47 protein-coding genes, 1 tRNA gene and 2 pseudogenes (1 of these 50 running past the window's edge) are annotated in these 57,671 nt (G+C 58.6%); 33 read left to right on the forward strand and 17 right to left on the reverse strand.

The features are described from left to right. Window positions 1-397: oligopeptide/dipeptide ABC transporter ATP-binding protein (locus tag ACM6IP_RS00055; protein WP_414860657.1), on the forward strand; the 397-nt coding region annotated here is incomplete at its 5' end. A gap of 16 nt (window positions 398-413) precedes the next feature. On the opposite strand, the gene ACM6IP_RS00060 is transcribed toward ACM6IP_RS00055, so the two are convergent. Both ACM6IP_RS00060 and ACM6IP_RS00065 read right to left on the reverse strand, forming a co-directional pair. Beyond that, a complete protein-coding gene (locus ACM6IP_RS00060; protein WP_095169169.1) occupies window positions 414-1,331 on the reverse strand; it encodes a carbohydrate kinase family protein in 918 nt (305 codons plus the stop codon). Window positions 1,332-1,435: 104 nt separating this feature from the next. Then, window positions 1,436-3,001, reverse strand: a complete 1,566-nt coding sequence (locus ACM6IP_RS00065) for a carbohydrate porin (protein ID WP_414860658.1) — start codon at window positions 2,999-3,001, stop codon at window positions 1,436-1,438. Window positions 3,002-3,170: 169 nt separating this feature from the next. Between ACM6IP_RS00065 and ACM6IP_RS00070 the strand changes: the two genes are divergently transcribed. The 6 genes from ACM6IP_RS00070 (at window position 3,171) to ACM6IP_RS00095 (ending at window position 10,040) form a co-directional block, all read left to right on the forward strand. After that, window positions 3,171-4,445, forward strand: a complete 1,275-nt coding sequence (locus ACM6IP_RS00070) for an ABC transporter substrate-binding protein (protein WP_414860723.1) — start codon at window positions 3,171-3,173, stop codon at window positions 4,443-4,445. A 20-nt stretch (window positions 4,446-4,465) separates the two neighbouring features. Further along, on the forward strand, window positions 4,466-5,428 hold the full coding sequence (locus ACM6IP_RS00075) for a carbohydrate ABC transporter permease (RefSeq protein ID WP_414860659.1): 963 nt from the start codon (window positions 4,466-4,468) through the stop codon (window positions 5,426-5,428). Continuing rightward, window positions 5,425-6,267 (forward strand): carbohydrate ABC transporter permease, encoded by an 843-nt coding sequence (locus ACM6IP_RS00080; RefSeq protein WP_414860660.1) that lies wholly within the window; start codon window positions 5,425-5,427, stop codon window positions 6,265-6,267. Before ACM6IP_RS00075 ends, ACM6IP_RS00080 begins: the two co-directional genes overlap by 4 nt. A gap of 27 nt (window positions 6,268-6,294) precedes the next feature. Continuing rightward, entirely contained in the window at window positions 6,295-7,440 is a 1,146-nt protein-coding gene (locus tag ACM6IP_RS00085; RefSeq protein ID WP_401125832.1) for an ABC transporter ATP-binding protein, read from the forward strand. Next, the gene (locus ACM6IP_RS00090; RefSeq protein WP_414860661.1) at window positions 7,437-8,936 is read left to right on the forward strand and encodes a glycoside hydrolase family 32 protein; all 1,500 of its coding nucleotides are present in this window, start codon (window positions 7,437-7,439) and stop codon (window positions 8,934-8,936) included. The genes ACM6IP_RS00085 and ACM6IP_RS00090 overlap by 4 nt, the downstream gene beginning before the upstream one ends. 75 nt (window positions 8,937-9,011) lie before the next feature. Next, window positions 9,012-10,040: a LacI family DNA-binding transcriptional regulator gene (locus tag ACM6IP_RS00095; protein ID WP_401125837.1), complete on the forward strand. Its 1,029-nt coding sequence runs from the start codon at window positions 9,012-9,014 to the stop codon at window positions 10,038-10,040. An 84-nt stretch (window positions 10,041-10,124) separates the two neighbouring features. Here ACM6IP_RS00095 and ACM6IP_RS00100 read toward each other — a convergent pair whose 3' ends face one another. Continuing rightward, window positions 10,125-11,012: a LysR family transcriptional regulator gene (locus ACM6IP_RS00100; protein ID WP_414860662.1), complete on the reverse strand. Its 888-nt coding sequence runs from the start codon at window positions 11,010-11,012 to the stop codon at window positions 10,125-10,127. Window positions 11,013-11,128: 116 nt separating this feature from the next. On the opposite strand from ACM6IP_RS00100, the gene ACM6IP_RS00105 reads away from it, so the two are divergent. From ACM6IP_RS00105 to ACM6IP_RS00120, 4 genes are all read left to right on the forward strand, one after another. Beyond that, on the forward strand, window positions 11,129-11,548 hold the full coding sequence (locus ACM6IP_RS00105; protein WP_095169179.1) for an ester cyclase: 420 nt from the start codon (window positions 11,129-11,131) through the stop codon (window positions 11,546-11,548). A gap of 3 nt (window positions 11,549-11,551) precedes the next feature. Next, window positions 11,552-12,607: an SDR family oxidoreductase gene (locus tag ACM6IP_RS00110; protein WP_414860663.1), complete on the forward strand. Its 1,056-nt coding sequence runs from the start codon at window positions 11,552-11,554 to the stop codon at window positions 12,605-12,607. A gap of 68 nt (window positions 12,608-12,675) precedes the next feature. Then, the gene (locus ACM6IP_RS00115; protein WP_414860664.1) at window positions 12,676-13,218 is read left to right on the forward strand and encodes a histidine phosphatase family protein; all 543 of its coding nucleotides are present in this window, start codon (window positions 12,676-12,678) and stop codon (window positions 13,216-13,218) included. A 269-nt stretch (window positions 13,219-13,487) separates the two neighbouring features. Then, window positions 13,488-14,423 (forward strand): transporter, encoded by a 936-nt coding sequence (locus ACM6IP_RS00120; protein WP_414860665.1) that lies wholly within the window; start codon window positions 13,488-13,490, stop codon window positions 14,421-14,423. Between the two features lie 75 nt (window positions 14,424-14,498). Here ACM6IP_RS00120 and ACM6IP_RS00125 read toward each other — a convergent pair whose 3' ends face one another. Then, entirely contained in the window at window positions 14,499-16,346 is a 1,848-nt protein-coding gene (locus tag ACM6IP_RS00125) for a sigma 54-interacting transcriptional regulator (RefSeq protein WP_401125846.1), read from the reverse strand. A 347-nt stretch (window positions 16,347-16,693) separates the two neighbouring features. Between ACM6IP_RS00125 and pchA the strand changes: the two genes are divergently transcribed. From pchA to ACM6IP_RS00200, 15 genes and pseudogenes are all read left to right on the forward strand, one after another. Next, entirely contained in the window at window positions 16,694-18,169 is a 1,476-nt protein-coding gene (gene pchA, locus ACM6IP_RS00130) for a 4-hydroxybenzaldehyde dehydrogenase (protein WP_401125847.1), read from the forward strand. Window positions 18,170-18,222: 53 nt separating this feature from the next. Then, window positions 18,223-18,558, forward strand: coding sequence for a c-type cytochrome (locus ACM6IP_RS00135; protein ID WP_414860666.1), 336 nt, complete (start codon window positions 18,223-18,225; stop codon window positions 18,556-18,558). 10 nt (window positions 18,559-18,568) lie between these two features. Further along, the gene (locus ACM6IP_RS00140) at window positions 18,569-19,261 is read left to right on the forward strand and encodes a hypothetical protein (RefSeq protein WP_414860667.1); all 693 of its coding nucleotides are present in this window, start codon (window positions 18,569-18,571) and stop codon (window positions 19,259-19,261) included. A gap of 13 nt (window positions 19,262-19,274) precedes the next feature. Then, window positions 19,275-20,843, forward strand: a complete 1,569-nt coding sequence (locus tag ACM6IP_RS00145; RefSeq protein WP_320334203.1) for an FAD-binding oxidoreductase — start codon at window positions 19,275-19,277, stop codon at window positions 20,841-20,843. Between the two features lie 55 nt (window positions 20,844-20,898). Beyond that, window positions 20,899-21,108, forward strand: a pseudogene (locus tag ACM6IP_RS00150) (hypothetical protein); the annotation flags it as partial. Window positions 21,109-21,607: 499 nt separating this feature from the next. Continuing rightward, the gene (locus ACM6IP_RS00155; RefSeq protein WP_414860668.1) at window positions 21,608-22,636 is read left to right on the forward strand and encodes an AraC family transcriptional regulator; all 1,029 of its coding nucleotides are present in this window, start codon (window positions 21,608-21,610) and stop codon (window positions 22,634-22,636) included. 306 nt (window positions 22,637-22,942) lie between these two features. Beyond that, on the forward strand, window positions 22,943-24,202 hold the full coding sequence (locus ACM6IP_RS00160) for an OmpP1/FadL family transporter (RefSeq protein WP_414860724.1): 1,260 nt from the start codon (window positions 22,943-22,945) through the stop codon (window positions 24,200-24,202). A gap of 95 nt (window positions 24,203-24,297) precedes the next feature. Next, a complete protein-coding gene (locus ACM6IP_RS00165; protein WP_401126169.1) occupies window positions 24,298-25,776 on the forward strand; it encodes a DUF1254 domain-containing protein in 1,479 nt (492 codons plus the stop codon). A 151-nt stretch (window positions 25,777-25,927) separates the two neighbouring features. Beyond that, entirely contained in the window at window positions 25,928-26,605 is a 678-nt protein-coding gene (locus ACM6IP_RS00170) for a DUF3313 domain-containing protein (RefSeq protein WP_223509263.1), read from the forward strand. A gap of 62 nt (window positions 26,606-26,667) precedes the next feature. Further along, window positions 26,668-27,126, forward strand: coding sequence for a glycine zipper 2TM domain-containing protein (locus tag ACM6IP_RS00175; protein ID WP_159995060.1), 459 nt, complete (start codon window positions 26,668-26,670; stop codon window positions 27,124-27,126). A gap of 24 nt (window positions 27,127-27,150) precedes the next feature. Continuing rightward, the gene (locus ACM6IP_RS00180) at window positions 27,151-27,963 is read left to right on the forward strand and encodes a transporter (RefSeq protein ID WP_414860669.1); all 813 of its coding nucleotides are present in this window, start codon (window positions 27,151-27,153) and stop codon (window positions 27,961-27,963) included. Window positions 27,964-28,073: 110 nt separating this feature from the next. Beyond that, window positions 28,074-29,462 carry a DUF1254 domain-containing protein gene (locus ACM6IP_RS00185; RefSeq protein ID WP_414860725.1) on the forward strand — a complete coding sequence of 463 codons (1,389 nt, stop codon included), beginning with the start codon at window positions 28,074-28,076 and terminating at the stop codon, window positions 29,460-29,462. Between the two features lie 259 nt (window positions 29,463-29,721). Next, the gene (locus tag ACM6IP_RS00190; protein WP_339544504.1) at window positions 29,722-30,198 is read left to right on the forward strand and encodes a 2,4'-dihydroxyacetophenone dioxygenase family protein; all 477 of its coding nucleotides are present in this window, start codon (window positions 29,722-29,724) and stop codon (window positions 30,196-30,198) included. 79 nt (window positions 30,199-30,277) lie between these two features. Next, complete coding sequence (locus ACM6IP_RS00195) at window positions 30,278-32,641, forward strand: arylsulfatase (RefSeq protein WP_414860670.1); 2,364 nt, start codon at window positions 30,278-30,280, stop codon at window positions 32,639-32,641. 58 nt (window positions 32,642-32,699) lie between these two features. Beyond that, window positions 32,700-33,968 carry an anaerobic sulfatase maturase gene (locus tag ACM6IP_RS00200; protein ID WP_414860671.1) on the forward strand — a complete coding sequence of 423 codons (1,269 nt, stop codon included), beginning with the start codon at window positions 32,700-32,702 and terminating at the stop codon, window positions 33,966-33,968. 4 nt (window positions 33,969-33,972) lie between these two features. Here the strand turns inward: ACM6IP_RS00200 and ACM6IP_RS00205 are convergent, their stop codons facing one another. The 8 genes from ACM6IP_RS00205 to ACM6IP_RS00240 form a co-directional block, all read right to left on the reverse strand. Next, window positions 33,973-35,607: a 3-(methylthio)propionyl-CoA ligase gene (locus ACM6IP_RS00205; protein WP_401125865.1), complete on the reverse strand. Its 1,635-nt coding sequence runs from the start codon at window positions 35,605-35,607 to the stop codon at window positions 33,973-33,975. 71 nt (window positions 35,608-35,678) lie between these two features. Then, on the reverse strand, window positions 35,679-38,114 hold the full coding sequence (locus ACM6IP_RS00210) for an efflux RND transporter permease subunit (RefSeq protein WP_414860672.1): 2,436 nt from the start codon (window positions 38,112-38,114) through the stop codon (window positions 35,679-35,681). A gap of 38 nt (window positions 38,115-38,152) precedes the next feature. Further along, entirely contained in the window at window positions 38,153-39,217 is a 1,065-nt protein-coding gene (locus tag ACM6IP_RS00215) for a WD40/YVTN/BNR-like repeat-containing protein (RefSeq protein ID WP_414860673.1), read from the reverse strand. A gap of 77 nt (window positions 39,218-39,294) precedes the next feature. Then, window positions 39,295-40,656 (reverse strand): DUF1329 domain-containing protein, encoded by a 1,362-nt coding sequence (locus tag ACM6IP_RS00220; RefSeq protein WP_159995044.1) that lies wholly within the window; start codon window positions 40,654-40,656, stop codon window positions 39,295-39,297. Window positions 40,657-40,689: 33 nt separating this feature from the next. Further along, window positions 40,690-42,519 carry a DUF1302 domain-containing protein gene (locus tag ACM6IP_RS00225; RefSeq protein ID WP_154860582.1) on the reverse strand — a complete coding sequence of 610 codons (1,830 nt, stop codon included), beginning with the start codon at window positions 42,517-42,519 and terminating at the stop codon, window positions 40,690-40,692. Window positions 42,520-42,587: 68 nt separating this feature from the next. Continuing rightward, on the reverse strand, window positions 42,588-43,751 hold the full coding sequence (locus ACM6IP_RS00230; protein ID WP_401125873.1) for a thiolase C-terminal domain-containing protein: 1,164 nt from the start codon (window positions 43,749-43,751) through the stop codon (window positions 42,588-42,590). A 174-nt stretch (window positions 43,752-43,925) separates the two neighbouring features. After that, window positions 43,926-46,592: a LuxR C-terminal-related transcriptional regulator gene (locus tag ACM6IP_RS00235; protein WP_414860674.1), complete on the reverse strand. Its 2,667-nt coding sequence runs from the start codon at window positions 46,590-46,592 to the stop codon at window positions 43,926-43,928. 181 nt (window positions 46,593-46,773) lie between these two features. Next, a complete protein-coding gene (locus ACM6IP_RS00240) occupies window positions 46,774-47,628 on the reverse strand; it encodes a helix-turn-helix domain-containing protein (RefSeq protein WP_401125877.1) in 855 nt (284 codons plus the stop codon). A gap of 161 nt (window positions 47,629-47,789) precedes the next feature. Between ACM6IP_RS00240 and ACM6IP_RS00245 the strand changes: the two genes are divergently transcribed. The 7 genes from ACM6IP_RS00245 (at window position 47,790) to ACM6IP_RS00275 (ending at window position 55,572) form a co-directional block, all read left to right on the forward strand. Then, a complete protein-coding gene (locus ACM6IP_RS00245; RefSeq protein WP_401125879.1) occupies window positions 47,790-48,764 on the forward strand; it encodes an NmrA family NAD(P)-binding protein in 975 nt (324 codons plus the stop codon). Between the two features lie 61 nt (window positions 48,765-48,825). Beyond that, window positions 48,826-50,106 carry an acyl-CoA dehydrogenase family protein gene (locus ACM6IP_RS00250; RefSeq protein ID WP_159995032.1) on the forward strand — a complete coding sequence of 427 codons (1,281 nt, stop codon included), beginning with the start codon at window positions 48,826-48,828 and terminating at the stop codon, window positions 50,104-50,106. Window positions 50,107-50,146: 40 nt separating this feature from the next. Further along, window positions 50,147-51,277 (forward strand): saccharopine dehydrogenase family protein, encoded by a 1,131-nt coding sequence (locus ACM6IP_RS00255; RefSeq protein WP_159995030.1) that lies wholly within the window; start codon window positions 50,147-50,149, stop codon window positions 51,275-51,277. Between the two features lie 21 nt (window positions 51,278-51,298). Then, on the forward strand, window positions 51,299-52,855 hold the full coding sequence (locus ACM6IP_RS00260) for an AMP-binding protein (RefSeq protein WP_414860675.1): 1,557 nt from the start codon (window positions 51,299-51,301) through the stop codon (window positions 52,853-52,855). Window positions 52,856-53,027: 172 nt separating this feature from the next. After that, a complete protein-coding gene (locus ACM6IP_RS00265; RefSeq protein WP_414860676.1) occupies window positions 53,028-54,266 on the forward strand; it encodes a thiolase family protein in 1,239 nt (412 codons plus the stop codon). Between the two features lie 59 nt (window positions 54,267-54,325). After that, complete coding sequence (locus ACM6IP_RS00270) at window positions 54,326-55,120, forward strand: SDR family NAD(P)-dependent oxidoreductase (protein WP_154860589.1); 795 nt, start codon at window positions 54,326-54,328, stop codon at window positions 55,118-55,120. Between the two features lie 62 nt (window positions 55,121-55,182). Further along, the gene (locus ACM6IP_RS00275) at window positions 55,183-55,572 is read left to right on the forward strand and encodes a hypothetical protein (RefSeq protein ID WP_154860590.1); all 390 of its coding nucleotides are present in this window, start codon (window positions 55,183-55,185) and stop codon (window positions 55,570-55,572) included. 9 nt (window positions 55,573-55,581) lie between these two features. On the opposite strand, the pseudogene ACM6IP_RS00280 reads toward ACM6IP_RS00275, so the two are convergent. The 5 genes and pseudogenes from ACM6IP_RS00280 to pheT all read right to left on the reverse strand — a co-directional run. Then, window positions 55,582-55,956: pseudogene (locus tag ACM6IP_RS00280) on the reverse strand (IS66 family transposase); the annotation flags it as partial. A 171-nt stretch (window positions 55,957-56,127) separates the two neighbouring features. After that, window positions 56,128-56,204 (reverse strand) — tRNA-Pro (locus ACM6IP_RS00285). Window positions 56,205-56,293: 89 nt separating this feature from the next. Then, on the reverse strand, window positions 56,294-56,650 hold the full coding sequence (locus ACM6IP_RS00290) for a MerR family transcriptional regulator (protein ID WP_027620568.1): 357 nt from the start codon (window positions 56,648-56,650) through the stop codon (window positions 56,294-56,296). Next, window positions 56,631-56,933 carry an integration host factor subunit alpha gene (gene ihfA, locus ACM6IP_RS00295; RefSeq protein WP_002553164.1) on the reverse strand — a complete coding sequence of 101 codons (303 nt, stop codon included), beginning with the start codon at window positions 56,931-56,933 and terminating at the stop codon, window positions 56,631-56,633. The genes ACM6IP_RS00290 and ihfA overlap by 20 nt, the downstream gene beginning before the upstream one ends. Window positions 56,934-56,936: 3 nt before the next feature. Further along, window positions 56,937-57,671: the 3' end of a phenylalanine--tRNA ligase subunit beta gene (gene pheT, locus ACM6IP_RS00300; protein ID WP_159994800.1), read on the reverse strand. Its footprint extends 1,644 nt past the window's final position; the window shows 735 of its 2,379 coding nt (coding positions 1,645-2,379); its start codon lies beyond the right edge, outside the window; it ends in the stop codon at window positions 56,937-56,939.

The following is a 57,671-nucleotide window of genomic DNA, read 5'->3' on the forward strand; positions in this document are numbered from 1 at the left end:
CCACAACCTGGCGGTGGTGCGCCATGTGGCCGACCACGTGATGGTGATGTACCTCGGCCGTCCGGTGGAAATGGGCCCCAAAGAGGACATCTACACCCGCCCGCTGCACCCGTACACCCAGGCGCTGCTGTCGGCCACACCGACTATCCACCCGGACCCGGACAAGCCGAAAATCAAGATCGTCGGCGAACTGCCCAACCCGCTGAACCCACCGTCCGGCTGCGCCTTCCACAAGCGCTGCCCGTACGCCACCGAGCGTTGTAGCAGTGAAGAGCCGGCCTTGCGTTTGCTCGACAATCGGCAGGTGGCGTGTCATTACGCCGAGCAATTTCTCGAGGGGGCGGCCCGACAAACTGCTGCACGGGTATCTGTAGCTCTGCCACTCAACGCGTCCTAGCTTGCCGACAGACTGTTCACCGTGAGTCGTTGCGGTCGAGCAGTTGCAGCAGACTGTGCACATCCGTCAGCGCTGGCGCATGGGCGCCGGCATGGCGGCAAGATATGGATGCGCAAGCCGCTGAAAATCGCAGGCGCGCGCGCAGGTCGGAGATCCCCAGCAACTGCGCCGCCAGCCAACCGGCCATGCACGCGTCTCCTGCGCCCACCGTGTCTGCCACGTTCACGGCAATCGCCGGCTGCTCGAATTGGCTGTCCGGGGTGTGGAGAATCATCCCGTGCTCGCCTCGAGTAAACAGGATCTGCGCGTGAGGATTGAGCGCACGCAGCTCATCCATTGCCTGTTGTTCAGACAGTCCTGGATAGATATGCCGAAGGTCTTCGTCGGAGAGCTTGATCATGTCGGCAAGGGCGGTCATCGTCGGGAAGGTCTGCTCGCGATAATGGCTGTCCATCAAATTGCGCCAGTTCGGGTCAAAGCTGATCCGCTTGCCCGCTGCCTTGGCCTGCTGAGCTATGTTCACCAGCCTGCCGGCCAGTGGCTGTCGCGCCAGGCTGATGCAACTGAAATGACACAGTTGCGCCTGGTCGATCCATCCTTCAGGCATCAACTGCGGATCAAAAAACAGATCGGCCTCTCCCGCAAAAAAATACTGTGGGGGGCGGCTGGATGGAACGATGGCGACCAAAGGCGTGCGGTCTACCCGTTGGATAAACCGCCTATCCAGCCCTGCCGCTTGCGACTGCGCCACGATCTCGTCACCCAGTGAATCCATGCTCACCGAACCTGCAAAAGCGCAGCTAACACCCAAGCGACTGAGCGCGCGTGCCACGTTCCAGGGCGCACCACCCGGGTAGCCCTGCCACTGCCCAGGAGTGCCCTGGACAAGGTCGGTCAGCGCTTCGCCAAATACGACTGCGCGAGGCAATCCCATGCTCATTTCCTCAATGCTGTGTTGTAGGTAACTGCTGGCCAACTAGCTTGGACCGTTAATCACTGACGCACTATGCCTTGCTGTTGGCCGGACGGGTTCAGATATTAAAACCAGGTTTCCATCTGGATGCCGTACTGCCATACGCCACCTGCATTGAAGTCCGACTTGCCGAAGGAGTCAGCGGTACTGTATCTGTCCAGGTCCGACGACCAGTCCATGACACTGGCGAACACGCGCAATTCTGGACGTGTGAGCAGGTCGCCAACATCCGGTTTGAACGTCGGGGCAATGGTGAACTTCCAGAAGTCACCGTCGACCGCATTCCGTTGCAGGTAGCCCTTGGGGTCGAGGTCCATGGTTTGCCAGCTCACTTCGTAAGCCATCTCGAAGTTGCGGTTGATTTCATTGGCCAACCGTACGTTCAGGGTCATCCAGCGGTAATCGTCACCCTTGACGTACCGGTCCTTGCTTTGCTCGGCCAACAGGCTGGGGCCGATGCGCCAGCCCTGCGCGATTGGTGTCTCGCCGTAAACCGCCAGTCGCAGAGCGCGGGCGTCGTCGATCAGTTCGCCATCCGAGCCGATATTCTTGACCTCTGCCCCCAGGCCTTGCCCGTAGAGCAGCGCCGTCTTGAAGAAGCCTTGCCGGCCGAAGAAGTCTTTCTGGTGATTGACCAGCATGCTCTGCAAACCGGAATCCGCAGGCGACAGACCCGCTTCATTGCTGCGGATGGAAATATCGTTTTTCTTTGCCCCAATGGCATTGAACATCCACTGCCACTGACCCCTGTCGAAGAACTGGTTGGAGGTCAGGATGTAGCTTTCCACATCGGCATCGACACCGTCCTCACTGAAATCGCCGTAGTTACGCCCGACCAGGGAGTAATTCGAACGCCAGTCCTGGTTCATCTGCACATCGTAGATGCCACCGCCGGTGCCGGCCAGGAAGACCACGTCCGAGTCCAGCCAGTGGATATCGAAGTTATCCCGGTCGAATCGTTTGCCTGCCCACAAGGTGGAGTTCTCGAACACTGAGTTGCCCTTGAAGGCGGCGAGATGATCGAGTTCGGTGAACACCTGACGCACGTTGAGGTTGCTCTCGTCGGCCGTCCAGTCATTGGAACTCTCCACACCGTCGGCGATGGACACGGTGAATTTGGCCCGGGTGCCGTTTTGCGCATAGGTCTCTTTCGACAGGTCTATGCGCATGTACGTGTCGTCTTCGTTGCCAAGTCGTCCCACGGCACCACCGACTGAACCGGCTGGGGTTGTGTAGGGACCGCCGCGACCACCACCGAGCCCATCGTTGACCAGCAATCCGGAACGGGCATAGCCCTTGAAGCTGAAGCCGTCGGTGAGGTGTCCGCTGCTGCCCTGCTTTTCCAGGCTTTGCTGACGGGCTTCGAGTTTTGCCACACGGGTGTCCAGGGCCGGCGCCGAACTGGCTGCAGCCGTCGACGCTGCTGGCTGCAAGGCGGGAGTGGCAAGCTTGAGCTGTTGCAATTCCCTGGCAAGTGCCTGGGTTTGCTGCTCGGCAGCGGCAGCGCGTTTTTCCGCGGCGCTGGCACGGGCTTCAAACGCGGCCATGCGTTGTTCCAATGTCGCGGCCTGGGAGGTTGCCGCCGAGGTGCCAAGCACACCTGCGAGTAGCCAGCTTGATGCGTTCTGCATGTCGATTTCCTGTGTTGTTTTTATTGTCGTTGCTGCCGTGACTGGGCTCTTTTTCGCGAAGGGTGATTTGTCAAAAACCACGAAAAAAAAGATGCCTCATCGCAAATTCGCTGTTACATTTGGCGATGTTAACGTTAACTTTTATAAAAACAAAAATAAAGGGGCCTTTATGAAACTGCTCAAATCGATCTTTCCAGCAGCACTGTTCACCCTCTGTGCCGGGCTTCCAACCCTCTCGAACGCAGCCGATCTGACGATCTCCTGCGGTGCCGTGGGTGCGGAGTTGCAACTGTGCAAGGAGGCTGTCGAGGCGTGGTCAAAACAGACCGGTCACCACGTCGAGGTGGTTTCTACGCCTAATTCGGCAACCGAAAGGTTGTCGTTCTACCAGCAGATCCTCAGTGCGCAGTCCGCCGACATCGACATCATTCAAATCGATATGGTCTGGCCAGGGATGTTGGCCAAACACCTGATGGATCTGCGCGAGGTGCTTGCAGCCAACGCCACCCAAGGCTATTTCCAGACACAGGTGGATAACGCCACGGTGAACGGACGGCTGGTGACGATGCCGTGGTTCACCGACTCGGGCCTGCTGTATTACCGCAAGGACTTGCTCGAGAAGTACCACCTGCCGGTTCCCCAGACGTGGGAGGAAATGACCGCGACCGCCAGGAGTGTCCAGCAGGCCGAGCGCACGGCCGGGAATCCCAATGCCTGGGGTTACATCTTCCAAGGGCGTGCCTACGAAGGCCTGACCTGCAATGCGCTGGAGTGGATCAGCAGCCATCCGGAAGGCGGGCTGGTCAATTCACGAGGCGATATCGTGGTCAACAGCCAGGCCTCGAGAACGGCGTTGACCCTGGCCAAAAGCTGGGTCGGTGACATCTCCCCACGGGGCGTGCTCAATTACACCGAGGAAGAAGGTCGCGGCGTATTCCAGTCGGGCAATGCGCTGTTCATGCGTAACTGGCCGTATGTCTGGGCCTTGGTACAAAGCCAGGACAGCGCAGTAAAAGACAAGGTTGGCGTCGCTCCCCTGCCCCGCGGCGGCGACGCTGGCAGCCATGCATCGACCCTCGGTGGCTGGGGCCTGGCGGTGTCGCGGTACAGCGCCCAGCCAAAACTTGCCGCCGAGCTGGTGAGCTACCTGAGCAGTGCCCAAGAACAAAAACGTCGTGCGCTGATCGGCGCCTATAACCCGGTTATCGAGTCGCTCTACCAAGACCCTGAATTGCTCGCGGCAATGCCTTACTACAGCCAGCTGCACAGCATTCTCAACGCTGGAGTGATGCGCCCCGCCTCGATCACTGCCGATCGCTATCCACGGGTCTCCAATGCGTTCTTCGATCGAGTGCATGGCGTGCTGGCGGACGAGTTGCCTGTCGATCAGGCGCTGGTCGACCTGGAAAGCGAACTCACGCGCATCAAACGCCGGAACTGGTAAGTCAAAGGAAGGAAATCAGCATGTCTGTCTCTGCTACCCACGCCCCCGGTGACGAGCTCCTGCTCACCCGGGAAACGCCCGTACAACGTCGCCGAGTGCGCGCCGCCTGGTTGTTCCTGACACCCATGCTGCTGTGTCTGGCCCTGGTGGCAGCCTGGCCACTGCTGCGCACATTCTGGTTCAGCCTGACCGACGCCAACCTGGCGGACACCGATGGCGGATCCTTCGTTGGCTTGAGCAATTACCTGTTCCACAACGGTTCGTCCTGGTCGGGCATCCTGGTCGATCCTCAATGGTGGAACGCGGTGCGTAACACCTTGCATTTCACCGTGGTGTCGGTGGGCCTGGAAATCGTCCTGGGACTGCTGGTGGCGTTGCTGCTCAACATCAAGTTCACCGGACGCTCAATGGTGCGTGCGTTGATTCTGATTCCCTGGGCGATTCCGACCATTGTCTCGGCGAAAATCTGGTCGTGGATGCTCAACGACCAGTTCGGCATCATCAATCACATGATGCTCAGCCTCGGCCTGATTGACGCGCCCCTGGCCTGGACGGCCGATGCGGATCTGTCGATGTGGGCGGTGATCATCGTCGATGTCTGGAAGACCGTACCTTTTGTCACGCTGCTGATGCTGGCGGCCTTGCAGATGTTGCCGAGCGATTGCTACGAGGCTGCCAGGGTCGATGGCATTCACCCGCTGAAGGTGTTCTGGCGTGTCACGCTGCCGCTGCTGACGCCCGCGCTGCTGGTGGCGGCGATCTTCCGCATCCTCGATTCGCTGCGGGTGTTCGACGTTATCTATGTGCTGACCTCGAACTCATCGAGCACCATGAGCATGTCGGTCTACGCCCGCCAGCATCTGGTGGAGTTCCAGGACGTTGGCTACGGCAGCGCGGCTTCGACGCTGCTGTTCCTGGTGGTTGCGGTCATCGCCCTGCTTTACCTGTACCTCGGACGTCGTCAATTGGAGGTGCGCGCATGAGCCCGCGTCTACTGAAAAAAGCCATGTTGCGCCTCGGGTTCTGGTGTCTGATCGGGATATTGCTGCTGTATGCGGTCTTCCCTTTCTACTACGCCATCGTGACGTCGCTGAAGCCGTCCAGCGCCTTGTTCGAGGTGAGCTACTGGATCAAAAACCCCGACTTCTCCAATTATTCGGCGGTCCTGCATCAAGCCTCATTCCTGCAGGCCATCGGCAATTCGCTGGTGGTTGCCCTGTGCGTGGTGGCGCTGGCGCTATTCCTCAGCCTGACCGCCGCCTACGCCTTGGGCCGGGTCAAGTTCCGTGGCCGTGGCACGGTCTTGATGCTGGTCCTGGGGGTGTCGATGTTTCCCCAGGTCGCGGTGCTGTCAGGGCTGTTCGAGGTGATCCGCGCGCTGGGCCTGTACAACACGTCCTGGGCGTTGATCCTGAGCTACACGATTTTCACCCTGCCCTTCACTGTCTGGGTGCTGACCACGTTCATGGGACAACTGCCCCATGAACTGGAGGAAGCGGCAATCATGGACGGCGCGTCCCCCTGGGTCACGCTGACCCGAGTGTTGTTGCCGCTGCTCTGGCCCGCACTGGTTACCACTGGCTTATTGGCGTTCATTGCCGCGTGGAACGAGTTCCTGTTTGCCCTGACCTTCACCCTCACCGACACGCAACGCACAGTGCCGGTCGCCATCGCCTTGATTTCCGGCGGCAGCCCCCACGAGTTGCCTTGGGGGTTGTTGATGGCGGCCTCGGTGATAGTCACCGTCCCACTGGTGATTCTGGTGTTGATCTTCCAGCGCCGAATCGTTTCCGGTCTCACTGCCGGCGCGTTAAAGGGTTGATGCCCAACAAAGACAAGGAACAGCATCGTGATCAAACTGAAACTAGACAACGTCAACAAACAACTGGGCGGCGCGCGGATTCTGCGCGACGTCAGCCTCGAAATCGCGGCGGGTGAATTCGTGGTGTTCGTCGGTCCTTCGGGTTGCGGCAAGTCGACCCTGCTGCGACTGATCGCCGGACTGGATTCGATCTGCGGCGGCGACCTGCTGATCGATGGGCAGCGAGCCAACGACCTGGAGCCACGCGAACGTGGGGTCGGCATGGTGTTTCAGTCGTATGCGCTGTACCCGCACATGAGCGTCTACGACAACATCAGTTTTGGTCTCAAATTGGCCAAGACGCAAAAGAGCAGCCTGCGCGAACGCGTGCTGAAAACCGCGCAGATCCTGCAATTGGACAAACTGCTGCAACGCAAACCAAGGGAACTGTCCGGAGGACAACGCCAGCGTGTGGCCATGGGCAGGGCCATGGCGCGGGAACCGGACATTCTGTTGTTTGATGAGCCGCTCTCCAACCTGGATGCATCCTTGCGCGTACAGATGCGCAACGAAATCGCCCGGCTGCATGATCGGCTGGGCTCGACCATGATCTATGTGACCCACGATCAGGTTGAAGCGATGACCCTGGCCGACAAGATTGTCGTGCTCAATGGGGGTCGCGTCGAACAGGTCGGTTCACCGCGCGAACTCTATGAGCGCCCGGCCAGCCGCTTTGTCGCCGGCTTCCTGGGTTCGCCCACGATGAATTTCCTGCCCGCGCTCCTGCAGGCACCCGGTGAACACAGCCAGGTCGATACCGGTATCTGGGGCGCCACGTCCCTGCCCTTCGACAGCTCGAACCTGGCACCGGGCACGCCGCTGAGCCTGGGGATTCGCCCGGAGCACATGTCACTCAAGGCAGCCACGGGCAGCAGCGGCATCGCCGTGACCGGGGTTGAATACCTGGGCAGCGAAACCTATGTGCACCTCAAGACAGCGCAGGACGAACCGCTGGTCTGTCGTTGCGAGGTCAGCGCCGGATGGCAGGTCGGCGATCGGGTCGAGCTGCGACTGGAGGTCGCCCATCTGCACCTGTTCGACGCCGACGGCAGCGCCTTGAAGCGCTACCCACAGACGATTGAAACCCCATCGGATGGCGTCCCGTTGCGCTCGGCACGAGCAGGCGCCCTATGACTGAGTCCTTGAATCCCATGAACGCTCCCATGCCTGGCGCCCTCGAGCTTGCGCAGCATGCGCTGCGTGACGGCCTGTCTCGCGTCATCCACGACTATCGACCCGGGTATCACATTGCCCCCCCTGTGGGCTGGATGAACGACCCTAACGGAGTGGTGTACTTTCGTGGCGAATATCACGTGTTCTATCAGCACTATCCCTTCGAAGCGAAATGGGGGCCGATGTATTGGGGACATGCAAAGAGTGCCGATCTGGTCCATTGGCAGCATCTGCCCATTGCATTGGCGCCCGGCGATGACTTCGACCGAGACGGTTGTTTTTCCGGGAGCGCGGTAGTCTGCGGCGATACCCTGGCGCTGATCTACACCGGGCATACCTGGCTTGGGGAAGTCGGTGACGAGCGTTTCATCCGTCAAGTCCAGTGCCTGGCCACCAGCAGCGACGGCAACCGGTTCGTCAAGCATGGCGTCGTCATCGAGCGCGCGCCGCAAGAAGATATCATGCACTTTCGCGACCCCAAGGTCTGGCAGGAGAATGACTGCTGGTACCTGATTGCCGGCGCGCGCCTGGGCAATGTGCCGTTGCTCCCGCTGTACCGTTCCACGGACCTGCATACCTGGGAGTTCCTCGACTATGTGGCCAGCGGCAGCGAGGGTGATGGCTACATGTGGGAGTGCCCGGACCTGTTCCGCCTGAACGGACGCGATGTGCTGCTGTACTCCCCGCAAGGCATGCATCCCCAGGGCTACGAACGGCTCAATAAGTACCAGACCGGTTATCGAGTGGGCCGACTCGACAGCGAATGGCACTTCACGGGCGGGCCGTTTATCGAGCTGGATCACGGCCATGATTTCTATGCCGCACAAACCCTACTCGCCGCCGACGGTCGACGCCTGGTGTGGGCGTGGCTCGACATGTGGGAAAGCCCTATGCCGAGCCAGGCCCATCACTGGTGCGGCATGCTCGGTTTGCCGCGGGAGCTGGAACTGTGTACCGATCGCCTGTACATGTATCCGGCGCGGGAACTCACCGCTCTGCGCCAAGCGCCATTGCCGGGTACGCCGTGGTGGGATGAGTCGGGAACCCGCTGGGTGCCGGAAGTGAAGGGCGACATGCTCGAAATCCATGTGCATCTGGACCTGCTCGGCTGCACCGGGCAGGTGGGGGTCGCCTTGCGTTGCAGTGAGGACGGCCAGGAGGAAACGCTGCTGTACTACGATGCGGCCCTGCATCGTCTGGTGCTTGACCGCAGCCGCTCGGGTGCGCAAGTCAGCGGGCAGCGCAGCGTGGCGATAGACCCGGCACAAGAGCACCTGGAACTGCATGTGTTCCTCGATCGCTCGTCCATCGAGGTGTTCGACGAAAACGGTCAATTCACCCTCAGCAGTCGCCTTTATCCGCGGCCAGACAGTCTGGGCGTGAAGCTGCTTGCCAGTGGCAGTGGCGGGCGCGTCTCCATCCCCAACGCTTGGCCTCTTGCCTCGGGCTGGTTATGAGCCGCGTCATTGGAGTCGCGAGAAGCGCGGGCCCTGTGGCATGATCGCGCGTCAACCTGACAGGTTTCGCCTCGCATGACTTCAGTGAAAGACGTTGCACAGCTGGCCGGCGTGTCCCTGATGACGGTTTCTCGAGCGCTCAATAATCCGGAAAAGTTGAGCCCCGAAACCCTGCAGCGGGTGCGCCAGGCGATTGATCAACTGCAATTCGTGCCGAGCTTGTCGGCGCGCAGAATGCGCGGTGACAATCTGCAGTCGCGAACCATTGGTGTGTTCGCGCTGGACACCGCGACCACACCGTTTGCGGTCGAGTTGCTGCTGTCCATCGAACAGACCGCACAGCAAGCCGGCTGGAACGTCTTTATCCTCAACCTGTTGAGCAACCCGCCCACCGACCAGAACATCGACCTGATGTTGTCGCACCGTCCCGACGGCTTGATCTTCAGCGCCATGGGCTTTCGCCAGGTGAGCATTCCGGAGCGTTTGAAGAGCAAACCCCTGGTACTCGCCAATTGCCTGGCAGATGACAGCCACCTGGTGAGTTATGTGCCGGACGACGAATCAGGCCAGTATCGAGCCGTACACCATGCGTTGAGCCAGGGCTATCGGCGCCCGCTGTGTATCAATCTGCCCAAGCAAAGCCTGGCCTGGGGCCTGCGACAGAAAGGCCTGCAGCGTGCCTGTGAGGCATTCGGCCTGGCGCCTGACTCACTCCTGCAATACGACCTTTCCGATCATGACGCCTATGGTGAAACCGCAGCCATCCTCGACCGGCACATCCTCGACGGTCGCCCGCAATTCGACATTCTGATCTGTGGCAACGACCGTATTGCCTTTTGTGCCTATCAGTTGTTGTTCGGCCGCGGCCTGAAAATCCCCGACGATGTCGCCGTGCTCGGCTACGACAACATGATCGGTATCGCCGAGCTGTTCATCCCGCCGCTGACCACGGTGCAACTGCCCTACTACGAGATCGGTCGCCAGGCTGCCCGGCACCTGATCGAGACCCTTGAGGTATCGGGAACCCAGCCAGTTGATTGTCCATTGGTGGTCAGGTCATCTCTCCAGGAAACTCAACTTCCCTCCCCTGCTGGAAAAGCATGAGTTGGCGACTGGGATTCTCGGCATGATCAATGGTTATCTGGGTGACCGTGACTCGGGGCTGTCGCGGGAAAACACCCGGCGACTTCAGAGTCGCACTGGGTCGCTTTCAACGCACAGGGCTTCGAGCAGTACCTGCTCCAAGATAGCGAAGAAGCATTTGATGTGGGGCTGCTTCAATGCCTGAGGGCGGGTCACCAGGTAGACGTTCATATCGGGTAGATCGATATCCGCAAACAACTCAATCAAGTCTTTCGCCAGGACTCGAGGCAGCACGGCGACTCCCAATCCCTCTCTCACCGACTCGAGTTGCACGGCGAATGAACTCACGCTGATCTGCGTACGTTCCAAACCCGCTGCCTTTGCTGCACGCATTTGCGGCAACATGTCTTGTGGCGGAAGTAAGGCGATATTGCCTGCTGTGGCCGGGGTCAACTCAGGAAAGCGCTTCAGGTACCCTGCAGCAGCGAAGATGCCATAGGCAAGCTTGCCTATGGGTCGATAAATCAACGATGGCTCGCCCAGATGTACCGTGCGTACAGCAATGTCGGCCACACCGCGGACAATCTTGTGAAAGTCGGCTGAGACCAGCAACTCTACCGAGCAAAGCGGATGCGCAGTGGTGAAACGACGCGCAGCCTCCAATACCCGAGAAGAGAACCCCTCTCCCGCACTGACCAGAACACTGCCAGATAGCTCGGTCTGCACACCGGACAAATCAGCCACTGCTTGACGCCTCAGGCCTGCCTCCGCAGCGAGTGCGACATCCACCAGAGATAAACCCCGCGAGGTCAACCGACATCCCTCGACACCACGTTCGAGGAGTGGCTCGCCCAGAGCCGCCTCAAGTTGGCTCAGGCGACGAGACAGGGTAGACGCCGCGATACCTAGCAACTGGCCCGCTTGAAGAAAGCTGCCACGCCGCGAGACTGCCAACAACAGCCGCAGATCATCCCAATTTGCTTGCACCGCCATGCGCTCTTCCTTCCTTGGTTTGCAGATATGCAAATCCATTATGCCGTAGTGGTTGTTTTTCAGGAGAGATCTCAACGGTATATCTACTGGCCTTTGAAACAACGGGAATGGACTGTATGACTACTGGCCCCAACGACTATGCGCAACGCGCCGCGGCAGCCTTCAATCGCCGCGATGTAGAGACAATGCTTGCACTGGTGCATGAAGACTTTATCTACCTCGATAGCATGGGGATTCAAGTCGGTCGCCAATCCATGCGCAAACGCGAGACCGCGATTTTCGACGCACTGCCCGATGCGCAAGTGACTCTCACCCCATTCATGGTCGCGGACGATCGTTTGGCGTTGACGGCCTTGCTGAGCGGCACCTTTACCGCCCCGCTGGTGCTGCCTGGCCGGGTGATTGCCCCCCACGGACGGCCTATCACCCTCCACTATGCTGCGCATTTCACCTTCAAGGATGGGCTGGTGATCCGTGAGGAGGCGTTCTTCGACAGTGCTGTGTTGATGCCGTTAGCCCAACAGGGGGAGAGTTAATCCATGCGCAACGCATTTGTTACTGGCGCAACCGGCTTGCTGGGCAACAATCTGGTACGAGAACTGATCGCTCGTGGCTACTCCGTCAAAGCCCTGGTCCGCTCCAGAGCCAAAGGTGAACAGCAGTTCAACAAACTGCCGAAGGTGGAACTGGTCGTTGGGGACATGGCCGACGTCAGCGCATTCGCACCGTCGTTGCAAGGTTGCAATGTGGTGTTTCATACCGCGGCCTTTTTTCGCGACAACTACAAGGGCGGCAGCCACTGGAAAGAACTGGAAAAGGTCAATGTCATTGGTACGCAGGACCTGATTGATCAGGCCTACCGCGCCGGTATACGACAGTTTATCCACACCTCTTCGATTGCCGTGCTCGACGGTGCGCCTGGCACCTCCATCGATGAGACATGTCTGCGCGCCGACGCCGACGCAGACGACTACTACCGCAGCAAGATACTCGCCGACCAAGTCATCTTATCGTTCCTGGAAGCACATCCTGATATGCATGCCTGCATGGTGCTGCCTGGCTGGATGTGGGGCCCCGCCGACATCGGTCCGACCTCCTCGGGACAGTTGGTACAGGATGTCGTGAACGGCAAATTGCCCGGATTGATCCCCGGTAGCGTCTCAGTGGTCGATGCACGTGATGTCGCTCGGGCGCTGATAACCGCCGCCGAACATGGGCGGCGCGGCCAGCGCTATCTCGCGGCAGGCCGGCACATGACAATGCGCCAGCTGGTACCTATCCTGGGCCGTATAGCAGGGGTCAAGACACCCTCGCGCGAACTACCGCTCGTGCTTCTATACAGCTTGGCGGCTGTGCAGGAGATCTATGCGCGTCTTACCGGCAAGCCCATACTGTTGAGCATGGCCACCTTACGCCTGATGATACGAGAGGAGTACCGCACCCACTTCAATCACAGCAAGAGCGAACAAGAACTTGGCCTCAGTTTCCGGTCGCTAGAGCTGACAATCACTGACACCGTAGCGTGGTACCGCGATCACGGCTGGTTTGAAAAACACAATGCGCGGACCTCGAACAAAAACGCTCGTTCGACTTAGTCGAAAAGTAACTTTCAAAGCGCACCAGACAAGGAAGTAAATTCACTGTGAACAGGGAAATAATTCTGATGCGACATGGCCAGCCACAACTGGCAAACGTCGATAAAGTCTCAGCACTCGAGATGAAAGACTGGATCGAACACTACAACCGATCCGAAATCACCCAGCAGCCGGTTCCGGATGCCAGTCGGCAACTCGCTGCATCCGCTACGGTGATTGCTTCAAGCACGGCGCCTCGTGCGCTTAGCTCCGTGCAAGCGCTCGGGCTGAAACCGGTACTGGTCGACGCCGTTTTCTGCGAAGCCCAACTACCTTTTGGTCATTGGAAACGCCCACGGCTATCGCCCTTTACCTGGGCATTTATCCTTCGAATCTTATGGCTTTGTGGCTACTCAGGCAGCGTCGAATCGGCTAACACTGCGAGGATGCGGGCCAGCAAAGCCGCTGAGCTATTGCAGTCCCTTACTGGCGAAGGATCCGTCCTGCTGCTCGGTCATGGCTTCATCAACCGAATGATCGCCAAACAGTTGGTGAAAGATGGTTGGATTCGCCATAAGCGTAACGGTAGCCAGTACTGGAGCGCAGCGGTGTACCGCTATGTTGGTGTGTAAGTAGCGCTAGTTGATTCAGAGTAACTGCCTGCCGCTGGAAGCAAGGCAGCGAGTGAACCAGCACGAACTTTTTACACTCAGTCGAATTCTCTTAACAAGAACCGCCACAGTCGAGCCGCCCAGACATTGATCAACTCAAAGACATAATACAAATTATTGATTTACAACAAAAAATCAAAAAAATACAAACTGGCACAATAGTTGAGAAGGACAACCTTGCGCAGTTAAACGCTGCTGCACGCCGCTCATAACAATAAGGTTGGCCTCTCATGCACCATTCACTCACTCGTTGCACTCCCCTTACGCTCAGCGCTGCCCTGTTGCTGGCCGGCAGCACTTCACTTGCCCAGGCTACCGAAGGCGGTGTGTCGTCGTGGCCGATGGGCATTGAAATATACGGCATGGGTATCCTGCCGCCACCCGGCACCTACGGTCAGGTATTCGTCGGCGACTACCTGGCCGATACCCTGCGCGATAACGCTGGCGACAAGGTGGCCGACATCGATCTGCGCGTCACCACTGTCGTGCCTCGGTTCATCTGGGTCACCGAACAGCAGGTACTCGGTGGCAACCTGGGCTTCCACGCACTGCTCCCGCTCAATGACATACGGCTGAACATCAAGAACGGTCCACACGACCATAAGCGCGGCATCGGCGACGCTCACCTCGGCCCGGTGGTCGGTTTCCACCACAGTGACAAGTTCCACACCGCCGTGGGTGTCGACTTCGTACTGCCTACCGCCAGCGAGTACGACAAAAACGACCTGGTCAACCTCGGCACGAACTATTACACCGTACAAGCCGTGTATGCCATGACCTATATGGACCCCACGGGTTTTAACGCCGATGTGCGCCTGATGTACGATTACAACTTCGAAAATCAGGACACCCACTACCAGTCCGGCCGCGAGCTTCATGCCGACTACACCCTAGGCTGGGGCTTGGGCAATGGCTGGGTGCTCGGCGTTGGTGGTCACGCTTACAAGCAGGTGAGCGATGACCAGTGCAGCGCCTCCCATTGCGCCGTCGCAGCCTTGGTCGATGCCGCCGATGGCAACCGTGGCCGCTCTTTCTCCATTGGCCCGGCGGTACAGTACACCAGCAAAAACGGCTGGTTTTTCAGTGCCAAATGGCAGGATGAATCGGGTGTGCGCAACCGTGCCGAGGGCCAGGCCTACTGGCTGAAGTTGACCACCGCATTTTGATCAAGACCCACGCCCCACGACCTTCAACAGGTCGCGGGGCATTGCTTGTTGGAAGCGCCCAGGTCGCTCGCCGCCTCAGCTCCCCTTGAGACGATAACTGACTTGTGCGCGACTCATGCCGAGCATCTGCGCCGCCGCCGTAATGTTGCCCCCGGACCGTTCCATTGCCAGGCGCACCAGGCGTAACTCGATTTCCTCCAAGGAGGTGCTTAATACCCGCTGGCGTCCGGAGACGAAGTCCTGCAGGCTTTCCAGCGCCGGCTCAGCGAGCGCGCCCATGACACTATCGTCCTCGGCTGACGCTGACGGAGTACCCGTCGTTTTCTCACTGCGCTGGGCTGCCGACAAGCGCCCCTGCGAGGTCAGGCCGATGGCTGTTGCCATCAACGACGCCCCGGCCTCGGCCAGGTGCACGACATCCATCACCTCGCCGTCACCGGCGGCAATCACACCCCGTTCTATCAAGTTCTGCAGCTCGCGAATATTTCCCGGGAATCGGTACGTCAACAGCGCGTTGACCAGCCGCGTGCTGAAGCCGGCCAATTGGCGCCCGTGGCGCAGGCTGAAGGTGCGCAGGAAGTAACTCATCAGCAACGGGATATCTTCGCGGCGCTCACGCAGCGGCGGCAGGTGGATGGGGAAGACATTGAGGCGATAGAACAAATCTTCGCGAAAACGCCCCGCCTCAACCTCGCGACGCAGATCCACGTTGGTCGCGGCGATCACCCGCACATTCACCTTGATCGGCGCCGTGCCGCCGACACGCTCGATCTCGCCCTCCTGCAAGGCACGCAAAATCTTGCTCTGGGCACTGAGGCCGAGGGTCGCGATCTCGTCCAGGAACAAGGTACCGCCATGCGCCCGCTCGAAGCGCCCTGGGCGCGAACGATCGGCGCCGGTGAAAGCACCGCGCTCAACGCCAAACAGCTCGGCCTCCACCAGGTTCTCCGGCAAGGTCGCGCAGTTCAGCGCCACCAACGGCATATCCCGGCAAGCACTGGCCTGATGCAGGGTGCGCGCGAACAGTTCTTTGCCCACGCCCGATTCCCCGGTCAACAACACCGTTGCCTGGGTCGGCGCCACCCGTTGCAGCAACTGACTGGCAGCGACGAACGAGGCTGAAATACCCACCAACTGTTTGCTGTCGGCGGGCTCCTTCAGATCGGCAACGGTGGTTTCAATGCCCGAGGCGTAAGTGCTGCGACTGAGGAAGTCACTCGGATCGAGATAAGCCAGGTCGACATCGATATCGTCCCACTGGTCGGCCGGCTTTCCGACAATGCGACAGGCCTGATGACCCATTGCGCGGCATTCCTGCTCGCGGAACACCACCAGGCGTCCGAGCAGCGACGAGGCGTAGCCACTGGCATAACCGATCTCCATCCAGCAAGCCGGCTCGCCCCCCAGGCCAAAGGCCGCGATGTGCTCGTCGTCTTCGAGTGAATTGTGCCAAAGGAACTCAGAGTAGAAGTGACCGACGCCGGAGTCGATTTCGAAGCGCACCACCTCGACATTGACCATGCCTTCAAGCATGTGCAGTCGCGGCCCGGCGCTGTACAGGCTGGCGTGATCGCCTTGCGGCCACTGTTCGCTGACCTGCGCGGCGTCCCGCGCACCGGCCTGCCAGCCGATTCGCGTCAACAGGCCACGGGCCCTGTCGAACCCCAGCGCCTCGATCAGCTCGCGGCGGATGGCACCGAACGCAGAGCCTTGCAGCAACATCATGCGCTGGCCACACAACCAGATATTGCCATCCTCTGGGGCGAAGGCCACGGTCTCTGCCAACTGTTCGGCAGACGGCAGACCGCTGGCGCCGAACTGGCTCGCCCGGTCGACGAGCAAGCGCTTCTTTCGGCCAAGCATCTGCTTGAGGAATTCCTCGTCCGCTGGACGACCGGGCTTGTTGGACGGAGTACGAATCATGGGCAATCAACAAGAGGCAGGTAGGTAGCCTTTCAGTATGCTCACTCACCCCGCGGGGTCAATCTGCCAGCGGGTGACTCGGCGCTTCAGCCGCGCCCTTCGCTCGATAATCGCACATATTCTGTCCCTCCCAACGGTTGCAAAGCTTTCAACAAGCCTGCGACTTCTTCTGCATAAATTTCTGCACCCCCTGGTTTATCACTGTTGGGCGGCGATCATCACTCACCACCAAAAACAGTATATGCATTTGTTTTATAAGGTTTTTTAACTAGGAAACCGAGCCTGGCACAGTAATTGATACATCAGGTCATGTGCACGCTGACAAAACACCTATAAGAGAGAACGTCATGACCGCTACTCGTCCTGCCTATCAGAACCTTGAACTGCAACCGCTCGCCGGACAATGGCGTGCCGGCGGCACCGGTCGCTCGTTGGAGGTGTTCGACCCTTTTACTCAGTCGCGCTTGCTGCAGATCACCCTGGCCAACCGCGAAGACCTCAACGCCGCCTACCTCACTGCACGCGAGACCCAGGTCGAATGGGCCACGCGGGGGCCTGCCGCCCGTGGCCAGGTGCTGCTCAACGTCGTGAAGATTTTCGACGAGCGCCGCGAGGAAATCATCGACTGGATCATCCGCGAATCCGGTAGTACGCGTATCAAGGCACAGATCGAATGGGGCGCCGCGCGCGCGATCATCCTGGAGTCGGCCAGCCTGCCCAGCCGCGTGCATGGCCGTATTATTGCCTCCAACGTTCCGGGCAAGGAAAGCCGGGTCTACCGCACGCCGCTGGGCGTGATCGGTGTGATCAGCCCATGGAACTTCCCGCTGCACCTGACAGCCCGCTCCCTGGCACCTGCCCTGGCGCTAGGCAACGCCGTGGTGGTCAAGCCAGCCAGCGATACCCCCGTTACCGGCGGCCTGCTGCTGGCGCGCATCTTCGAGGAAGCCGGATTGCCGTCGGGCGTACTCAGTGTGGTGGTGGGCTCCGGCGCAGAGATCGGCGACGCCTTTGTCGAGCATCCGGTACCGGCCTTCATTTCCTTTACCGGCTCGACCCAGGTCGGACGCAACATCGGCCGCATCGCCAGCGGCGGTGAATACCTCAAACACGTGGCCCTGGAGCTTGGCGGGAACAGTCCGTTCGTGGTCCTGGCCGATGCCGACGTCGAACAGGCCGTCAGCGCCGCCGTGGTGGGCAAATTCCTCCACCAGGGCCAGATCTGCATGGCGATCAACCGCATCATCGTCGAGCAGCCGCTGCTGGAAACGTTCACCCGGCGATTCGTCGAGCGAGTCAAGGCCCTGCCCTATGGCGACCCGAATAGAGCTGAAACCGTGATCGGTCCCGTGATCAACAGCAAGCAACTGGCAGGCCTGCAAGAGAAGATCGCCACGGCGCAGGCCGAAGGTGCAACGCTGCTGGCAGGCGGACAGGCCCAGGGCAACGTCCTGCCGCCGCACGTGTTCGGCGGGGTCACGGCTGACATGGAGATTGCCCGCGAAGAAATTTTCGGCCCTCTGGTTGGCATCCAGTCGGCGCGTGACGCCGAGCATGCCCTTGAACTGGCCAACAGCAGTGAATACGGGCTCTCCAGTGCTGTATTCAGCGCGAGCCTGGAGCGCGGCGTGCAGTTCGCCAAACGCATCCATGCCGGCATGACCCACGTCAACGACATCCCGGTCAACGACGAACCCAACGCCCCCTTCGGCGGCGAAAAGAATTCCGGCCTGGGTCGCTTCAATGGCGATTGGGCGATCGACGAGTTCACCACCGACCACTGGATCACCTTGCAACACACGCCTCGGCAGTACCCCTTCTGATCCGGACCAAGGCTCCCACGAACCAACCTACCAATAAGAATAAGGAGTACGAAATGTCCTCACTGCTCAACAACCCGGTTGTGAAACGGACCTTCGCTGCTTGCTTTGCGTTGCCGTATGTCCTGCTGGCCGGAAATGCTGCCGCCGATGGCGATGGCGTCTGGAAAGGCGGAGAAAACGTTTACGCCAAGGTGTGCGGCCACTGCCACGAGAAACAGGTCGGACCGCAAATCACCGGCCGCCAGCTGCCACCGCAGTACATCACGGCAATTGTGCGCAATGGCTTTCGCGCCATGCCGGCATTCACTGCCTCGTTCATCGACGATCACTCGCTGCAACAGGTCGCCGAATACATTTCCAAAACGCCCGCCCCAGCGGCCAAGCCTTGAGGAGCCAGCCATGAACGTCGAACGTCGTGTACTGCTCAAGGGCATGGCTCTGGGCAGCCTGGCGGGTATAGCCATGGGCAGCTCCGGCCTGACCATGGCCAAAACGGTATTGGGTAGCCAGGCCCGTGCAGCGCTGCCGATCCTGGCCCTTGTCAGTGGCGAAGTCGCCGAATCGGCCTTTCTCGAGGGTATGGCTGCAAGCCCGGGAGGCAGTCAAGTCAAGGTGCAGCGCAGCGACCTCAGCCTGGAGTTCATTCTCGGCCTGGAACAACGCCTGAGCAGCGGTGAACCGCAACGCATGATCGGCTTGGTCGACGATGCCAGTGCCGCGCTGATCATTGACCTGGCGCGCAGTGCCGGTGCTCGCATGCAGTGGCTCGGCCAGCATCGGGCCACGGCCAACACCTCACAGCACCGACTGCTCAGCGCCGAAGCGGCCAGCGGCTGTGCTCCACAACTTGGCCTGAGCCTGAACACCTGCGGGACCGGTTTCAGTCTTACAGAACACCGCATGCATGGCCTACAAGCTCCGTTGCAAATGTCCGCGGCTGCCCGCCACAGCAGCGGCTCGGACCAATGGCTGGCCACGCTGGGCTACACCCTCGCTGCCCTGGGCACCACCAGCAACGGGCAAGCACCACAGGTCACCCGCCGAACGTCGCCGCTTACCGGTAATTTCGTTTCGTTTTCGATCGAGGCTTGAAGGAGCTAACCAAATGACTGAGCAAATCAACAAGACCCTGCTCCCGCGCGGTGTCGACAGCGCAAACTTCGAACAAGCAATCGCCAAGTTTCGCAAACTGCTGGGCGATGAAAACGTTCTGGTCAAAGACGATCAACTGATCCCCTACTCCAAGATCATGATCGCCGTGGACAATGCCGAGCACACGCCGTCTGCCGCCGTCACCGCCACCACCGTCGAAGAGGTGCAAGGCGTGGTGAAGATCTGCAACGAACACAAGATCCCGGTGTGGACCATCTCCACAGGTCGCAACTTCGGTTACGGCTCTGCAGCACCAGGCCAGCGTGGCCAGATCATTCTCGACCTGAAGAAGATGAACAAAGTTCTCCACGTCGACCCTGAACTGTGTACCGCCCTGGTTGAGCCGGGCGTGACCTATCAGCAGCTTTACGACTACATCCAGGAACGTAACCTGCCGTTGATGCTGTCGTTCTCCGCGCCGTCGGCCATTGCCGGGCCGTTGGGCAACACCATGGATCGCGGCGTGGGCTACACGCCTTACGGCGAACACTTTCTGATGCAGTGCGGTATGGAAGTGGTGCTGGCCAACGGCGATGTGTACCGAACCGGCATGGGCGCAGTGAAAGGCGACAACGCCTGGCAGGTCTTCAAGTGGGGCTATGGCCCGACCCTGGACGGCATGTTCACTCAGGCCAACTACGGTATCTGCACGAAGATGGGCTTCTGGTTGATGCCAAAACCGCCCGTGTTCAAACCGTTCGAAATCAAGTTCGAGAACGAGTCGGACATCGCCGAGATCGTCGAATTTATCCGTCCGCTGCGCATCGCCCAGGTTATTCCCAATTCGGTAGTGATCGCTGGCGTGCTCTGGGAGGCATCCACCTGCAACACCCGCCGCTCCGACTACACCAGCGAGCCGGGTGCAACCTCCGACGCGATCCTCAAGCAGATCCAGAAAGACAAGAACCTCGGCGCCTGGAACGTTTACGCCGCCCTGTACGGCACTCAGGAACAGGTCGACGTCAACTGGAATATCGTCATTGGAGCCCTGAAGCAACTGGGCAAGGGCCGAATCGTCACCCAGGAAGAGGCCGGTGAAACCCAGCCGTTCAAGTACCGCGCCCAGTTGATGTCCGGGGTGCCTAACTTGCAGGAATTTGGCCTGTACAACTGGCGCGGCGGTGGTGGCTCGATGTGGTTTGCACCGGTGAGCCAGGCCCGAGGCAGCGAGTGCGACAAACAGCAGGTGCTGGCCAAGAAGACCCTCAACAAGCACGGTCTGGACTATGTCGGCGAGTTCATCGTCGGCTGGCGCGACATGCACCACGTAATCGACGTGTTGTATGACCGCACCAACCCGCAAGAAACCAAGCGCGCTAACGCCTGCTTTGCCGAGTTGCTGGATGTATTCGAGAAGGAAGGCTACGCCGTATACCGCGTCAACACCGCATTCCAGGATCGAGTTGCGCAGAGCTACGGCCCTGTCAAACGCAAGCTTGAACATGCCATCAAGCGTGCGCTGGACCCGAACAACATTCTGGCACCGGGCAAGTCGGGCATCGACCTCGCCAACACATTCTGATTGCCCTTGAGGCCCCGCCAAGTCTGTCTTGGCGGGGCTTTTATGTGCGCCCAGCATGGGGGTCAGCCTGGAGGTCATCGATCACTGCCAAAACCACGTACTGGCCGGCTCTCGGGTGAGACGCCACTACCTGCATCACGACTATGCCGAAGAGCGGAAGCACGCCTGGAATCTGCTGGGCGATCGACTCAGTGCCGTAGTGTTGAGCCCTCATAGTGCGCAAACATCGTCGAGCACGTTCTTCAGTTTGATTTCGGCTTCATGACCGGCAGAAATCGGCCAATACAGTCTTCGCAGATAAACGACATCGGACACATCTGCGTTCCCAAAGCGCCGGCAAGCGACAACCCTTGAGGGCGGACAGTCGTCTTGCTATTCCAGAAAAAGAGGGCCCACTCCCTCTGTTGGCTCCACTTCATTTTTTATTTCTGACCAAGTACTCGAAACGAAACCATCAGAAGAATGCCCTCCAACCAAGCTTCGTCGATGTATGGAAGCGGCTATTAGGGTGGAGCAGAGTCTCTATGGACCATTTGAAAAAAAGCGCATCCGTGCTAAACCAATGTATTCAATATTATGTATTTTTGGATTCAATTAATGCGAACGATTCGTGTATTTGATGATTGGGTCCAAGGACTGGCAGCGCAGAACGGCCGCGAGGTGCCAGGCGCCGGCTCATGGGCGCTACGCTTTTTTGCTCGTCATGTGTCAGATGTTCGCCAGCGTGGCCAATGCGCCAGTTTCAGGAATGATAGCGAGCTAATATGCCCTCCAAAAAATCATCTTTAAGAATGGGCGGGCCTGGAGAAATTAGTACAAGCCCATTCCGTAGGTTCCCGGAAGTAGTTGACGCGATAGGGGGTTCCTCGCGAGGCGTTTTCAAAGACGCTGGTATCAGCCTTGAGCAATTTGCATATGAAGACAACCATCTCGGCTACATGGACGTTGCTCGTCTGTTCAACACGGCGTTCGAACACACTCAGTGCCCCCATATTGGCCTGTTGATCGGTGAGCGCTTTTCGCTGGAAAATTTGGGTCCGGTGGGTCAGCTCATGCGTCTTGCGACTACACCAGGCGATGCATTGAACGACCTGGTCGGGCATGCCAATCTCTACGATCGTGGCGCGACCCCACTGCTTCTTCCCTTGGCGGGCCAACACAGTTTGTTGGGATATGTCATTTATCGCCACGACCTGCCCAATCAATCATTACTTGTTGACACTGCCGTCATGGTTGGCCTGCAAATGCTGCGGGCCTTATTAGGCGCTAACTGGACGCCCGTTCGTGTGCAGTTTTCATATCGCAAGCCATCAGACATCACCCCGTACGTCAGAAAATTTCGCTGTAATATTCAGTTCAATGCAAGCATTTCCGGACTGGTAATAAACAATCAGAGACTCCGACAAATTCAATGTACGGCGAATCCACGCTTACACCATCTACTTAAACTGGCTATTTCGACCGCCACGTCACCTTTGACAATTTCAGAACAAATAAAGAGCCAGACATACGCTCTATTATTGAAAGGCCAGGCAAATTCCAAGCACATCGCCGGTCAATTCTCATTGAATGAAAGAACGCTGCGACGCCGGCTGGATGCGGAAGGTTCTCACCTTAAAGAACTGATCACCGACTCCAGAAGCAACTTCGCGCGGCAGCTCTTGAAAAATACCGATTTGCCGATATCCACAATCTCTCAGACCCTTCAGTACCAGGATCCAAACGCCTTCTCCCGTGCATTCAAAACATGGACAAATACGTCACCACAGCATTGGAGAAATGGGCTGGCGTAGCCTCCGTTGAGGGTGATTCAACAATTTCCATACACCCGTGATACCGCGCGTCGGTGTCCGAAAATGCAAGATACCTTTCTGATGATTGCCGTAAAGTGAACGCGACAACAGGCTGGCTGCAAAGCTGATCTTCGGTTTTTTGTGCTGTTCATGAGGCTGGCGATTAGTTGCACCTGCGGTTGGAGTTCCGTACAGACACTCAAGAAAGCCGCACGAATAAAAGACGGCGCCTCGACCTTGGGGCGATCTAAGCCATATCGATTGAGTGATCTGATAGAGAGGGATTTCATGCCATTAAATAAAAGTATGTTATCGATTACTGTTCTTGGTGCGCTGACACTCTTTACCAGTGGTCGCAGTGTTGCCGGTGGCCTGATGTTGTACGAAATCGCCACCGACAACGTCGGACTGGCCAATGCCGGTGCAGCGGCCCGGGCACAAGGCCCTTCGACCATTGCCAGCAACCCCGCCGGCTTGAGCTACCTCAGCGGAACACAGATCTCCGCTGGCGCTCAGGTTCTTTTTGGTGACTTATCGTTCGATCGGGACAGTGCAACCAATACGCCGGGCACTGGCAGCGGTAACGCGCTCGATCCCATACCGGGTGGCAGTTTCTTCATCAGCCATCAACTGGATGATCGGTGGTCCGTCGGTTTCGGCTCCTATGGCGATTTTGGTCTGGCTGTAAACTACGACAATGACTGGTCCGGCCGTTATTTCGTACAGAACGCGAGCATTGCGGGACTGTCACTGGTACCCAGTGTCGCCTATCGCTTCAACGATCAATGGTCCGTCGGCGTCGGACTGAAAGCCATGTACGGGATGCTGAAGAGCGAAGCCGCCATCGATCAGGCGCCGCTCGGACTGACACAACGGGGTGACGGCCAATACAAATACCGGGACAGCACCTGGGGTTACGGCGCCAACGCAGGCGTGATTTATGCCCCAAAGCCCGGTACCCGGATTGGCTTGGCTTACACCAGTCAGGTTGACCTCGACTTCGAGGATCGTCTGAATGTGAAGAGCAGTGCTCCGTTGGTGAGTCGCCTCAACAGCCTCAACACCAAAATCGACCTGAAAGTACCGCAAACGGCGACCCTCAGCCTGTACCAGCAACTGGATACGCAATGGGCTGTCCTGGCCTCGGTCAATTGGCAGGACTGGTCGAAATTCGGTGACATCGGCATTGACGTAGACACGTCCAGAACCGGTTCCCGGGCCGCTTCAATCGATGCGCATTACAAAGACACGTATCAATTGGCGCTTGGCGCTCAATACCAGATGAACCAGGACTGGGTCTGGGATTTCGGTGTCGCCTATGACACGTCCGCCGTGTCCGACGGTAATCGTACGCTCACCGTGCCCATGGGCGCCGCCTGGCGCTTCGCCACGGGCTTTACTTATTCACTGAATAAAGAGACAGACGTGAATTTCAGTTGGGTCACGGTGTGGATGGGGGACATGTCCGTCGATCAGCAAAAAACGCTGTCAGGCAATCGTGTCTCAGGCGAGTTCGACAACGCCTGGATTCAAGCCCTGACTGCCAATATGACTTGGCGCTACTGAGAAAGATCCAAGAGCGACTCCGGTGTCATGCCTAGTATCTAACCGCGGGCATGAACGCTCACGACGCCAGCTTGTACAAAACTAACGAGGTGAAAATGAACAGGAAGTCTCACAGTGGCTGGACATTGGCTGCGGCGGTCGTCGTAGGTTCAACGCTTTTCACCGGGTGCACGAGCAAGCTCGATCCGATCACACAGGCCGACAAGGCCGATGTGACCAAGGGCGTTCCCGCGCCGAGCCTGGAGCAAACCAAGGCGATCGCCGAGGAAGGCTTTATCTACGGCTTGCCGCTGGTCATGAACTACGCCGTAATGAACGAATTCGCGGTGGACTCCAAGTCCAGCCAGTTCAAGGCCCCCTTCAACCAACTGCACCACGATCATAAAGTCGCGACCCCCGCTGACACAGCCATCATTACCCCCAACAGCGACACGCCGTACTCCTTTCTCTGGACCGACCTGCGTGCCGAGCCGTTGGTGATCACCGTGCCTGCCGTTGCCAAAAAACGCTACTACTCGGTGCAACTGATCGACGGCAACACCTATAACTATGGCTACATCGGCAGTCGGGCCACGGCCAGCGCACCCGGGAGCTATTTGATTGCAGGCCCCGACTGGAAGGGAGCGACACCTCCAGGCATCGACAAGGTGTTCAGCTCCACGACCCCTTTCGCACTGACGCTGATCCGCACCCAGCTGTTCAATCCGGCCGACATGCCGAATGTCGAGAAGGTGCAGGCGGGTTACCAGGTACAGCCGCTGTCCGCTTTCCTCCATCAACCCGCGCCGCCCGCTGCGCCGAAGATCGCTTTCGTGCCAGCCACCACGGAGGGCATCAAGGCCAACTTCTTCGAGTACCTGTCGGCGGCGCTGCAGTATGTGCCGCCATCGGCTGAGGACAAGGCGATCCGTGCGAAGCTGGCCAGCATCGGGGTAGGCCCCGGTCGCAGCTTCGAATTCAAGGACCTCTCGCTCGAGCACAAGGCCGTGGTCCTGCTCGGGATGAAGGCCGGCGACGAAAAGGTCGACAAGTTCCTCTCCAGCGGCATGAAAAATATCAACGGCTGGAGCGTCGGTGCGTTCTTCGGCGACCAGGCGTTCTACAAAGGCGACTGGCTGATGCGGGCTGGCGCCGCGAAGGCTGGTCTGTACGGCAATGACGCCGCCGAGGCGATGTATCCCATTACGCGTACCGATGGCAACGGCCAGACGTTGGATACCGGCAAGCACAACTACACGCTGACTTTCCCCGCCGGCAAACTGCCGCCCGTCAATGCTTTCTGGTCGGTGACCATGTACGACGGCAAGAGCCAACTGCTGATCAAGAATCCGATCAACCGCTACCTGATCAATTCGCCGATGCTGTCGGCCATGAAAAAGAACGCGGACGGTTCACTGACGCTGTATATCCAGAAGGATTCGCCGGGCAAGACCAAGGAGTCCAACTGGTTGCCCGCGCCTGACGACACGGCCTATCTAGTGATGCGCCTCTATTGGCCGAAGGCCACGCCGCCTTCAATTCTTCCCGCAGGCAGCGGCAGCTGGCAGCCGCCGGCAGTGGTGGCATCGAAGTAACGCGACGCTTGCGACTGCTTGCGGTTGGCAAGCAGTCGTTTGATTGCTCAGGCTGAGATCCAGTGGGGCCTATTCCGAAGGGGCTAAGGCCACAGGGTCTGACCTTGAATAAAAGACATTCAGGAACATATCCCTCAAGGAGTACCGATATATGAATTTTTCGCACAAATGGATTGCGAGTGCTGCACTGAGCAGCTTGTTATTGACCGGCTGCGTATCGAAAGTCACTGAAGCCGAGCAATACTCGGGCTACCTGTCCAACTACAACAACTTGCAGGAAGTCAAAACGGCAAGCGGCGGTACAACAATGCGTTGGGTCAGTCCGTCGTGGAACTCGAATGCCTATGACACGGTAGTGTTCAACAAGCTGGAGCTCTATCCCGCGCCCAAGCCCGATGAGCGGGTCAACCAGCAAACGCTGACCGAGATCCAGAACTACATGACCAGTAAGGTCAAAGGCACCCTGGGTCAGAAATACCGTGTGGTTTCCAATACCAGCGCCGCGCCGGTGGGTTCCAACACCCTGCTGATGCGTGCGGCGATCACCGGGGTGAATGCTGAAAACGAAGGGATGAAATGGTACGAAGTGGTGCCGATCGCCGCCGTGGTCGGAGCAACACAGGCCGCCACCGGCCACCGTGATCAGGACAGCACTTTGTTCATCGAGGCCGAGATTATCGATGCGAGAACCAACCAGACGGTCGCCAAGGTAGTACGCAAGGTATTTGGTACAACGCTGGAAAATGAAAGTCAGAAGATCACCGCCCAGGACTTCAAAGCGGCGATCGATAAGTTGAATGTCGATCTTTGGGCGTTCATTCGCAGTTAAACCTTGATTGAACTGCCAACAACCGTTGGCTCAATACACTACCAATAACGAGGCGCACCGCAATGAAAGTAGTCCTGTCCTGGCTGTCAGTCATGTTGATGGCGGTGCTGATAAGTGCCTGTTCCGCCGTCGGCTCAACCGATGGCGGCGCTGGTGAAATCGAGATTCGCTCGGGGAAGATCGAGCAGATATCGCTGACGCAGATGCAGACCAACCACGACAGTGGTGTCGGCGCCGTACTCGGTGGCCTTGGCGGCCTGGCGCTTGGCAGCTTGATCGGGGGTGGCACCGGGCGTGACGTTGCCATGGTTGCCGGCGCGCTCGCCGGTGCTGCTGGCGGTAACTACGCCGAGAAGAAAAAGTATGACCAACCGGTCGAAGCGCAACAGATCATCGTGCGGGTCAGCAGTGGCGTGCTCGTATCGGTGACCCAACCGATCAATCCGTCCCTGGCCAAGGGCTCGAAGGTGTATATCCAAGGCTCAGGCAATGATGCCCGCGTTGTGCCGCAAGGCAGTTAAGGCTGACTGTAAACGGGACTCGACATGAACAAGTACATTGAACGACTCTTGCTATCACCTTTGTTTTTAGGTATTTCCGTTTCCAGCCAGGCTGACGATCAGGCGGAACTGGCTAAACAGTCATTAAATCCAGTCGCGGCACTGTACAGCTTGCCCATTCAGTACAACTGGAATCAGAAAATGGGGCCCTCCGGTAATGGAATCCAGAGCGTAACCAATATCCAGCCGGTATTACCCTTCACACTTAATGAAGATTGGAATCTGATTTCTCGCACGATCCTCCCGATCATTGATCAGCACGGGTTGGCACCGAGGGGTATCGCCGATAAAAGCGGAGTGGGCGACACCTCGCAAAGCTTCTTTTTCTCGCCTAAAAAGCCCACTGAGGACGGCTGGATCTGGGGCGCAGGCCCCGCGTTGTTGTTACCGACCGGCAGTGATGAGCTTCTGAGTAGCGAACAATGGGGAATTGGGCCGACAGCGGTGGCATTGAAACAAGCCAACGGTTGGACGACCGGTATTCTGGCGAACCATATCTGGTCACTGGACAACGACCCGGCCGATGACAAGGAGAAGGTCAACCAGACGTATCTACAACCCTTCCTGGTTTATACGACAGCGTCGTACACCAGTTTTGGAGTTAATACCGAATCCACTTACGACTGGGAAGCCAGCGAGTGGAATGTGCCGATCAACTTGTTCGTGACGCAATTGTTCAAAGTCGCCAAGCAGCCCATGAGCCTTCAGATGGGACCGCGATATTGGGCGGACAGTCCTGAAGAGGGTGCACACGGCTGGGGCTTTCGAGTGGCGTACACCCTACTTTTTCCTAAGTGAAACTAGAATATCAGCGGGCCGGCAGTTGACTATCCGATTCGCTCATCCAATACGAAAAATGGAGTTTCAAGTTCATGATAACCCCACTACCGAGAACATTTGGCTGTGCGATGGTATTGCTCGCGTCCATTGGATTTACGCACGCTCAAGCAGCGGACATCACTCCTGCCGAAACGAAAGCCATCGCCGAGGAAGGCTATATCTACGGTCTGCCCATCGTGATGAACTACGCGACCATGTACGACTATGCCGTGGACAAAAACTCCGGCCAGTACAAGGCGCCGTTCAACCAAATTCACAGCATGCACAATGTCTTTAGCTACAAGGACACGGCCATCGTCTCGCCGAACAGCGACACACCGTATTCCATGATGTTCATGGACCTGCGTAGCGAGCCGATCGTGCTATCGGTACCAACGGTGGAGAAACCGCGGTACTACTCGGTGCAGCTAGTCGATAACAACACCAACAACTTCGGTTATATCGGCAGCCGTACCACCGGTAGCGAAGCCGGCGATTACATGCTGGTCGGCCCAGACTGGAAAGGCGTGACCCCGCCTGGCATCAAGAAGGTGTTTCATTCCAATACACAACTCCTCTTCGCGATCTTTCGCACCCAGCTCTACAATCCGGCGGACATGCCAAACGTAGAAAAGATCCAGTCCGGTTATGGGGCCCAGCCGTTATCGGCATATCTCAAGCAGCCCGCGCCGCCTGCCGCGCCGGCGATCAACTTTCCGAAGTTCGACAAGGCCCTGGCGAAGACCGACTTCTTCAAGTATCTGGGCTTTGCGTTGCAGTTTGCCCCGGTCACACCGGAAGAAGTGGCGATCCGCGCGAAGCTCGCCCGTCTGGGCATTGGCGCCGGCAAGGACTTCAACTTCCAGGATCTCTCCGCCGAGCAAAAGGCCGCAGTGGTCGAAGGCATGCAGGCTGGGCATGCGAAGGTCCAGGGCGCGGTCAATCATCTCGGCACACAGGTCAATGGCTGGAACATCGTGAGTTCCGGCGGTAATGCCGCGTTCTACAAGGGTGATTGGCTAAAGCGCGCCGCCATCGCCCAAGCGGGCATCTATGCCAACGACGCCGAAGAGGCTACGTATCCGATGGCCAAGGTCCTGTCCGATGGTACGCCGCTCGACGGCAGCAAACACAACTACACCATCACCTTTCCCGCTGGACAGCTTCCGCCGGTCAATGCCTTCTGGTCGGTGACGATGTACGACGGCAAGTCGCAACTGCTGATTAAAAACCCGATCAATCGCTACCTCATCAACTCGCCGATGCTACCCGACATGAAGAAGAACGCAGACGGCTCGCTGACGCTCTACGTCCAGAAAGACTCGCCCGGCGCGGACAAGGAAAGCAACTGGCTGCCTGCACCGAATGATCTGATCTACATGGTGATGCGCCTGTATTGGCCGAAGACGCAAAACCCTTCCGTCCTGCCTCCTGGCAAAGGCACGTGGAGTCCGCCCGCGATCGTTAAAATCAATTGAGTTCACCTGACAATCGGTTGTAGCGGGCGTCAGGGTTTCGCACAGGCCCTGACGTGCGCAGTGATACCCAAAGGCCGGCGGTGGCCGCAAACCGTAGATGTTGTTGTTTTGGCGTTATTTGCACGGCACTGCGCATGCCGCGATTCAACGCCATTGGATGGATCCCCCTCCTCAAGAGGGGGGCGGTGTGAGCACGGCCTGTTCACTATGCGCTTGACGCACCGTGTAAATCCTTCCACCGTCCAAGAGAACAATAAGCATGTTTTATGAAAACATCGACACCTCCTCCATCAACGACGAGGACCTGCCGTGGGTTCCGTTCGCACCTTACAGCGATGAAATCTTCATCAAATACATCAAGTGCGACCCGGTTCGCGGGGAAACCATCACCCTGCTCAAGGCCCCGGCCGGGTCTTCTCTGCCCAAGCACCATCACTCCGGCACGGTCATCGTTTACACCATCAAGGGTGGCTGGAAATACCTTGAGCACGACTGGATCTCAAAACCGGGCGGCGTGGTGTTCGAAACCGCAGGTTCCAGCCATACGCCAATCGTGCTGAGTGAATATGGCGATGAACTGATCACCTTGAACATCACCCAGGGCGACCTGCTGTATTACGACGATAACAACAACGTCGTGGCCATCGAGAACTGGAAATCCAGCGTGGATCGTTACCTGGCGTTCTGCAAAGCCAATGATATCGAGCCCAAAGACATCACCAGCTTTGCGGTCTGACCAGCCTTCCAATCTCTCGGCCGTCCGGTGTTCGACCGGGCGGCTGCGCCGTTGCAATGAATAAAAAACGGAGACACCCATGTCCCAGAAGCTGCAACCCGCCGGACGTTTCACCCTGAAACTCTGCGCACTGTTGGCCAGCTCGGTCGCATCCGCACAAGACTCACTGCCCTTCCCCCCGACGCCTTCGGCCAGTGACGCCAAACCGACGCTGCAAGAATCGAAACACCAGAAACGTCAGCAGCAATCCCGGCTTCCTGCCGAGGCCCCCAATATTCTGGTGATCATGCTCGATGACGCCGGCTTCGCGCAGTCCGATACCGTCGGCGGCGCGGTCCATACGCCGACTCTGAGTCGAGTCGCCGACAGCGGTGTGCGCTACAACGCTTTTCATACCGCGGCCATCAGCTCCGCTACTCGCGCCGCATTGCTCACCGGACGCAACCATCACCGGGTTGGCAACGGCGTCATCGCAGAGCTGGCCACCGATTGGGAAGGTTACACCGGCAAGATCCCCAAAAGCTCGGCGACCATGGCCGAAGTGCTCAAGCAATATGGCTACAGCACCGCTGCATTCGGCAAATGGCATAACACACCACCCCTGGATACCACGGCGGCCGGTCCTTTCGATACATGGCCGACGGCTTACGGTTTTGAAAGTTTCTACGGTTTCCTGGCCGGCGAAACCTCTCAGTACGAACCGCGCCTGTACCGCGACACAACGCCAATCGAACCGGCGCGAGATCCGAAATATCACCTCAGCGAAGACCTCGCCAATCAGGCCGTAAACTGGTTGCAAGACCATCAGACATACGCGCCGGCAAAACCATTTTTCATGTATTGGACACCGGGTGCCGTACATGGCCCGCACCAAGTGAATGCGCAATGGGCCGATAAATACAAAGGCAAGTTCGACGGAGGCTGGGACGCCTATCGTGAGCAGACGTTCGCTCGCCAGAAAGCCCTGGGCTTTATCCCCCGGGACGCCGTCCTCACCCCACGCCCGGCGGAGCTCCCAGCCTGGGACAGCTTGTCTTCCGAACAGAAACAGTATCAGGCACGGTTGATGGAGGTGTATGCCGGCTTCCTGGAACATGCCGACACGCAGGCCGGCAAGATCCTCGACGAACTGGAGCGTGAAGGTAAGCGCGACAACACGCTGATCTTTTATATCTTCAGCGACAACGGCGCTTCTTCCGAGGGGATGGAGGGCACGATTAATGAGTTGTTGGCCCAAAACGGGATTCCAGTTCCCAAGGAGCAGCAGCTGAAAGTCCTCGACGAGATGTATGGCGGCTTGTCCGCGCTCGGCGGTCCCAAACTTGAAAGCATGTACAACGCCGCGTGGGCCTGGGCAGGATCAGGGCCATTCGTAGGCACTAAACTGGTCGCCGGCTACTTCGGCGGTACCCGCACGCCGCTGGCCGTTTCCTGGCCGAAACAGATCAAGGCCGACGCCAGCGTTCGCGGACAATTCCACCATGTCAACGACATTGCCCCGACGGTCTACGACGTGCTGTCGATCACGCCACCCAAAGAGGTCAACGGTATCGCTCAGGACCCAATGGATGGCGTCAGCCTGCGCTACACCTTCAACGACGCTCAGGTGAAGTCGAAAAAACCGGTGCAATACTTCGAAGTCTTCGGCAGTCGCGGCGTCTACAAGGATGGCTGGATGGCCTCGGTCTTTGGCCCGCGCAAACCCTGGGTGCAAGGCTTCGCGCAGTTCATGGGCTGGAATCCGGCGAATGACCGATGGTCGCTCTACAACCTGCAAAACGACTACTCCCAGGCCAACGACGTAGCCGCGAGCAATCCGCAAAAACTTGCGGAGCTGAAGGCCGAGTTTGACGTGCAGGCCAAGGCTAACCATGTCTATCCGATTGGCGCCGGTCTCTACCCTTTCCTCGATCCGACTGCACGAATCTCCAGCAGCCAACGCGAATGGCATTTCAGTGATCGTGTCCAGCGCTTTCCGGAGTTTGCGGCCCCCAACCTGCGCAATCAGAACAGTAAAGTCGTCGTCGACGCCGAGGTTCCAGCTAACGCCACCGGCGTGTTGTATGCCTTGGGCGGTATCGGTGGCGGGGTCAGCCTGTACATGGATGACGGTTTCCTGAACTACGAGTACAACGCGCTGGCTATCTCTCGAGTCAAACTGCGTTCGGCCGAACGAGTACCCGCAGGCAAAGTCAGTATCGAAGTGCTGACGACCCTGTCGTCAGCCAAGCCCGGAGCGCCGGCCAATCTGAGCCTGCGACTTGACGGGCAGGAAGCCGCCAAAGGGGTGACACCGTTCACTCCGGCACTGACGTTCACCGCCAGCGAAACCTTCGACGTCGCTCAAGACCTCGGTTCCCCCGTCACCCTGGACTATTTCGAGCGTGCGCCCTTCGCATTCAATGGCAAGGTCAAGGATGTACACGTGACGTATTTGCCTTGACCCTCAATGCCGCCCGGATAACCGGGCGGCAGACTGATGACTCCCGGACCCTGCCCCCATGCCTACCCACGAAACCCCGCCCCAGGGCTTGCATCTGATGGCCAAACCCGTCGGGCCGATCTGCAACCTCGATTGCAGCTACTGTTTCTACCTCGAAAAAGAACAGCTTTACCCGCCCAGGGAACGCTTCAGCATGACCGACGAGGTGCTGCGTCTGTATGTGCAGCGCTACATCGAGGCCCAGCCCACGCCTGAGGTCGAATTTACCTGGCAAGGCGGCGAACCGACGTTACTGGGGTTGGATTTTTTTCAACGCGCGGTCCTGTATCAACGCCAGTTCGCAGGGAACAAAGTCATTCGCAACACGCTGCAGACCAATGGCACGTTACTCAATGACGACTGGTGCGCGTTCCTCGCCCGTGAACGCTTCATGGTGGGGATCAGCCTCGATGGCCCGCGATTCGTTCACGACCTCTATCGCCCCGACAAGCGCGGACGCTCAAGTTTCGATGAGGTGATGCACGGTCTCGAACTGCTCAAGCAGCATGGCGTAGACTTCAATGTGTTGGTTACCGTGGCGCACGATATCGCTAGATTCCCCTTGGAAATCTATCGATTCCTCAAGTCTGAGGGCGTTCGTCATATTCAGTTCAATCCCGTGGTGGAACGCGTACCAAGCGCCTCACAGGTCAGTCTGGGTCTGCATTTCGCTATCCCGCCGGAATTGCGCTTGCACGTGGTGCCGGAGCCCGCGATGGTGACGGAGCAAACGGTTGCCCCCGAGGCCTATGGCGATTTTCTCATCACGATTTTCGACGAGTGGGTACGCCAGGATGTCGGGGAGGTTCATGTCATGAACTTCGAATGGGCACTGGCCTCATGGTGCCAGCTGCCGGCCTCGGTGTGCCTGTTCAGCCCGCGCTGCGGCAAAGCGGCGATCGTGGAGCACGACGGCAACGTCTACTCCTGCGATCACTACATGTATCCCGAGTATTTGCTGGGCAACCTGAAGACCGATGATCCTGCCGTGCTACTTGCCTCTTCTGCGCAACAAGCCTTTGGCGCCGCCAAGGAAGAGACACTGCCGACGTATTGCCAGCAGTGCGATTACCGCTTCGCCTGCCATGGCGAATGCCCGAAAAACCGCTTCATGAACGCACCCAACGGCGAGCCGGGTCTGAACTACCTGTGTCCGAGCTACAAGAAATACTTTCGTCACCTGACGCCCTACATGAACGCCATGGCCCAACTGGTCAGCCACAACCAACCCGTGGCGTTGATCATGCAGGCCTTCGCCGGCCCGCTGATCGTGCCCCTGGATAAATAGCCTTTCAGCTCTGAAATCTGAAGTCGCGAAACTGCTCGCGAAGCTTCATCTTTTGCAATTTGCCGGTGGCGGTATGCGGCAGCGCTTCGACGAAGGCCACATCGTCCGGCAGCCACCACTTCGCCACGCGGCTTTGCAGCACCGTCAGCAGATCGTCTTTGCTCGCGGTTCTACCAGGTTTGAGCACCACCACCAACAACGGCCGTTCCTGCCATTTGGGATGAGGGATGCCGATCACTGCCGCTTCGGCAACGGCCGGATGACTGACGGCAGCGTTTTCCAGATCAATCGAGGAAATCCACTCGCCACCCGACTTGATAACGTCCTTGGCGCGGTCGGTGATCTGCATGTAGCCGTCAGTGTCGATCGTTGCGATGTCACCGGTATCGAGCCAGCCCTCGCTATCAAGAATCTGCCCTCCCTCGCCGCCGTAATACTGGCTGGCGATCCATGGTCCCTTGACCAGTAGAAGACCGCTTGCCTTGCCGTCTCGCGGTAGTTCAGCGCCTTGCTCATCGACAATCTTCATTGACACCCCAAACAACGCCCGCCCTTGTTTGGCCTGCAGGTCGAGCACTGCTTCCAGCGGAGCATCACGGTGTTTGGGTAGCGGATTACAGATGGTGCCCAGCGGGGACATCTCGGTCATCCCCCAGGCATGCAGCACGCGCGCATTGAAACGGCTTTCAAACGTCTCGACCTGGCTGCGCGGCGCGGCGGCTCCGCCGATCACCACCCGGTTCAGGCACAGCTCTGTCGCCGGTTGCAAAGCCTGCGCCTCAACATGCTGTTGCAGCATCATCCACACCGTCGGCACACCCAGCGCCAGGGTCACCTGTTCATCCCGCATCAGCGTGTAGAGGCTCTCGCCGTCAAGTGCGGCGCCCGGCAACACCAATTTTGCGCCACACATTGCGGCGGCATACGGCATTCCCCAGGCATTGACGTGGAACATCGGCACGACCAGCAACGCTGAATCCGCCGCCGATAGACCGAAGCCATCCGAGGTACACAGCGCCAGCGAATGCAGGATCGAAGAACGGTGCGAATACAGCACACCCTTGGGATTGCCAGTGGTGCCCGAGGTGTAGCACATGGACGACGCCGTGCGCTCATCGAACTCAGGCCAGATGAAGTCATTGCTGTGCCCGGCGATCAGGTCTTCGTAGCACATTAAACCAGGCACATCGATTGCCGGCATTTGCTCCCGCTCACACAGAGCGATGAACGCCTTGACTGTCTTCAGGCGCGGCGCGATCTGCTCGACCAACTCAGCGAACGACAGGTCGAAAAGCAGGTACTGATCCTCGGCGTGGTTGGCGATGAATTCGATCTGCTCGGCGAACAGCCGCGGGTTGATCGTATGCAGTACCGCGCCCATGCCCGACACACCGAAATACAACTCCATGTGCCGGTAATCGTTCCAGGCCAGGGTGCCGATTCGCTCGCCGGGTTGTACACCCAACGCAACCAGCGCACTGGCCACTTGTTTAGCGCGTTCGCCGATGTCGGCATAAGTGCAGTGATGCACCGATCCATCTGCCATGCGTGAGGCAATTTCGGTGTGCGGATGCGCCTTCAGCGCATGTTCCAGAACGGAAGAAATCAACAGCGGTTGATCTTGCATCAAGCCCAGCATGGTTTTGTGTTCCTTTTATTCTTGTTTGATGTCGATGTTTCAGACGCGGCAGAGACTCACAGGTAGCCGTTTCAAGGGGCACGACGGAGCAAGAAATGCGACAGCGCCGGGATCAGCACCAAGGCGCCGACCATGTTCCAGATGAACATGAAGGTGAGCAGGATGCCCATGTCGGCCTGGAACTTGATCGGCGACCACGCCCAGGTGATGACGCCCGCCGCCAGGGTGATGCCGACCAGCGCCACCACTTTGCCGGTGAACGCCACGGAGTTTTTGTAGGCTTCGGTCAACGACAGACCGGCACGCTGCTGAGCCAACTGAACACTGAGCAGGTACAGCGCGTAATCGACACCGATGCCGACACCCAAGGCAATCACCGGCAAGGTCGCGACCTTCACGCCCATGCCCAGCCAGACCATCAACGCCTCGCAGAGAATCGACGTCAGCATCAACGGCACGACCGCCACCACCACCGCTCGCCAGCTGCGGAAGGTGATGAAGCACAGCACGATCACCGCGCCATACACGTAGAACAACATGGTGCGATTGGCGTCGCGCACGACGATATTGGTCGCCGCTTCGATCCCGGCGCTACCGGCGGCGAGCATGAACTGCCGATCGTCGTTGCTGTGTTCACGGGCGAACTGATCGGCCACTTTGACCACGTGATCGAGGGTTTCGGCCTTGTGGTCGGAGAGATAAGCGATCACCGGCATCATTGAACAATCACTGTCGAACAGTTCCGGGTTGTTCACCGAGGCCTGTTGCGCGCCGTAGTTCAACACGTTCTGGTTGCGCGCGACGGTCAGCATTTTCGGGTTGCCTTCATAGGAACCCGCCGTGATCTGGCGCACAGCGTTGACCAGCGACACGGTAGTCTGCACACCCGGTTGCTGTTGCAGCAGCCAGCCGAGACGATCGGCTTCCACCAGGGTTTCGTACTTCAGGCATCCTTCGCTGGCGGTTTTGACCATGACCGCAAACTGGTCGCTGGACAGCGAATAGTTGGCAGTGATGTAGGCGTTGTCGCGGTTGTAACGTGAGTCGGCGCGCAGCTCGGGTGCGCCCGGATCGAGATCACCAATCTTCAACTGCGTGCTGACCATGAAGCCACCTACCGCCAGCAACCCGGCCACCACCACCGCCACTGTTGCCCAACGACGCTCGGTAAAGCGGTCAAGCAGGCTCCACACATTGCCCAGCCCTTTCCCTTTCAGCTCCTGACTTTCCTGACGCAAGCTGCGCGCCGCCGCCTTGGGACTGACACCCCAATAAGACAGCAGCACTGGCAGCAACACCAGGTTGGTAAAGATCAAGACCGCCACACCAATGCTGGCGGTGACGGCCAGGTCCTGGATCACCGGAATGTCGATCAGCATCAGCACCGCAAAACCTACGGCATCGGCCAGCAATGCGGTCAGTCCGGCCAGGAACAGACGGCGGAAGGTGTAACGCGCGGCGACCAACTGATGGGTACCGCGTCCGACGTCCTGCATGATCCCGTTCATTTTCTGCGCACCGTGGGACACGCCGATGGCGAATACCAGAAACGGCACCAGAATCGAAAACGGGTCGAGTGCATAACCGAACAAGGTGATCAGGCCCAGTTGCCAGACCACCGCAACCACCGAGCACAGAATCACTAGCGCGGTGCTGCGCACGCAACGGGTAAAGCCAAAGATGATGGCAGTAGCGATCAGCGCTGCGGCGCCGAAGTACATCATGATCAGCATCAGGCCATCGATCAGATCGCCCACCAGTTTGGCGAAACCGATCACGCGGATCTTGATCGGGCCTTTGCCCTCTTCACCGGCGAGGTGTACCGCGCTACTGCCGGCAAACTCAAACTTGTTGCGTAGCTGCTCTTCAAGCATCCGCGAAAAATGGTGATAATCGATTGCTGCGCCCGTGACCGGATCCTTCTCCAGCAGCGGCACCACAATCATGCTCGATTTGAAATTATTGCCGACAAGACTGCCGATGATCCCGGAACGGGCGATGTTCAAGCGCAGTTGCTCGACCCCACTGGCCGAGCCGTTGTAGGAGTCCGGCATGACCGGGCCACCACGGAAGCCCTCCTCCGTGACCTCGGTCCAGCGCACGGCAGGCGTCCACAATGACTTTATCCAGGCCCGATCCACGCCCGGGGTCAGGAACAAGGTGTCATTAACCTGCTTGAGCACCTCCAGGTATTTCGGGTCGTAGATGTCGCCGTCGGTGTTTTCCACCACCACCCGAACCGTATTGCCCAGCCCGCGCAACGCCTGACGATTCTCTAGGTAGTTTTTGATGTACGGCTGACTCTGCGGAATCATCTTTTCGAAGCTGGCATTGAGCGTCAGCCCAGTGGCCGCGAAATAGCTCAGCACTACCGTCACGATCAGGCAGGTCAGCACCACCAGCAGGCGGTTGTTGAAAATCAGGCGTTCAAGGACATTGCCGGAGCGTGCATCGAAGCCCTTCAGCTCTCGGATCACCGGCATCGTATCGAGGTTGTAGTTACCCATGAAATGGCTCGTCTCTTTTTATTATGTGGGATGTGGGCTCATTCGAAGGGCAACTGGCGCAAGCCCCGTGCGCCCGCGACCACCACGACGTCTGATGCGATGGCCTGCGCCGCAGCGGCGGGCCCCAGGCGGTCTTGAGGCTTTAGCGTGAAACTGGCGCCGTCGTCGGTGCTGACAAGCACATGCCCGGCCTGGCTGACCAGGATGATTCGGCCGTCGGCGGTGATCGTGCTCGCGGTGATGCTTGAGGACAGCCCCAGTTCAACCTTGTCCCAGTTCACGCCGTGATCGACGCTGCGATAAACATTGCCCCGCAGGCCATAAACGAGCACCGAGCCCGGCTTGCCGGTGATGCCGAAATAGCTGCCGCCGTAGGGCGTCGGGAGGTTGATGAAGCGTTGCGTTGCCGGGTCCAGTTTCAATACCAGGCCTTGCTCGCCGACAATGAACAGGTCATCGCCGATTGCTCGTATCCCGTAGAAATTCAGCGCTCCCGGATTGTCGGTGCGATCCATCAACGGAACCCAGTTCCGGCCGCCGTCTTCAGTGCGGAAAATCAGATTGAACGCGCCGACGATATAGCCGGTTTTATCATTGGCGAACCAAACGTCCAGAAAAGGTTTGTCAGCCCCTTCATCGACCATTCGTTGAGCCTCGGCCAATAACGCCTCATTGGGCTGTTGCCCTTCATGCCTCTGAAAATGTTCGAGCATGATCTGCCCCAGCTGACGGCCATCGAGCTGACGCTTCCAGGTTTCACCCCTGTTGTCGCTGTGCAACACAATGCCGTCGTGCCCGACCGCCCACCCCTGCGTCGGGCTCGGAAAATGCACGGCCACCAGATCGGAACTCACCGGCACTTGTGCCTGGTGCCAGCGGACGCCGTTGTCATCGGAATAAAAAATATGGCCGCGTTGGCCCACGGCGACCAGGCGCTGACCTGCACGGGTCAACCCGGTGAACACCCCGCCAATCGCCTTGTCACTCTCAATCGCAGGGCTCGACAGCACGTCGACAAAGTCAGCGGCGACGACGGATCTGGTGAATGGGGCAGCCAACGCCAAAATTAGCGCAGTGAGCGCAATCCATCTAAATGTATTCATGAGGTCTACTCGGCAAAAAAAGCCGCCGAACAGTGCGATACACACTGTCGGCGACAAAAAAACACCTGCGTTATGGCTCAGCGAATACCCGTGCCGGCCAATGACTCAGGTGCCCACTGCGCTTTCGAAAGCGGGTCGATGTACTTGACGCCGCCGTACGGGCCGTAGATGCCGGTGATGTTGTAGCTGCCAGAGACCAGGTCATAAATCATGTGGTTATCGGAATTCGGCGCCTGCACGTCATAGCTGTATGCCAAATGTGCAAAGGACCCGCGGTACAGCTTGCCGCTGGCGTCATATTCATCCGAGGCCAGGGCGATCCAGCTGTCTTCGTCGAGGTAGAAGGTGCGCTTGCTGTAGATGTGGCGTTTGCCCGGTTTCAGCGTGGCTTCAACCACCCACACGCGGTGCAACTCCCAGCGCACCAGGTCCGGATTGACGTGATGCGGCGTGGTGATATCCGCAGCGACCTTGTGGTAGTTCAACTTGTACGTGTTGTAAGGAATGATCATTTCCTTCTTGCCGACGAGTTTGAAGTCGTAACGGTCCATTGCGCCGTTGAATACCCAGGCATCGTCATAGGTCGAAGCACCGGCCGAGCCAGGGTTTGGTGTGTCGTAGGCGATATCCGGTGCGAGTTTCACGCGGCGCTGACCAGGCAGGTATTGCCAGCCACGACGCTCCATCTTCAGAGGGTTGACGGCATCCTGCACCAGGATAGCTTCGCCTGCGCGACGGGCCGGGGCCTGGTAGTAGAGTTTGGTCTTGAAGAACAGATCCGTCTCTTTCGCCGGTTCCGTACGCTTCGGATCGTATAGCGGGTACTCCAGATAGCCATTACCGGTCGTGGCCAGTATCGCCCGGCCGGAACTGTCGACGTTCCAGGAGTCATATTTGATATTGGTGGCATAACCCTGATAACGCAGCAGGTGGTTCCACATGGCCTCATAGCCATCTTTCGGGATCGGAAACGGAACACCCGGCAACGCGTTTTCCAGTGCTACCCCGCCTTCGAGTGTCTTGGTGCCGACGGCATTTTTTGCGGTGTTGTCCAGCAACCGTTGAGGTAGCGCAACGCTGCGATGGGTCGGAAACACATCGACCCGGAACGTCGGGTAACGCTTGAGCAGTTCTTGCGTGGTCGCGGTCAGTTTGTCGGTGTATTGACTGAGGTTTTTGCCTTCGACGACGACGCGTGGCTTGTCGGCCTCGTAAGGGTCCGGACGGAACGAACTACCGGGTTGAAAACTGGCCGGCGCCGTGGTGAGACCGCCGGTGTAGGACGGAATGGTGTTGTCGGCATTGCCGGCCTTTTCAGCGCCGACGCCTGTCAGGCTGTTGCCGAGTTTGCTTGCTTCATCAGGGGACACGGCTGCGTGTGCCGCACCCGCGATGGCAACGGTCAAGGCAGTGGACAAAAGCGTATTGACGAACTTCATGGAGTGACTCCTGCTATCAAGCAAAGACTTCGATCAAATGGTCGTTTTGAAGGTAAAAGTGACCATGCCCCGATCCTTGAGCTGAGGCTGAGTACCGCCGAAAGCAGTGGTCTGCCCCGGTACGCAGTTGTATTGGCCGTTGGCCCCTGGTGCGGCACCCTCGCCCTGTGCACCTGCACCACCGGCTGAGCCGCAGGTGTCGAACGGACCAAAGTTGTCCACGTACTTCAGGTCAAACCGGTACTGGTTGTGCACGTCCATGCCAACGCCCACCGAGTAACTGCCGGAATCCTTGTTACCCCCGAGCTGAACCGACGAGTTGCCCGCAAGGCCGACGCTGTAGTTGGCCGGCAGGTACATATCGATGCCGGGGAACACCTGGTACCAGGTCGGGTTGAAGTTGACGCCCAGGACGTAGTTGTCCCTGGTGACCTTGTCGACACCGCGATACCAGTCTTCGCCTTTGAACAGTTGCTTGTTCTCGGTGACGTCCAGCCAGCGGCTGTAGGCGAGTTCAACCAGCAAGGTCGAACTGTCCCAGACCGGTGTCGCACCGAAAGTGGTCAAGCCGTTGAGCACCGCGTGCACGGTGTTGCCCCGGGCCACGCCGTTATCACCATCAAAGCTGCTGATGAAGCCAGGCAAACCGGCGGCACCGGCCACCGGATTGACCGTTGCCGGCACGCTGGCCAGCGGCATGTTGTGGCGATAGTTCAGGTCGAGACCGACGCTGACACCTTCGATGCTTTTCGACAGGCTGATGCCGTAGATATCGATATCGTCGACATAGAACTGGTTGTAGCTGCCGGCATTGCCGGAGATCAGTTGCGCAGGGCCGACCGCCGTTGGCTGCAACACCAGGTTGGGCAGAATGTCGGAGGTTTTGCGGTAGTAGAAACCCAGCGTACCCTGCAGCCATTCCGGGCTCCACTTGGCCATCAGGCCAAAGTCACCCTGGTTGTCCGGGGTAAACGTATGCCCGTTGGACAGCCGTAAAAACTGGTTGGCACCCAGTGGGCCAGGTGTACCGAACAGCGGGTTTCGGCCGCCGATCAACGACAGGTTGTGCCCGCCATTTTGAATGCCGTCGTTGAACCCCAGATAAGTACCCGACTCCGGCAACCGCGCGGCGTCCCAGTCCAGGAAGTACTGCGCGGCGAGGGTCAGTTCCGGGTTGACCGTGAGGCTGGTGGACAACTGATTACGCGGAATGAACAGTTCTTTGGCTTCTGTTCCCGGGACCGCCAGCGACTTGGAAATATCCAGGCCGGATTGGCCATAACTATTGCTATGGGCAAAGGCGAGGATGCTTTCGCCCCAGTAAACGGTGTGCTTGCCGAGCTTGCCGCTGAGCAGTGACTCATCGCCGACTTCAGTGCTGCCAAACACGAAGGCATCAAGGATTTCCGAAGAAGGACCGTTGTAATACCGATCGGCGTAACCGCTTTGATGATGAGAGTCCGGCTTACCGTTGTTGAGCTGATTGGTCGAGGCGTTATCGCTGCCAATATCGTCGTAGGCGTGGTCGTACCAAGTGTTGGCGCTGACACGGAAACCGACTTTTTCTTTGTAAACCACGTCCAGTTCGGTCAGCACATCCAGTCGTTGAGAAACGGGACTGCCGGAGGAGAAGTTGCGATCCCCGTCATTGTTGTTCCACGAATTGGCCAACTTGCTGTTGGGGGCTTCCACGCGCTGGGCGTAGTTGAACTTCAGCGTGTTGTCGAAGCGAACCGCAAAGTCTTCATTCCCCGTGTTGATCTCCACAGCCCCTACGGGCGCAATGCCCAGGCCGGTGAGAATGGCGGAGGCCAACAACCCTTTGCGAAGGTTTGCATGGCAGATCTTATTATTTTTGTTCATCTAGCTTGCCACCTGCTCTATGGTTTACGAAAAGTCATGGGTTGAATAACGGCGTAGTGAGCCTCCTCTCAGGTGCGCTGCAAAAGGGTGACCGACACCGCCCGGCCCAGGGCGGTGCTATGTTGTAAAGCCGTGCGGGCACCAGCAATTTGCCTGCCCTCGGCCACGCCGCGCAGTTGCCAGACCAACTCGACCAGTTGCGCCAACCCGGTGGCACCCGGGGCGTGACCACGTCCCAGCAAGCCACCCGATGGGCACACCGCATTCATCTGTCCTTTCAGGCGGCGTCCTTGCTGCACGAATCGATCGATCTCGTCTTCCCGGCAAAAGCCCAACGCGGCGCTATTGACCATGAAGTCGCCGACGCTTTGGTCGTGCAGTTCAACCACGTCGATGTCTTCCGCACCGAGGCCCGCCTGCTGATAGGCCAGTTGCGCGACTCGCCGGGTAGTTGCCTGTCCGAGCACATCCAGCACGCAACCCGATTCCTGCTCTGAAGCGCTGTCACTGCCCCTGACACTGGCCAGCACGGTGACGTCCACCCGAGCGCCGAAGCGCAGGGCGAAGGCCGGGGTACAGAGCAGGATGGCCGCAGCACCGCAGGCGGGCGGGCACAGATAAGGCGCGAGCCAGTCGTCGCGATCCGGCATGCGGTTCAATACGGCGTAGGGATTGCGCCCGGCCTGAGCCCGTGCCTGCTCAAGCACCTGATCGAAGCTGCTTTGAGCAATGCCCATGCGTGTCAACAACCAGCTGGTTTGGGCAGCGAACAACAGTGCCGGTTGTTGTCGACGCTCGATAAAGCCGATGGGGTGCTCAGCCTGCCTGACCGTCGCCAAATCATCGCGAGCGAGATCTTTCAAACCGAAAAACTCACGATTGGAAATGCCTGCCGGCATGCACTCGACACCCACCAACAGGACACATTCAGCCTGGCCGCACAGCAGGCTATTGCGGGCCAACTGGAAAGCACTGCTGGCCGACGCACAGCCATCGCCGAGGCTGAAAATCGGCACGCCCGAGTAGCCAATCTGCGACAACATTTGCTCGGCGACACCGGCTTCTGCGTGTACGCAGGAAGTAAACACCTGGTCGACCAGGTCATAGTCGATCCGCGCATCGGCCAGCGCCGCACGGATGGCTTGCCCCGCCAACGCCGCATGACTGTCAGAGCCACCCAGCGGTAGAAACGGCACCATTGCTGCACCGGCGATCAGCACTTTTTCAGACATAAACCTGCTCCCACTCGCCGATACGTTGGCGCATTTGTGGGTTCAGACTATTGCGAAGTCGAAAAGCGAACCCCCCCATTGACTGGGGGGGCGGCAGGAAATCGATTTTTTTTGGGGGGCGGGGGGGGGATTGAAAGATGATCCGTACGGATCACCTCGGGTGGTGGACTCGCATTAGCCCGCTGTCTCGAGAATTCCCAGCATGTATGCACGCGCGACAACATGCTGTCTGGTACCGGCCTGGAATTTTCCAAACAGGTTTTTCAAGTGCCACTTCACGGTTTCCTCGCCGACATTCAGCGCCAGGGCGATTTGCTTGTTGGACAGGTTGCGAGCCAATAGCTGCAACACCTCGCGTTCCTTGGGCGTCAGGAGACGACTCGCGGACACGCTCAATGGGGTGGGTTCCGGTCGCGCAACAGGTGCGGGCGTAGCGGTCGCCGTAAGCAATGGGACCGTTTCACCCTGAAGCGTCCGCTCCCATTTGATCAGGTCCGGATGGGTGTCCTGCACTACGCGTAACATACCGTTTTCTTGCGCGAGGCTGACAGCCTCCAGCAAATAGTCAGTGCCGCCCTGCCCCGTCGCCCGCAGTGCCAGTGCCCTGAGCAGCTTGATCTGTACGATGTCTCGCCCACGACGCAGGTGTTCGGCTGTTTCGCCAACCTTGTCCAGCACCGCCAGCATCGCCTCCCAGTCACGTTGGGCCAGTAAGGCATAAGCGTTGGCTACCCCGGCCAGCAAGTCCAGCTCCGGACCCAGCAACCCTGCTCGCTCACGGGCAATAACCGGCGTGAAACTGTCCAGTCGTCGCCATAATGCCTGGCAGGTATCGCTGCGTCCCTGCAAGGCATGCAGGCGTATTTGCTCTCCCAGGGAGGCAATGCAGAATCGTGGAATATTTCGCTCTTCTCCAAGGGCGAATAACGCCTCGAGCAGATCCTGCCCGCGATGCCCCTGCCCCTGGAGCGAGGCCAGTCGAGAGGCGGCGAGGAAACCCTGCACAATGGCATCGGGGGAGGCCAATCGCTCAACGATATCCAGCCTGTTCGCCAGCACCGTAGCGGTCTCCTGGACTTCCCCCTGTTCCAGCAACACCGTCGCCAGAGCGCTCGCTAACATGACCGCCACCGGACTGCGCCGACCGATGTCCCGTTCGGCATGCAACAGGCTGTCGTGCAACGCCGTGCGCGCCGACACCATTCGACCCTCGTATAAATAAGCAAGGCCGACCACCCACTCGCCATACCCGCGTACGGCATCAAGGCCAGGACTACCCGCGTAAAGCGCTGCTCGCTGAAAGATTCGCCGGGCTTTCTCCGGTTGTCCCTGCAATAGCGTCAGACGGGCGACCTGGGTCGCGACAATGGCTTGCACCTTGCTCGAGAACGAAGGCAATCGATCGACCCAAGGCATGATGAGTCCATGCGATTCATCCGGACGATCCGCAAAGTAGGCGGCTGCGGCAGCGATGGCGGCAGCTTCACAACGTGTCGCCTCGTCGGCGGACGGATGCTGTTCAATAGCAGCAATCAATTGCGCCGCTTCTGCCTGACGTTCTCCCAATGCCAATGTCCAGGCCGCCGCCAGGCAGATGCGCGGATGCGACAACACGTCAGCGGGGCCAAGCTCCTCGACCCACTCCAGCACCCGGCTGAACTGCCCTTGCAACATGACTTCGTACAGGCATTTGCCGATCAACGTATAGGCCGGTTGGGGCATGCCGGCCAACAGATATTGCCGGGCGGCCTGCTCCAGGAATCCGTATTGTTCCAGCCACACAGCGCCGCGCCGGTGATAACCCTGCCGCTCCTCCAACGGCAAGTCGGCAAAACGGCCGAGCAGAAATTCCCGCGCCAATGGATGGATGCGCACCCAGTCACTGTCGATACTTTCAACAAAAATCGGTGTCGAGGCACACAATTCCTTCAGCAATTCACCCGAGCGAGCGTTACCCGTCAGCGCTTCGCATAACAAGGGCTGGACCATTTCCAACAATGCAATGCCGGTCAGAAAGCGAACCTGCTCCTCCCGAAGATGTGCGAGCAGACTGTCGACGAAATATCGCTGGATATCCCCCAGACAAGTCGACAATTCTTCGACTGCAGCACTCCGATTCGAGCTCTTCTCCAACGCCGAAATCGCTAATTGCAGGCCAAGCGGCCAGCCTTCGGTTATCTCGTGCAACCGCACGCAGAGGTCGGCATCGACCCTTGCACCGAAACGGTCATTGAGGATGGCGAGCGCCTCTTCCACATTCAGTCGTAAAGCCGCTGTCATGATCGTCGTGAAAAGCCCTCTTGCCGCGAGGTCCGCCACCTGCAGATTCAACCGTACCCGAGAGGCCATTATGATGCGCAAATTGGCCGGCGCGTTGTGCAACAGGTACGTCAGGGAGTGACGGATCGTCAGCTCGGGCAAGGTATCCGCTTCATCCAGAATCAATACGGTTTCACTACCCAGATCAGCCACTTCCGCCAACCACTGCGTCAGCCCTTCCTGTTCGTCACGCCCCAGTCCCGCAATAGGCTCGAATGCGCGGGCAAACGACGGCCGACCGCTGCCAATTGCCATGGCAACTCCCAGCCCCTGGACAAAACGCGCACTATCATCCTGTGCATCCAGCGTCATCCAGGCCACCACGGCGCCGTGAGATAAACATTCACGGCGCCACTGGGTCAGCAGAAAAGTTTTGCCAAAGCCTGCCGGCGCTTGAACGGCGATCACCACTTTGTCGGTCAGTTCCTGGGTATGGAGACCCAGGCGGTTTCGCATCCGTGCTGATTTCTGACTACGCGGCGGTGTCGTTTTGAGGATCAGTTGGGGCTCTATGCAGTCCATTGTTTCAGACCTGAGTGGTTGAGCGACGCTTACCCAAGGAGCGTCTTAAGATCGCTGGATACAGTTCCAAACGGCCGAACACTACCATGGAATAGTCCGATGACTTGAACACCGGTGCAATCCAACACAAGCCGCTTGCGTACTTCGGCGGAGTGACCTGCTCGCTACGCCAAAGAACCCGCTACCGTCCAGCCAGGACTCTGTATTCGGCCGGCGTACTGGCGTGCGCAACCTTGAAGGCTGCAGTCAGGTGGCTCTGGGAGCTGAAGCCACACTCCAATGCCACATGCAAAATGGGTAGATCGGTCTGCATGAGCAGATCACGTGCATGTTCCAGTCGTAGATTCATCACATAGCGATGGGGCGGCATACCCATGGCACGCTGAAACAGCCGTCGGAAATGAGCCGGGCTGACACCCGCCTGGCCAGCCAGCGTGCTGATCGAGAGTTCCTGCCCCAGATGCTCGCGAATGTAGACCAGTACCGTATGCAGGCGCGCCAGATGAATATGCGGCGGATAAATACCTCTGCTCGCGTCAACCCGTAACGCACGATACACCTGCTCAAGCATGACCATGGCCAATCTTGCCATGAACCCCTGATCAGCCCCTTTCCCAAGACTTAGCTCATCCATCAATTGCCGGGCCGCTGCGCTCACCAAGCCATCACTGACGGGCAATGGTGCCTGCGCGCCAGCGCATAGTTCACGCAATTGTCGAAACACGCCATCAGTGCGCTCGGGCAGATAAAAGACCGCGAAATCAATGCTGCCGGAATAGTGCCATTGAGTGGCACAACCTGCAGGCAGCAGCATCGACAAGCGGGGCATCGAGGTTGAGCGCAACTCGCCCCCGGCCCCCTCATCCGCCCGCGAGCCACCGAACTGGGTCAACAGGGCCATGAAGTCAACGGGCGGGACGGATAGATCAGTCGTATGCAGGAAGTAGCGCTCCGCATACAAGGGGATTTCCCTGCACACCAGGCCGCCCAGCAAGGGCAATCCCAGTGTTTCATGGACCTGTTGCTGCGGATTCATGGGCATCTCGGGATGAGCATATTTTGACAAATATGACCGCTTTTCAGGTGAGTTGTCGATGTCGGGAAGAACAATAATCGGCCAAATATTCCGCCACTCGCCTTAATGCGAGGCGGGCACAACCGCTCGCCCGCATAACTGATCACAGCCAGGAGAACAGCGTGAGCAAGAAGACCGTCACTGTATTCGGCGCCACCGGGACTGCGGGCATCGCCTGCGTCAATGAGTTCATTCGCCAGGGCCTGGTCAATATCAATGTACTGGCGCGCCGCTCCGGCCAGGTGGAACGCTCATCGTCGGGCATCAGCAAGAGTGAGGCGCAAAAACAGCTGCAGTACGCCGAATGGGCGCGTCAGGGCGTGACCATCAAGGAGGTCGACGTCACCGTTACCGAAGCGCTGGTCCCGGCGCTGCGCGGCACCGACTACCTGGTGTCCTGCGTGCCGCTCTATGCAACCGAATCGCAGATGCCGCTGATCTTTGCCGCCAAGGAAGCCGGGGTCGAACGCTTCGTGCCATCCGAGTACGGCGCGATCTACGAATTCGAACAGTTCTGGCAAACCGACACCACGCACCGCTTGATGGCCCGGCAGAAGGCGTTCATCCGGCGCATGATCGAATTGGCCGGCATGGACTACACCATCATTCCGGCTGGTGCCTGGATCGAGTACTACATGCTCGAGCCGGTGATGGTGATGGGCGATCCCGACGTCAAGCTGGCCTGGTCGACCGGCGCGGATGTCGGTCGCATCATTGCGCATGTGCTGGCCCACCCGGCCTCGCGCAATGCGATCTGTCCAGTCGCGGCCACGGCCTGGTGTTCGTGGAACGAGCTGCTGGCCGCGCGCGAACAAGCCATGGGGCGCCCGATCGAGCGTAACGAGTTGACGCCCGAGCAGTGGCGCGCAGCCTACGCGGCTTCCCGTCCCGGTGCCATCCAGACCCTGCTGGCGATCGGCGTCGCCATGGTCGATACCCCAGCGGGCATGTCGCTGTGCGGCCACTGGAACAAGACCTTCCTCCCCGAGTTCAAGGGGACGCCGCTGCAAGAGCTGTTCGTCGACACCGTTGAGCCCTTCGTCGAGGCCACGCGCGCCACGCTGATCGCCGCCGGCGAACTGCCGGCCGACGCCTGACGCATCTCGAAAACCAAAGTGCAGGCCATAAGAAAAACCGAGTGATATGACGAGGCCCATCATGAAACTAAGTAACCGGATCAACCTGCCTGACATTTCAATAACCGGCTTTGAAACGCCCCTGAACGAGGTCGAGCGCGGCATCCAGGACAGCGTGCATCGCTTTGCCAAGGATTTCATGCGCCCCCTGGGTCAGGAACTCGACAAGATGACCGCAGAGCAGGTGGTCGCCCCCGGCTCGCCGTACTACAGCGTGTTCAGCGAAGCCGCCAAGCTGGGCCTGGATTCCGATCTGCTGGCCGAACTGCCGCCGGAAACGGCTGTACGCGTCGAATCCATGATCGGCGAGGAAATGGGCTGGGGCGATGCCGGCCTGGCGGTTTCCCTGGGCGTCAGCACCTTCCCGAACGAGATGGCCAAAGCCGTAGGGAACCAGGAGCTGATCGATCTGAGTGCCGGGAAAATCGGCTGCTGGATGATTACCCATCCGGACAAGGGTACTGACGCCGGCGCCTTCGACATGCAGCGCGACTGGGTGCCGGGGCAGTTAGGCAACAAGGGCAATCTCTTCGCCAAGGTCGGCGAGCACGAGATCGTCATTAACGGCCAGTGCTCGGCCTGGGTGTCCAACGGCGCGGTGGCCCAGGTGGCTCTGGCCTACATGACCGCCGACTATGGCAACGGCTTCTACGATGCCAATGGCTTGCCCTATGGCATCTCTGTAATCGTGCCCCTGGACTTGCCCGGTGTCAGCAAGGGCAAGCCACTGGAGAAGATCGGTCAGCGCGCCCTGCCCCAGGGCGAGGTGTATTTCGACAACGTGCGGATTCCCAAGCGCTTCGCCGTAGCCCTGCAGGACGAGTACTACGGCAACGTCGTTTCGACCTGGTCGTTCGCTGGCACCCACATGGCGCAATGGTTCACTGGCGTGGCACGTTCCGCCTTCGAACTGGCCCTGGCTTACTGCCATGAGCGCAAGCAGGGTGGCCAACTGCTGATCAACCACCAGCTTACCCGCTACCGCATCGGCGACATGATGCGTCGTGTCGAGCTTTGCCGGGCTGTCGCCCGCCGCTCCCTGGCCTATGCGCGCCTGTCCCCGCAGGGGCACCCCTGTGCCACGGCTTCCAGCAAGGTCACCGTGACCGAAGAGGCCATGCGCGTAGTCAGCGATGCCTTGCAGATGTTCGGCGGCAACGGCCTGACCCGCGAGTACCCCATGGAGAAGTTGTTCCGCGATGCCCGCGCCGCGCTGATCGAAGACGGCGAGAACATGATGCTCACCACCCGCCTTGGCTTCCTTGTCCAGGAGCTCTACGAAGACGGCTGGCCCCAGTACTGATCCCAAACCCGACTAACAATAAACTTTGGAGACAATAGAAATGGCTAAGTATCCCGTAGTTGTCTATGGCGCCAGTGGCTACACCGGCATGCTGACCATGGACTGGCTGATCGACCAGAACATCCCCTTCACCGCTGTGGCGCGCGATGCCAAGCGCGCGCAGGAAATGATGGCGCAACGTGTGGTACGCCTGGAGTCCGCGACCTATGAAATCATCGAGGCCGAGCACAACGTCGAATCGCTGAGCGCCGCCTTCAAGGGGGCCAAAGTGGTCTGCAACACCGTTGGCCCCTTCGTCAACTTCGGTTTGACCACCGTCGAGGCCGCGCTCAAGGCCGGCTGCCACCACATAGATACCACCGGCGAGCAAAGCTACGTCCGTCAGGTTCGCGAGCAATTTGGCGAGCTCTATCGTCAGGCTGGCCTGCTGGTTTCGCCATCGCTGTCCTACATGTTCAGCTTCTCCGAGATCGCCGCCGAACTGGCGCTGGAAACCCCCGGCATCGACGTACTGGAAACCGCCGCCCTATGCCGCGGCCCGCGTGATGTCGCCGGGGTCAGCCTGGGCTCGGCGGCCTCGATTTTCGAATTGTTCCACCGGGAGCAGTTCTACCTGTGGGAAAACAAGCTGGTGCAGCACCCAGCCACCGCTTCGTTCAACATTGTCGACCCCAACTTCATGCAGCCGGTTTTCTGCCTGCCTTGGGGGGGAACCTCGCTGCCAATTTACTTCGAGCATGATCCGCGCGTGCGCGCCTGCACCTCCGCGGTCGGTTTCTACGACAACAATGTGATGCCGATGGTGCATGGCCTGAGCCAGAAGTGGGAAGCGGAATACAAGCACCTGTCCAAGGAGCAGCAGGACGCGGTGGTGAAGAGCCTGGTAGAGGCCACCACGCCGAGCATGCCGCCCCGCGAACGCACCACCTTGCAACGCAGCGTCGACATCGCTATCGGCCGCGGTCACCTGGCTGCCGTGCGCGCTACCGTGCATGGCGTCACACCCTATATTTCCACCGGTGCCCTACAGGCCGCGGCGGCGATCAGGCTGCTCGACGACGACACCAACAAGGTCGGCTTCGCTTCCGGTTCCAAGGCTTTTGGACACCGCTATCTGCTCGGTTTCCTGGAAGAACGCGGCCTGGCCCGTGCCACCGTTACCAAACTCTGATTACCGGCACAGGAACCACTTATGGCCATCATCGACTTTTACGATCGCGGCTGGGGCATCAACCCTGCCGGGGTCGCCTACATCCAGGGCGAGCGCTCTTACACCTTCAACGAAATCGGCGAGCTCTCGTGTCGCATCGCCAACAAGCTGCTCGCACTGGGCTTGCCGAAGGAAACCAAGGGTGCCGTCTGGTCAGGTAACGACGTCACCGCCTGGGCCTGCACACTGGGTCTATGGCGCGCCAACATGACTTGGATTCCAGTCAATGCGCGCAACTCGAGCGAAGAGAATCACTACATCCTCGACGCATTCGACTGCGAGGTGATGTTCTACCAGAACGATTTCGCGCAAATCATCGCCGAGCTACGGTCCAGGCTGCCTAAGATCAAACACTGGATCTGTATCGATGCCGATGCTGTCGATGCACCTTCGTTGGAACTATGGAGTGCCGGCCAGCCGGCGAGCCGTCCCGAAGTCGCTTATGACATGGACGACGTGGTGGCGGTCTCACCCACTGGTGGCACTACGGGCACGCCAAAGGGCGTGATGAACACCCACCGCAGCGTGCAGACGTTCATCGCCCACTTCATGCTGACCTGTGCTTATCGCAATGGTGAAAAGCCGGTGAATATGGCCGCCGCACCGATGACCCACACTGCCGGCCTGTTGTCCGTACCCTGCACGGCGCAAGGTGGCACTGTAGTGGTCATTACCAAACCCGATCCGGCATTGATGTTGAACGCCATTGCGCAGCACAGGGTCAGCGAGCTCTTTCTGCCGCCAACGGTGATCTACAGGCTGTTGGAAATTCCCGGTATCGAGACGCTGGATTTCTCCTCGGTGAAGTACCTGATGTACGGCGCGGCCCCCATGTCGGTAGACAAGCTGAAGAAAGCTATCGAGATCTTCGGCCCGGTCATGACCGGCGGCTATGGTCAGACCGAAGCGCCGGCCAGCATCGCCAACTTTCGTCCCGACGAACATCTGGTGGGTGGCCAATTCGCCGACGACGAACGCCTGTCCTCGGTCGGCCGCCCTAACCCGCTGATCCGCGTCGAAGTGATGAGCGACACCCACCAGATCCTGCCGCGCGGTGAAACCGGTGAAATATGCGTGCGCGGCGACCTGATCATGAAGGGTTACTACAAGCAGCCGGAGAAGACCGCCGAGACCATCGTCGACGGTTGGCTGCATACCGGCGACATCGGCCATATCGATGCCGAAGGCTATCTGCACCTCACCGATCGCAAAAAGGACATGATCATTTCCGGCGGCTTCAACGTCTATCCCAGCCAGGTCGAGCAAGTGCTGTGGGGACATCCGGCCGTTCAGGACTGCGCCGTGATTGGCGTGCCCGATGAAAAATGGGGCGAGGCCGTCAAGGCCGTGGTCGAGCTCAACCCAGGCCAGGAAACCACCGAGCAGGAGCTTATCGAGCTGTGCAAGGCCAGGCTGGGCAGCGTGATGGCACCGAAGTCGGTCGACTTCACTACCAGCCTGCCACGTAGTCCGGTGGGCAAGGTGCTGAAGAAAGATCTGCGCCAGCCTTATTGGGAAAAATCAGCTCGGAAGATCTGACGGGAAAAAATCGAGGTCGATCCCAACCTCGGTCTGCACGTGGCCGAGATACGCCTGCCTGATCCTGGTAACGACCAGCAACTTCAGTAAGCCGCTGCCCAGGCGCACCCAACGTCAACCACGCCGTGGGGTGCGAACTGGACACTGACCCACTGAATATAAGGAATTTTCAATGAGCAATATCTATATCGCCGGCATCGCCATGACCGTCTTCGGTCGCCACATCGAACGCAGCCTCGACGACTTGGCACGTGAGGCTTTCCAGGGCGCATTGAAGGACGCCCACTGCACTGCCGCCGATCTCGATATCGCGTTTTATGCCGGCATGACCAATGGCCCATTGCAAGGTCAGCTCTCGATCCCGGGTCAGGTCGTGTTCAGCAAGATCGGTATTGAAGGCATTCCTATCTATAACATCGAGAATGCCTGCGCTTCGGGTAGCTCAGCCTTCAATTTGGCCGTGCAAAGTCTCAAGGCCGGTACAGCCAGTATCGCGCTGGCGTTGGGTGCGGAAAAGATGAACATCCCGGATAAACTGAAGGCCCTTTCGCTGTTCGAGGCTGGTTGGGACGTCTCTCGCGCCGAAGAGAATTATCAGACGCTGGTAAAAATGGGCGAAGGTGTAGTGCCGCCCACCGGGTCGGAGTCGGACAAGCCTTACAGTAAGTTCATGGCCATCTATGCCGCATTGTGCCGTCAGCATATGAAAACCTACGGCACCACGCAGCGGCAGATCGCAGCGGTGTCGGCAAAAAACCACACTCACTCGGTCCATAACCCCTACTCACAATTTCGCAAAGCCTTCGGTATCGACGAAATCCTCGCCGCCCCTCCGATCACCTACCCGCTCACCCTGCCAATGTGCGCGCCGCTGTCGGACGGTGCAGCAGCCGCCATCCTGTGCACCGAGGAAGGACTCGCACGCATCGGTGCCGACAGGAGCCGCTGCATCAAGGTAGCGGCCAGTGTCATCCGTAGCTTCAGCCATCGACGGCTCGATCAGCCGGAACTGAACGTCGGTCACCTGGCAGCTAACCAGGCCTATGAACAGGCGGGCCTGGGGCCGCAAGACATGCATGTCGCCGAAGTCCATGACGCCTCGGCGATGGGCGAAATCATTCAGGTCGAAAACCTGGGCCTGGTCCCGTTCGGTCAGGGCGGACCTGCGGCTGAACGTGGCGAATTCACGCTGGGCGGGCGCATCCCGATCAATACCTCAGGTGGCCTGGAATCGAAAGGCCATCCACTCGGCGCTACCGGGATCGGACAACTCTACGAACTGGTGACGCAACTGCGCGGAGAGGCTGGCGCACGCCAGGTACATGGCGCACGCCATGCAATCCAGGAGAACGGCGGCGGTTTGCAGGGTATTGAGGAGGCAGCCGTCGCGATCCACATTCTCAGCAAATAGTTGTTGTCAGCCAAAAACTTGTAGTGGCCAAACCAATCAAAACAAGAAGGATAAAAAACATGTTCCAAAACAAAGTAGTCGTCATCACCGGCGCAGGATCAGGCATTGGTCGGGAGTTGGCTATCCAGATGGTGGAAGCTGGCGCGCACGTCGCCCTGTCGGACATCAACCAGGTTGGTCTCGACAAAACCATGAAGCTATTGCCTGACGCCAGTAAAGCCAAAGGTTACCTCCTGGACGTATCGTCCTGGGACGCCTTCCAGGCCCATGCCGACGAGGTAAAGCGAGATTTTGGCACGGCGCACTTCGTCATCAATAACGCAGGTGCCGCAGTCATCGGGACAGTTGCCAACACCTCCATCGATGAGTACGAGTGGCAACTCGGTATCAACCTGTGGGGCGTGCTGTACGGCACCAAAGCGTTCCTCCCGATGATGCAGGCCCAGCGGGAAGGCTGCATCGTCAACATTTCCAGCGTATTTGGCCTGGTAGGTTTCCCGATGCAAAGCGCTTACAACATGTCGAAGTTCGCCGTACGGGGTCTCACCGAAGCACTATGGTCGGAACTTGAGGGCAGCGGCGTGCGCGCCGTGTGTGTGCACCCTGGCGGAATCAAAACCAATATTGAAAAGGCCGGACGACGCTGTAAAGCCGCCGGTAGTACAGAAGAAAGGTTCAAAGCGCTTGCCGACAAGATGCTACTGACGCCAGCGGCAGATTGTGCCGGCGACATCATCAAGGGGCTGCGCAAAGGAACCAAACGCATTATCACAGGGAACAAGTCGAGCACCTTGTTCTGGATAAGCAGGCTGTTCCCCAATAGCTATCCGGCATTACTCAAGCTGCTTGGCTGAGGCCCGGAAGTTAAGATGTCTCAGCGCGACGCGAAGCGTCACCACCTCTCAGGAACAATTCCATGACCGACAGTTATACACGCAAGCTGTTTATTTCTGCCGCCTGCTTCAACGTATTCGCAGGTCTTCCATTACTCGTAGCACTACAACCCGTAGCTGCACTGTTGGGGCTGCAAATTACCCCTACCTCAACCCTCTTCATTCAACTCACCACGTGCCTGGTTATCATATTCGGCTGGGCCTATTGGATGATCGCTCGCGATCCGCTGCAGTATCGTCCCTATATCCTGCTCGGGATAATCCTGAAAGTACTGTTTGTTGTGGTGGTCTATGGTCACTGGCTGGCGGGCAGCATCCCCTGGCCATTGCCAGTAGCGGCATCGGGCGACATCGTCTATGCATTACTGTTCTGGCGTTATTACTTATGCATCCGGCCATCATGCCTTGCGTAACTAAACCGGTTACCACTGATGCGGCAGTAACTGATCGATTTCACTCGCCCGCTGCGTCGGCAGGTGTGTGAGAACATCCTTCAGAGGCATACGGATCATAACCATTCAGCCGCGCAAACTGGATCATATTTATGATCAGGGCCGCGCGTTTACCGCTGCAAAACGAACCTGCGAAGAGCCAGTTTTATGTCCAAGAACCCAAGGGCGGATCTGGTTCTTGGCCCAATTGTTGTCAATCGGGCCGGCCCCGCCATTGAGGTAGTGTGACAGCGCTGCCCACCGTTTCAGGCTGTAATTGAGCGCCTTATTGATGGCCGTGCCTCCGGGCGTCAGATGACGCTGGGCGATCATCCATGCATGCAGCATATCCATCGCCGGTACGGCTAAATAGCGTAAATTTTCTCCAGCCTTGTTCATGAGACGACTGCCAGATAAGGCATCAATTCACGCGAACGCAGTGAGGATTCCACTGAAAGCCAGTCGTTTTGTAGGGGTAAAAACGCCGTAAAATAAAAAGGGGTCGCGAGATAGAATCTCGCAACCCCTTGAATTATATGGTCGGGACGGAGTGATTCGAACACTCGACCCCTAGCACCCCATGCTAGTGCGCTACCGGACTGCGCTACGCCCCGACTAGGCGTGTTACCTGTTGCTGTTCTCGACGAACGCTCAAGAATATAACGCAAGCTTTTGAAAACTGGAAGTATTTAAAAGCAGAATTTTATTTCTTGAGGACCACCAGTACATCTTCGAGCTCGGAGATCATCTGGCGGATCATCTGTTTGTACTGGGTGGTGTCGTCTTTGGCTTCATCGCCGGACAAACGCAAGCGTGCGCCGCCGATGGTGAACCCCTGGTCATAAAGCAACGCACGGATCTGCCGGATCATCAGCACGTCTTGGCGCTGATAATACCGGCGGTTTCCGCGGCGTTTGACGGGGTTGAGTTGAGGAAACTCCTGTTCCCAATAGCGTAGTACGTGCGGTTTTACCGCACATAACTCGCTGACTTCACCAATGGTGAAGTAGCGTTTGCCTGGGATGACGGGAAGCTCGTCGTTATGACTTGGTTCCAGCATAAGCCTCAACTCGGGCCTTCAACTTCTGCCCTGGACGAAAGGTGACCACACGGCGAGCCGTGATCGGGATTTCTTCTCCCGTTTTCGGATTGCGGCCAGGCCGCTGGCGTTTGTCCCGAAGGTCGAAGTTGCCGAAACCGGACAACTTCACCTGTTCGTTGTCTTCAAGAGCGTGCCTGATTTCTTCAAAAAACAGTTCGACCAATTCCTTGGCCTCCCGTTTGTTCAGGCCCAGCTCTTCATACAGACGTTCCGCCATTTCAGCTTTCGTCAGAGCCCCCATACGTCACTTCCTTAACGTGGCGTTCAACCTTTGTTCGAGCGAGGTGAGGATGTTTTGCGTCGTGGTATTCACCTCATCGTCATTAAGAGTGCGCGATGGATGCTGCCAGGTCAAGCCAACTGCAAGGCTTTTTCTATGAGGATCAATGCCTTTACCCTGATAAACGTCAAAGAGCCTGAGGTCTGTCAGCCATTCGCCTGCATTTTCACGGATTACATCCATGACGGCACTGGCGGCAACGCCTGCGTCGGCCAGCAACGCGAGGTCACGGCGCACTTCAGGAAAGCGCGATAACTCGTGGAATTTAGGCATTTTGCCCAAGGCCACTTCGCCCAATACCAGCTCGAAGACGAACACCGGACGGTCGAGACCGAGGGTTTTCGACAGTTCGGGGTGCAGCGCGCCGATGAAACCGACTTCGCGACCTTCACGCTCGATGCGCGCGGTCTGACCCGGGTGCAATGCCGGGTGGCTGCCCGGGGAGAAGGTGAACGAGTCCAGTGCACCGGCGAAGCCCAGCACTGCTTCCACGTCTGCCTTGACGTCGAAGAAATCCACCACGTCGCGGCCCTGTGCCCAGCCTTCCGGCAGACGGCTACCGCAGACTACACCGGCGAGCATCGGCTCTTGCTTCAGACCTTCCAGCTGACCGACAAAACGCAGGCCGCTTTCGAACAGACGCACGCGATCCTGCTGACGGTTCAGATTGTGCTGCAGGGCCTTGACCAGGCCTGGCCA

It is taken from the genome of Pseudomonas sp. IT-P176, assembly GCF_949767245.1.
Taxonomy (GTDB): domain Bacteria; phylum Pseudomonadota; class Gammaproteobacteria; order Pseudomonadales; family Pseudomonadaceae; genus Aquipseudomonas.

Excerpts from the sequence above, each read along its gene's own strand:
- ACM6IP_RS00060 (WP_095169169.1), bottom strand. The coding sequence starts at position 1,331 with ATGGGATTGCCTCGCGCAGTCGTATTTGGCGAAGCGCTGACCGACCTT.
- ACM6IP_RS00065 (WP_414860658.1), bottom strand. The coding sequence starts at position 3,001 with ATGCAGAACGCATCAAGCTGGCTACTCGCAGGTGTGCTTGGCACCTCG.
- ACM6IP_RS00070 (WP_414860723.1), top strand. The coding sequence starts at position 3,171 with ATGAAACTGCTCAAATCGATCTTTCCAGCAGCACTGTTCACCCTCTGT.
- ACM6IP_RS00075 (WP_414860659.1), top strand. The coding sequence starts at position 4,466 with ATGTCTGTCTCTGCTACCCACGCCCCCGGTGACGAGCTCCTGCTCACC.
- ACM6IP_RS00080 (WP_414860660.1), top strand. The coding sequence starts at position 5,425 with ATGAGCCCGCGTCTACTGAAAAAAGCCATGTTGCGCCTCGGGTTCTGG.
- ACM6IP_RS00090 (WP_414860661.1), top strand. The coding sequence starts at position 7,437 with ATGACTGAGTCCTTGAATCCCATGAACGCTCCCATGCCTGGCGCCCTC.
- ACM6IP_RS00095 (WP_401125837.1), top strand. The coding sequence starts at position 9,012 with ATGACTTCAGTGAAAGACGTTGCACAGCTGGCCGGCGTGTCCCTGATG.
- ACM6IP_RS00100 (WP_414860662.1), bottom strand. The coding sequence starts at position 11,012 with ATGGCGGTGCAAGCAAATTGGGATGATCTGCGGCTGTTGTTGGCAGTC.
- ACM6IP_RS00105 (WP_095169179.1), top strand. The coding sequence starts at position 11,129 with ATGACTACTGGCCCCAACGACTATGCGCAACGCGCCGCGGCAGCCTTC.
- ACM6IP_RS00110 (WP_414860663.1), top strand. The coding sequence starts at position 11,552 with ATGCGCAACGCATTTGTTACTGGCGCAACCGGCTTGCTGGGCAACAAT.
- ACM6IP_RS00115 (WP_414860664.1), top strand. The coding sequence starts at position 12,676 with ATGCGACATGGCCAGCCACAACTGGCAAACGTCGATAAAGTCTCAGCA.
- ACM6IP_RS00120 (WP_414860665.1), top strand. The coding sequence starts at position 13,488 with ATGCACCATTCACTCACTCGTTGCACTCCCCTTACGCTCAGCGCTGCC.
- ACM6IP_RS00125 (WP_401125846.1), bottom strand. The coding sequence starts at position 16,346 with ATGATTCGTACTCCGTCCAACAAGCCCGGTCGTCCAGCGGACGAGGAA.
- pchA (WP_401125847.1), top strand. The coding sequence starts at position 16,694 with ATGACCGCTACTCGTCCTGCCTATCAGAACCTTGAACTGCAACCGCTC.
- ACM6IP_RS00135 (WP_414860666.1), top strand. The coding sequence starts at position 18,223 with ATGTCCTCACTGCTCAACAACCCGGTTGTGAAACGGACCTTCGCTGCT.
- ACM6IP_RS00140 (WP_414860667.1), top strand. The coding sequence starts at position 18,569 with ATGAACGTCGAACGTCGTGTACTGCTCAAGGGCATGGCTCTGGGCAGC.
- ACM6IP_RS00145 (WP_320334203.1), top strand. The coding sequence starts at position 19,275 with ATGACTGAGCAAATCAACAAGACCCTGCTCCCGCGCGGTGTCGACAGC.
- ACM6IP_RS00155 (WP_414860668.1), top strand. The coding sequence starts at position 21,608 with ATGCCCTCCAAAAAATCATCTTTAAGAATGGGCGGGCCTGGAGAAATT.
- ACM6IP_RS00160 (WP_414860724.1), top strand. The coding sequence starts at position 22,943 with ATGTTATCGATTACTGTTCTTGGTGCGCTGACACTCTTTACCAGTGGT.
- ACM6IP_RS00165 (WP_401126169.1), top strand. The coding sequence starts at position 24,298 with ATGAACAGGAAGTCTCACAGTGGCTGGACATTGGCTGCGGCGGTCGTC.
- ACM6IP_RS00170 (WP_223509263.1), top strand. The coding sequence starts at position 25,928 with ATGAATTTTTCGCACAAATGGATTGCGAGTGCTGCACTGAGCAGCTTG.
- ACM6IP_RS00175 (WP_159995060.1), top strand. The coding sequence starts at position 26,668 with ATGAAAGTAGTCCTGTCCTGGCTGTCAGTCATGTTGATGGCGGTGCTG.
- ACM6IP_RS00180 (WP_414860669.1), top strand. The coding sequence starts at position 27,151 with ATGAACAAGTACATTGAACGACTCTTGCTATCACCTTTGTTTTTAGGT.
- ACM6IP_RS00185 (WP_414860725.1), top strand. The coding sequence starts at position 28,074 with ATGGTATTGCTCGCGTCCATTGGATTTACGCACGCTCAAGCAGCGGAC.
- ACM6IP_RS00190 (WP_339544504.1), top strand. The coding sequence starts at position 29,722 with ATGTTTTATGAAAACATCGACACCTCCTCCATCAACGACGAGGACCTG.
- ACM6IP_RS00195 (WP_414860670.1), top strand. The coding sequence starts at position 30,278 with ATGTCCCAGAAGCTGCAACCCGCCGGACGTTTCACCCTGAAACTCTGC.
- ACM6IP_RS00200 (WP_414860671.1), top strand. The coding sequence starts at position 32,700 with ATGCCTACCCACGAAACCCCGCCCCAGGGCTTGCATCTGATGGCCAAA.
- ACM6IP_RS00205 (WP_401125865.1), bottom strand. The coding sequence starts at position 35,607 with ATGCTGGGCTTGATGCAAGATCAACCGCTGTTGATTTCTTCCGTTCTG.
- ACM6IP_RS00210 (WP_414860672.1), bottom strand. The coding sequence starts at position 38,114 with ATGGGTAACTACAACCTCGATACGATGCCGGTGATCCGAGAGCTGAAG.
- ACM6IP_RS00215 (WP_414860673.1), bottom strand. The coding sequence starts at position 39,217 with ATGAATACATTTAGATGGATTGCGCTCACTGCGCTAATTTTGGCGTTG.
- ACM6IP_RS00220 (WP_159995044.1), bottom strand. The coding sequence starts at position 40,656 with ATGAAGTTCGTCAATACGCTTTTGTCCACTGCCTTGACCGTTGCCATC.
- ACM6IP_RS00225 (WP_154860582.1), bottom strand. The coding sequence starts at position 42,519 with ATGAACAAAAATAATAAGATCTGCCATGCAAACCTTCGCAAAGGGTTG.
- ACM6IP_RS00230 (WP_401125873.1), bottom strand. The coding sequence starts at position 43,751 with ATGTCTGAAAAAGTGCTGATCGCCGGTGCAGCAATGGTGCCGTTTCTA.
- ACM6IP_RS00235 (WP_414860674.1), bottom strand. The coding sequence starts at position 46,592 with ATGGACTGCATAGAGCCCCAACTGATCCTCAAAACGACACCGCCGCGT.
- ACM6IP_RS00240 (WP_401125877.1), bottom strand. The coding sequence starts at position 47,628 with ATGAATCCGCAGCAACAGGTCCATGAAACACTGGGATTGCCCTTGCTG.
- ACM6IP_RS00250 (WP_159995032.1), top strand. The coding sequence starts at position 48,826 with ATGAAACTAAGTAACCGGATCAACCTGCCTGACATTTCAATAACCGGC.
- ACM6IP_RS00255 (WP_159995030.1), top strand. The coding sequence starts at position 50,147 with ATGGCTAAGTATCCCGTAGTTGTCTATGGCGCCAGTGGCTACACCGGC.
- ACM6IP_RS00260 (WP_414860675.1), top strand. The coding sequence starts at position 51,299 with ATGGCCATCATCGACTTTTACGATCGCGGCTGGGGCATCAACCCTGCC.
- ACM6IP_RS00265 (WP_414860676.1), top strand. The coding sequence starts at position 53,028 with ATGAGCAATATCTATATCGCCGGCATCGCCATGACCGTCTTCGGTCGC.
- ACM6IP_RS00270 (WP_154860589.1), top strand. The coding sequence starts at position 54,326 with ATGTTCCAAAACAAAGTAGTCGTCATCACCGGCGCAGGATCAGGCATT.
- ACM6IP_RS00275 (WP_154860590.1), top strand. The coding sequence starts at position 55,183 with ATGACCGACAGTTATACACGCAAGCTGTTTATTTCTGCCGCCTGCTTC.
- ACM6IP_RS00290 (WP_027620568.1), bottom strand. The coding sequence starts at position 56,650 with ATGCTGGAACCAAGTCATAACGACGAGCTTCCCGTCATCCCAGGCAAA.
- ihfA (WP_002553164.1), bottom strand. The coding sequence starts at position 56,933 with ATGGGGGCTCTGACGAAAGCTGAAATGGCGGAACGTCTGTATGAAGAG.